The sequence below is a fragment of the Thermodesulfovibrio sp. TK500a genome, assembly GCF_055381765.1.
Genome location: NZ_AP041606.1, coordinates 688,282 through 745,952 on the forward strand (window position 1 = coordinate 688,282; position 57,671 = coordinate 745,952).

Below are 57,671 nucleotides of genomic sequence, written 5' to 3' on the forward strand. Positions count from 1 at the left end.
TTTGTGGCATCTGTATTGCATCAAAAAATGATAATGCGAAAGGTGTGGAAAAAAATGAAAGATTTGCTTGTATCAATAACTTTTTCAAAACCAAAGGAGTTTGACAGACTTCAGAGAAAGTCTGAGAAAAGCAAAAGGAAGGGAGGTGAGAAAAAGAAAGGCTCAAGATGTAATTCGTAATCTTTTAATCTAAAAAAGAAAATTAAGGAGGAGGCTGTGGGATGAGTAAATTTAGAAAACTTTACGAACTTATGATGGCCGGTGCCATATACCAGGCCAAGTGGGAAAAACAGATGTCCGATAACATCCTGAAAAACAAGAAAAGACTTCTTATTCTGATTGCTCTTCTATCCCCCATACTGCTTGTATCATTTCTTGGTGCAGCAGATTTTCTCGGCGGAAAATCTGCTTACGCACCATCTCATTACACTACAACAGTATTTATCGCATCAATAGCTGTAGGACTTGCAGCAGGACTAATCACGGGCTGTATCGGTGCAGGCGGTGGATTTATCATTGCTCCTGCATTGATGGCCGCAGGAGTTAAAGGAATTCTGGCAGTCGGAACAGACCAGTTTCATATCTTTGCAAAAGCCATAATGGGAACGGTTATACACAAAAAACTTGGTAACGTTTGCGTTGGACTTGCAATTGCTTTTGTTATTGGCTCTATATTAGGAGCAACAACGGGTGGATATATTCAAAGGTCCATATATAACTGGGACCCTGTAGCAAGTGAGGCATTCATAAGTATAGTATACGCTATAATACTTGGTTTTCTCGGTTTTTATGGTTTGAGAGACTATATTAAACTTAGCAAGGCCCGCAAAAAAGGTGCACAGGCTGGTGGAGATGCCCATGGAGATGCTCATGGCGGTCCAATGACAACAACTCAACTGGCCATTAATATTCAGAAGATTAATATCCCTCCAATGATTTCCTTTGACGAGGACTTTGGTGGAAGAAGAATATCTTGGCTTTTTGTCGCAGCCTGCGGATTTCTCGTAGGTCTTCTTGCAGCCGTGATGGGTGTAGGCGGTGGATTTGTAACATTCCCACTGTTTGTCTATGTTCTTGGTGTCTCTACGCCTACAACAGTTGGAACAGATATTCTTCAGATTATATTTACTGCCGGTTACTCCTCCATAACCCAGTATGCCATCTATGGTTATGTTTTCTATACACTTGCAATGGGACTTCTGCTTGGCTCACTCATTGGAATCCAGATTGGCGCACTTACAACAAAAGTTGTTCCCGGTATGGTTATAAGAGGATTCTGGGTTCTTACAATTCTGGCAGGTTTTGCAAACAGAGCAAGTGTTGTTCCTGACAAACTAAGAAGTCTTGAGATATGGAATGTCTCAAAAGAATTATGCGATATAATCATACTCGTTGGAAATGTTGTATTCTGGATAGCTGTTGGAGGCTTTGCCGTATGGGTTATGGGAAGCTTCTTTAAGAATTTAAAAGCCTTTAGAGAGGAGGGATAAGATGGCTGCTGACAAAAAACATCTAACCTGGGGAATAATTCTGCTTATAAGCTTTGTAGGAGTTCTTGTACTCATATTCCTGCCAATCTACGGTCAGGGGCAGAACGGACTTGAATACAGTGATGACCTCTTTAACAAACTTGCAAAAGGCTCAGCCTATCAAATTCCAAAACTGAAAAAAGATGTGGAGAAATATAAAGGAAAGCCCCTTGATGTTGTGGTTGATGCTAAAAAGGCAGGTGATAAGCCTGGCGATGCAGAGGCAAGGGCACAGAGAATTGCCAAAGTCTTCACAATAAATGGTGCAACTGCCGAAGTTGATGGTTCAAAGGTGCACATTAAAGGCGATTTCGGAGCTATCATGGCAGCTGCCCTTGAAGACTCAGACTATATGTATAATAATAAGGGTGATTTTATAAAGAAAAAATATGACGTCTCCGATGATGAAAAAATGAAACAGATGTTCAGACAGTGGCACAATGCTCTAAGCCTTGTAAATAAGAAACTTACCCTTGACAAAAAAGCTGAAGATGCTAATTTTGTAAAAAATGTTATCACAAAAGCAATTGAGCCTGCATACAACTTCTACGGCATTCCTGCCGTCAAGATAACTGAAAAGGCAGGTGTTGCAACAGGACTTCTTGTTTTCTATGTAATCTACACAATCTGGTATGGTTTTGGAGTGCTCTATTTGTTTGAGGGTTTAGGGCTTTCCACAAAGAAAGCAAAGGTAAAGAAGGAGGTCTAAAATGGCAATTGGCGCATGTCCTTTAACAAAACTGGATAAAATACTTCTGTCAACTGACGGCTCTGAAGCAGCTAAATTTGCCGCTCAGGCAGCAGTTGAACTTGCTAAACCTTGCGGAAGTGCTCTGTATGCTATTTGCGTAGCAGAAGTTCCGATTTTTGCCGCCGAATTTATAGAGACTCTTCCACAGGCTGTTGATGCCATTGAAAAGAGGGCGAAAAAAGCTCTTGACGAGGTAAAAGAAATTGCTGACAAGGCAGGAGTTAAATGTGAAACAATCAGTTACACAGGACCTGAACCCTATAAATACATCATTGATGAAGCTATTAAAAACAGTGTAGACCTTATAATTATCGGTAAAAAAGGCGTAATGCTTGGAGCAGTAGGTAAAAAGGTTATAGGAAATGCACCCTGCAAGGTGCTTGTTGTTCCCGTTGGAGCAACTCTTAGATTCGATAAAATCCTTCTTGCCACAGACGGCTCTGTATATAGCAGTATGGCAGCTTCTGAAGCTATTGGAACGGCTAAGAGATTTAATAGCGAACTAATTGCCCTATCCGTTGCAAAGAGCGACAATGAATTGGCCTTTGCTGAGGAAGCAGTCAAAGCTGTAAAAGGTTCAGCTGAAAGTGAAGGAGTAAAAATTCAAACAGTTGTGCTTAAAGGCGAACCCTTTGAACAGATTGCAGAAGTGGCAAATAAAAATGCCGTAGGACTCATAGTTATGGGCACGTATGGCAAAACTGGTATTGAAAAATTCTTCCTCGGAAGCGTTACAGAGAGAGTTATTGGAACAGTTGCCAGGCCTGTGCTTGTAGTAAAGAAGAAATAAAAGATTATAAAGCCCTGTCATTCCCAAAAATGACAGGGCTTTATTTAAAAAATTTACTTTACTCCTATGTATAAATGAACGCAACCAAAGCTTAACGAATATGCCTTAGTATCTCTAAATCCGCTCTCCTCAAGCAGCCTTACAAACTCTCTTGGCCGATAAAAATTCTTAATTGATTCTGCAAGATATTCATAGGCTGACCGATTAGAAAAAAGCGATGCTATAAAAGGCACCACTTTTTTCAAATAGAAAACATAAAGATGTTTTAATGAGTTTTCAGGAAGAGAGAATTCAAGAATAACAACTCTTCCATCTTTCTTTATTACCCTGTAAATCTCTTTCAAAGCCTCTTGAGTTTTATGCATATTCCTTATACCAAAAGCACAGGTAACCACATCAAAAACAAAATCTCCGAAAGGAAGCTGATAGCCAGAGGCAACTGTAGCAATATAATTTTTTTTGTCTTTAAGCTTTTCTTTGCCGAAATACAGCATCTCAAAGCTTATATCTGCACCGATTACTTTTACATTTTCCTTTAAAATAACTTTAGTTGAATCTGCTGTTCCAGCAGCAAGGTCTAAAACGAGCTTTGTATTTTCATCAATAGCACTCTTTGCCATCTTCTTTCTCCAGTAAATATCTTGGCCAAGAGATAGCAATCTGTTAAGAAAGTCGTATTTATGGACAATTCTGTCGAACATTAGCCTTATTTTTTCAGTCTCGTTCATATCCAAGAATTATATCACACAAAAAATACAAGAATAAATTAATGAAAAAAATTTCATACAAAAATGTTGACAAATTTCTTCAATATTGGTATCATATGCTATATGGCAACCGTTAGCCGTCAAATTAAAAATGGTAAATTAATTAGAAGATATTTCGTGAAGTTTGTTAAAGTATAATTACCTTTGCTTTTAAAAGTTTGAAAGAGGCTTGGCCTCATAAAAAATAAAAAAGGGAGGAGACTATGACTTACACAAAGCCAAGAGATGAAAAGGATGTAATGAAACTGGTCAAAGAGCTTAATGTGAAATTTGTTAGACTCTGGTTTACTGACATACTCGGCCAGTTAAAAAGTTTTGCCGTTCCTGTAGAGGAGCTCGAGGTTGCTTTTTCAGAGGGAATGGGTTTTGATGGTTCATCAATCCATGGATTTGCAAGGATTGATGAGTCAGACATGATTGCAAGACCAGACCCAACGACTTTTGCGGTTCTTCCATGGAGGCCTAAAGAAAGCCCTGTAGCAAGAATGTTCTGCGATATCTATGAACCTGATGGAACTCCTTACAAGGGCGACCCAAGATACATACTCAAAACAAATCTTGAAAAGGCTGCTAAAAAAGGTTTTACCTTCTACCTTGGCCCAGAGCTTGAGTTTTTCTATTTCAAGGCAGACAAGAACCCTGAAATATTAGACGAAGGCGGATACTTTGACTATCCCCTTGATGCTGCTGAGGATTTAAGAAGAGATACAATTTTAGCTCTCGAACAGATGGGAATTAAAGTAGAATACTCCCACCACGAAGTAGCACCTTCTCAGCATGAGATAGACCTGAGATATGCAGAAGCATTAAACATGGCAGACATTGTCATGACCTATCGAGTGGTTGTAAAAGAAATAGCTAAAAGACATGGTGTCTATGCCACCTTCATGCCCAAACCTCTCTTTGGTGAAAACGGCAGTGGTATGCACACTCATCAATCACTCTTCAAAGGAGATAAAAACGCTTTCTTCAATCCAAAAGACCCGTTTTATCTTTCTGACATTGCAAAAAGCTACATAGCGGGTGTTTTAACGCACATTAAAGAGATTACCCTTGTGCTTAATCAGTGGGTTAACTCTTACAAAAGACTTGTTCCTGGTTATGAAGCTCCAGTTTACATATGCTGGGCAAGAAGAAACAGGTCTGCCTTAATAAGAGTTCCCCTATACAAACCTGGCAAAGAAAAAGCCACAAGAATTGAGCTAAGAAGTCCAGACCCAGCTTGTAACCCCTATCTTGCCTTTGCTTGTATGCTTAATGCCGGACTGACTGGTGTAGAGAAGAAATACAAACTCCCCGAGCCAGTAGAAAGAGACGTCTACCATCTTGCCCCTGAGGAAAGAAAAGCTCTTGGAATAGACAGCCTGCCAGGCAGTTTAATTGAAGCCATCGAGTATGCTGAAAAAAGCGATATTTTGAAGGAAACTCTGGGAGAGCACATTTTCACAAACCTCATTGAAAGCAAGAAGAAGGAATGGGATGATTATCGCATAAGAATTTTCCCTTACGAACTGGAGAGATACCTACCAATTCTATAAGCAAAGAGGGGAGGCAACTCCCCTCTTACCATCTTCCCCAAGCGCAGTAATAGTCAAAATGGTCATCATACATCTTAAGTCTCTTTTTAATGACAAAAAGTCTGTGTAGTATCACTCCAAAGACAAAGCCTCCCACATGTGCCCACCAAGCTACTCCGCCCACGTCTTGTGGTGTTAGCAAAGACCCCAAACCAGAGAAAAGCTGAATAAAAAACCACATCAGTATGTAGAAAATCGCAGGAAGGGCAAAAAAGAATGGGAAAAACAGAATTGGAAACAAAGTGATAACCCTGGCATGAGGAAACATTATCATGTATGCTCCAAGGACACCTGAGATTGCTCCTGAGGCACCTACAGTAGGAATAGTTGATGAGGGATTGATAAGACAGTGAATCCATCCTGCTCCTAAGCCGCAAAGGAGATAGAAGATTAGGAATCTGAATGAACCCATTTTGTCTTCCACATTGTCGGCAAAAATCCACATAATCCACATATTACTTAAAAGATGAAACCAACCGCCATGCAGAAACATACTTGTCAGAAATGGCAGGTAATAGAGGGGCTCAAGGGGAAGACTTTCAACAAGCATATATCGGGCAGGCACAATACCAAAGATTTGAAAAAGATGGTCTAACTCTTCTTTTCTAAACATCAGTTCAAATAGAAAAACTATACAGTTAGTGGCTATTATAAGCCATGTCATATAGGGGGTATATCTTCTTGGCAAACAGTCTCTAAGTGGTATCACTGCTATTTACTCCTTTTAATCATTATCACATTAACAACCGTTGGTATAATTGAAAGCACAATGATAGCCAGTATAAAAAAAGAGAAGTTATTTTTAACGAATGGAAGATTTCCGAAAAAATACCCCACACCTATAAAAGACCCGCTCCATAACAAACTACTCGCTATATTGTAGAGTTGAAATTTATTGTATTTCATTTTTCCTATGCCTGCTACAAATGGAGCAAATGTTCTCAAAATTGGTAAAAACCTTGCAATTACTATTGTTTTAGCACCGTATTTTTCATAAAATCTGGCAGTGGTATGAAGATGTTTTTTATTGAAAAACAAAGAGTTTTCTTTATAAAAAATTTTTGGTCCTACATACTTGCCGATATGATAGTTAAGAGTATTACCTAATACAGCGGCAAGGCTCAATAAAAAAAAGGAGCTCCAGGGACATATAAACTGCCTTGAAGAAAGTGCTCCCACGGCAAATAAAAGAGAGTCTCCTGGCAAGAACGGCGTTACAACAAAACCCGTCTCTGAAAAAATGATTAAAAACAATACTAAATATATCCAAAGACCGACCTTAGAGAATAAAGTCTCAAGATATATGTCAACATGAAGAAGAAGGTCTATTAGCTCAGACATTGCCTTTTAGAAAAATGTCCATGAGCTTAAATCCGTCTTCTAAATGAATATCGGGAGAAAGAAGAATATCCTCTGAAAAATTCCTTTTTCTATCAACTCCTTTATCTTTGCCATCGTAAATAACAAAAGGTACAGGCTCGGAAGTATGAGTTCTTAATTTTACAGGAGTAGGATGGTCTGGAAGAAGTAGAATTTTAAATTCTTTGAATCTTTCTTTTGCCTCCTGTATTATCCTACCTACGACAATTCTATCAATATCCTCAATAGCCTTAATCTTGAGTTTGTAATCTCCCTGATGACCCGCTTCATCGGGAGCTTCTATGTGAATGTAGACAAAATCAACACGCTCAAGAGCATTGAGGCCGTAAGATGCTTTACCATCATAATTCGTATCTATCCAACCAGTTGCACCAGGCACGTTTATGATGTGAAATCCTGCAAGAATTCCAAGTCCTTTTGTTAAATCGACCGCTGAGATTAGAGCTCCTGTCATATTATATTTGTCTCTGTAATTAGGCAAGTCAGGAGTTCTTCCCTGTCCCCATAGCCAGATGCTGTTAGCTGGCTTTTTGCCTTCAGAGATTCTCTTTTTGTTTACCGGGTGTTCCTTGAGAATCTCTGAAGATTTAAATATAAGCTCCTTAAGAAAACTGGCATTTTTGCCAATTGGTAAATACCTTGAAATCTCCTTTCCAGTGATATCGTGAGGAGGGGTGCATTCCACATCCTCGCTACCGTCTTTCCAAACCATAATATGCCTGTAACTTACACCTGGATAAAATCTCAAAGTCTCACTGCCGAGTTTTATGTCAATTTCTTCTATTAAAATTTTTGCTTCTTCGCTACTTATGTGCCCTGCAGAATAATCATCCATGAGAATCTGTTTCTTATCTAAGAAATTCAAAGTAACGAGATTACATCTGTAGGCTATATCATTTTTTGACAGAGTAAGTCCCATGCTTACAGCTTCAAGAGGAGCCCTACCCGTATAATATACCCGTGGGTCATAACCAAGAATGCTCAGATTTGCCACATCACTTCCTGGCGGAAAACCTTTGGGAATATTTCTCACAGACCCTGCAATACCACAGGAAGCAAGAAAATCCATATTCGGCGTATTGGCAACCTGAAGAGGTGTTTTGCCACCCAGTTCCTCAATTGGATTATCAGCAGCACCATCTGGAACAATCACTATGTATTTCATAGGAGCTTCTCCACGAAGTCTCTAACACTGTTTAAATCTGGAGGTAAAACATAAGGTTCCGCAGCAACTTTGAAAACAATATCAGGGTCTTTAAGTCCATTACCTGTAAGAGTGCATACAACAGTGCTGTCCTTTTTAAAATATCCCTGACGGTAAAGCTTAATAACACCTGCCACTGAGGCTGCAGAAGCTGGTTCACAGAAAACTCCCTCAAGAGAAGCTATCATTTTTTGTGTTTGAAGTATCTCATCATCTGTAACTGTATCAATAGTTCCTCCCGATTCATCTCTGGCTTGCACAGCCGTTTTCCAGCTGGCAGGGTTACCAATTCTAATGGCAGTTGCTACGGTTTCTGGTTTTTCAACAGGGTGTCCTAAAACAATGGGAGCTGCACCAGCAGCCTGAAAACCTAACATTTTGGGGAGAGTTTTTATTTTTCCTCTTTCCATGTATTCTTTATAACCTTTCCAGTAGGCAGAAATGTTGCCTGCATTGCCAACGGGAAGGGCGTGATAGTCAGGAACTCTTCCCAGCTGGTCACATACTTCAAAGGCTGCTGACTTCTGCCCTTCTATTCTAAAAGGATTAATCGAGTTAACTAACGTTATGGGATACTCATTAACTATAGCCCTTACTATGTTTAATGCCTGGTCAAAATTCCCTTTTATCTGAATTACTAAAGCACCATGTATCATAGCCTGAACAAGCTTTCCAGTAGCAATTTTTCCCTCTGGAATAAGGACGATTGCTTTAATACCAGCCCTTGCTGCATAGGCAGATGCAGAAGCAGAGGTATTACCTGTGGAAGCACATATCACCGCTCTTGAACCCTCTTCCACAGCTTTTGATATGGCCAATGTCATGCCTCTGTCTTTAAAAGAACCTGTCGGATTTGCTCCATCAAATTTGAGGAAAATCTCCAAGTCTATATTGAGTTCTCTGCAAAGATTATTTACTCTTATGAGTGGTGTATTTCCCTCTAAAAGCGTTACTACGGGAGTTTTTTCGCTTACAGGAAAATGCTCAAAGTACTCCCTTATTATTCCTCTCCAAGGTGATTTTGCATTCATGGCTATTCAATAATATCTCCTTCTATTAATTCAACAACAACTCCCTGCTGTCTGAGGGAGTTAATTCCCTCTGTGAGATTTTTCTCTAAACCTTCAAGCTCAAGAATCATTTCGCCAAATGTATCGGTTACTCTTGCTCTGCGAATGTTAGGCATTACATCATATTTCTTTGCCATTCTGAAAAGCACAGGCTCTTTTATTAACTCCTGCGGGAAAGTAAGCCTGACTCTTAATTTTTTAACCTCTGACATTTTTTCCTCCTTTAGTCTCTCCCTCCTGCTATGGCAGGAACAATAGAGACTTCGTCTCCATCTTTAACGAGCGTTTCCTCTCCCTGTAGAAATCTCACATCTTCCTCATTAACATAGACATTAATGAACCTTCTTATCTTACCATCCTGACAAAGTCTCTCGGCAAGCCCTGGATAGTTTTTATCAAGAGCATTAATAATGTCTATAATTCTTCCTGGTTCAGCTTCTATGGAGTCTTTTCCTCCTGTCAATTTCTGAAGGGGTGTTGGTATTAGGACTTTTACTGCCATTATTTACCTCCCTTTCTTTTCATTTATTGTTTTAAGCGCTTCTTCAAAGGAAGAAAGATTTGGTTTTATATGGTATACTTCTGCTGTTTTGCCATCTAAAACCTCTGCTGTCTTAAGTCCGTTTCCTGTAATACATAAGACTGTGCAGTCTTTTTTATCAATTTTACCTTCCTTCAACAGCTTTATATAAGTTGCAAGGGTGACTCCACCAGCTGTTTCAGCAAATATACCTTCTTTTTTTGCAAGAATCTTTATGGCATCAATAATCTCTTCATCGGAGACATCTTCCATAGCTCCTCCACTTTCTTTTACAGCCTGAAGGGCATAATAACCGTCAGCCGGATTACCTATTGCTAAAGACTTGGCTATTGTATTTGGCTTGACAGGCCTTACAACATCAGTGCCCTGTTTGTAAGCCGCTGATATGGGAGAACATCCTGTTGCTTGTGCTCCATAAATCTTTGTATCCATTTCTTTTATTATCCCTATCTCCTTAAACTCCTTGAGAGCTTTCCACACCTTTGTAAGTAAAGAGCCACTTGCACAGGGCACTACTATGCTGTCTGGAGTCTCCCAACCTAACTGCTCAACAATCTCGAAGCCAATTGTTTTTGAGCCCTCTGCATAAAAGGGTCTGATATTTATATTTACAAATGCCCATCTATATTTGTTTGCAATTTCACTACAAAGCCTGTTTACGTCATCATAATTTCCATCTACAGCAACCAGATTCGGTTCATACACAATAGATGCGAGAATTTTGCTCTGTTCAAGAGTAGAAGGGATGAAGATAAATCTATTAAAACCTGCTTTTGCACCATGTGCCGATACAGCATGGGCTAAATTACCCGTAGAAGCACAGGCAGCTGTATCAAAACCAAATTCCTTAGCCTTTGTAAGAGCAACGGCAACAACTCTATCCTTAAAGGAAAGAGTTGGATGGTTTACAGTATCATCTTTTATATAAAGTTCTTTAACTCCAAGAAATTTGGCCAAATTATCTGCCTTAACAAGGGGCGTGAAACCTGAATCGAGACCTACCTGGGGCTCACCATCTATTGGCAGAAGTTCTTTGTATCGCCAGAGTGTTTTAGGTCGTTTTTCTATAACCTTCCTTGATAAAGCCCTCTTTATTTTAGGGTAATCATAGACAGCCTCAAGCGGCCCGAAACAGAATTCACAAACATATATTGGCTCAACAGGGTATTCTCTTGCACACTCCCTGCATTTTAGCCCCTTTACATATTTCATCTCCCACCTCCAATTCTAAAGATTAATTTTTTATTTTAAACCAAATAGAACAAAGATGGCTATAATTTGGAGAGAAAATATCAGGAAACACTAAAAAACAACTCTTTTATGAAATCCTTTAGAACCCCTATATCCGTGGAGATTAGCTCCTTTTTATTACCATCAAATATGATGTTGCCGTCTTTAATGAAAATAAACCTGTCACATAGTTGCCATGCCACATATACTACATGGGTTATTATCATAAACCCTATATTGTCTCTTTCCGCCAGATCTTTTATAAGAGCCATTATTCTTCCGGAGTTTATAGGGTCCAATCCTGCTGTTGGCTCATCATAGAGAAACATCTTTGTCTTTCCTATGGCAAGAGCCCTTGCAATGGCAACTCTTCTGTGCATTCCACCGCTTAGTTCCTCAGGCATTAGTTCCTCTGCATCAGTAACCCCTACTCTGTTGAGCAATTCTCTCACCTTTCTGTAAATGTCTTCATCGGAGAGCTTTAAAACCTCACGCATAAAAAAGGCAACATTCTCTTTTACAGGCAAAGAATCAAAGAGAGCTCCTTCTTGAAAGACTATACTGAATTTTCTTCTAACAGGTATTAGTTCTTCTTCAGAAAGTTCTGTTATATCAACTCCATCAATGATAATCCTCCCTCTATCCGGTGAAATCAGACCTAAAATTAGCTTTAATATGGTAGTCTTTCCTCCACCGCTTTCACCAAGCACAGCTATACGTTCATTAAAATTAGCAGAAAAGCTCACACCTTTGAGAACCTCTCTACTTCCATAGGAGAACCACACATCATCAAAGACTATCATATGGTAAATCCTAAGAGGTAAAGTAGCACTCTCGTGAGGACAAAATCCATTGCAATTACAATAACAATTGACGTAACAACCGCCTTTGTAGTTGATGTTCTAAGTCCCTTTGCGCCTCCTCTGGTTGTAAGACCGTAAAAGCAGCTTATACATGATATAAGATAGCCAAAAATAAAAGGCTTTATTGAGCCAGAAAAGACATTCTCAAAGGTAAGCTCACGGATTATACTTGACCAGAAAAAAGACCCACTCTGATTACTTACAAAAACGGCTATATAGTAACTTCCTAAAAGACACACCAAGTCACCTATTATTGTTAGACATGGAAGCATTACCACAGAGGCAAATACACGTGGTATTACAACCTTTTTAATTGGGTCAATCCCATAAACTCTAAGAGTGTCTATCTGGTGACCAAGAATCATCGAACCTATCTCTGCTGCCTGTCCAGCCCCTACTCTTCCTATGAAAACAAGAGCAGTAACAAGAGGGCCGATTTCTCTGATAACAGCTATCCCTACAATTTTGCCGGTATACATCTTTAGTCCAAGACCACTAAGCTCTGCGCTTAGTTGAAGACTGAGAGCCATTCCCACAAATAGACAGACAAGAGAGACAATGAAAACTGATGAAGAACCGGCATATTCCATTTGCTCTATAATATCATCAAGGTAGAGAGGTTTTTTAAAAATTTTCAAGATTGAATGTATGCAAAGGGAATAGAAATTTTGCAAGTCAGAGATGAGGCTTTTAATCTTAATTTCTGATATCATGACAACAAAAATATCTTATCATAAATGCTAAATTTCCTTACACAGTTGAAATGTTATAATAGATAAAAATAAAAAGGAGGCAACTGTTATGATTTATAAACTTTCTGCTGACGAGACCTACAAAAGATGCGACGATAAAGAATTTGATTTCGAGACCACATTAGAAATTCCTCCTTTAACAGGAACAATCGGACAAGAAAGAGCTATTGCAGCTCTTGACTTTGGTCTGAATTTATACGCTAAAGGATTTAACATATATGCCCTTGGTGCACAGGGCACTGGAAAGATGAGAGCCATAAGAAGCCTTCTTGCTGAAAAAGTAAAAAATGAGCCCGTTCCACCTGATTGGTGCTATTTATATAACTTCAAAAAACCAGACAATCCAATAGCTGTAAGTCTACCGGCAGGTAAGGCACGAGAATTCCAGAAAGAAATGGAAAACCTGATTAATACTCTTAGAACAGAAATTCCCAAGGCCTTTGAATCAAAAGAATACGATAAACAGCGTAACAAAATACTCGAGGACTTTCAGCAAAAACAAAAAGAGTGGTTTTCGGCCATAGAAGAAGAAGCCAGAAACAAAGGGTTTGCCATAAGAAAAGCCCTGGCAGGACTTATAATTGTTCCAGTAAAAAGAGATGGCGAACCTTTAACAGAAGAAGAGTTCATGGCATTAGAGCCTGAAACGAGAAAACGAATTGACGAGATGGGCAAAATGCTTCAGGAGAAGCTTGATGATGTTGTTAGAGCTGTCCGTGAGGCAGACAAAATGGTAAAAGAAATGCTTCTAAAGTTAGAAAGACAGATTGCTCTTGAAGTGATTGAATCACCAATAGAAGAAATAAAAAGTAAGTATTCATACAGCGAAAAAATTATTCAGTATCTCGATGCTGTAAAAGAAGACATTCTTAACAATCTTCAAGACTTTAAAATACAAGAGGAAGTCACACCTCCTATGCCACCTTTCATGCGAATTCCTCGAGAAGTTTCTTTTGTTAAGTATACTGTTAATATTCTCGTGGATAATTCAAACACACAGGGAGCACCAGTTGTATACGAGCCTAATCCAACCTATCTGAATCTGTTTGGAAGCATTGAGTATAAGATTCAATATGGCATGGCTATAACAGATTTTACAATGATAAAGCCAGGTTCTCTACACAAGGCAAATGGTGGTTATATTGTCATAGATGCAATGGCACTTCTTAAAAATTTATTCTCCTACGATTCTCTAAAAAGAGCTCTGCGAAACAAAGAAATAAAAATCGAAGATGTATGGGAACAATACAGACTCATAACAACTTCTACTTTAAGGCCGGAACCAATACCTCTTAATATTAAAGTAATCTTAACAGGAACACCCTATCTTTACTATCTTCTTTACAACTACGACGATGAATATAAAGAACTCTTTAAAGTAAAAGCTGATTTTGACATACGAATGCCCAGAAATGAAGAAAATATTAAAAAATATGCGCAGTTTGTAGCTCTCTGTCAGAAAGAAGAAGGACTTCTGCCTTTTCATCGCTCCGCTGTTGCAAAAATTGTTGAGTATGGCTCAAGACTTGCCGAACATCAGGAAAAGCTTTCTACACAGTTTAGTTCCATTGCAGACCTTGCAAGAGAAGCCCATTTCTGGGCCAAAAAAGACGGTAAAAAAATTGTTGAAGCATCGCATGTTAAAAAAGCACTTGAGCAAAGGGTTTACAGGTCTGCAAGCATAGAGGAAAAGCTCAGAGAACTTATACTTGAGGATGTCCTAATTGTCGAAACATCAGGCAGTAAAGTGGGGCAAATTAATGGACTGGCAGTGCTTGACCTCGGTGATTACAGCTTTGGTAAGCCTTCAAGAATAACGGCAAGAGTTTATCTTGGAAAATCAGGAATTGTAAACATTGAAAGAGAAACAAAGATGTCCGGAAAAATTCATGAAAAGGCAGTAATGATTCTTTCAAGCTATCTGTTGAGTAAGTATGCCATAAAGAAGCCTATAAGTCTAAGCGCATCCCTTACTTTCGAGCAGTTATACGAAATGATAGAGGGAGACAGTGCAACCTGTGCAGAACTTTATGCCCTTTTAAGCAGTATCGCGGAAATTCCCCTAAAGCAGACAATAGCTGTTACCGGTTCTATGGACCAGAGAGGTGAGGTGCAACCGGTAGGAGGAATAAATGAAAAAATAGAAGGATTTTTCGAATTATGTAGAATTCGCGGGCTCGATGGAAGTCATGGAGTGATAATTCCGAGAAGAAATGTAAAACATCTAATGCTCAAGGAAGAGATACAATGGGCAGTGGAAAAGGGAAAATTTCACATATATGCCATAGAGTATGCTGAAGAAGGGCTTGAAATTCTTACAGATTTAAAGGCAGGCGAGCTTCAGGCAGATGGTAGTTATCCTGAGGGAACAATTAACTATTTAGTTATGAAACGCCTTGATGAAATGGCTGAAATGTTGAAGAAAAAAGATACAGACAAAAAAGACGAAAACAAAGGAACGGCAAATTCTTTATAGAAATTCCTTTTATATGGGCCTGTAATGTGTAAACTAATTTTCGTTTAATTTTCATGCGCAAAATTACACCAAATCACATAAGACATTAGCTACTATACTTGAGGAAAAGTAAATTCATGTGGGAAGTTCGAATATTATGGAGTAACTTTGTTAAAACAAAAAAAGCCTGGCGGCGACCTACTTTCCCATGACCTCCCGGTCATAGTATCATCGGCCCTGGCGGGCTTAACTTCCGTGTTCGGAATGGGAACGGGTGTTTCCCCGCCGGTATAACCACCAGACAATTTTTATAATATCACACACTCCATAAAAAATGCAAGCCCCCTTTTAATCCATATCCTTTTGTCAGCTAACTCTATGCTTATCCCTAATTTTTCCAATAAAAACTCGGTTTTTATGCTTTTCTACTTCGTGGTATAATAAAATTTATGAGAATTAAGGTCATAATAATAACAGTCTTAATAATAATCGCCTTTATGGCTGGTGCTGGTTTTGCAATTTTTAGAGACATACCGTCTATAAAGGATTTCGAAAGAATTAAAACTCCCGAGGGAACAAAGGTTTACGCTGAAGACGGTACGCTAATAGGTGAATTTAAAATCCAGAAAGGCATTTATATTCCCATTAAACAGATTCCGAAGCATCTTATTAATGCCGTTGTTGCCGTAGAGGATTCAAGATTCTGGAAGCATAAGGGCATTGACTACATCGGCATAGGAAGAGCCCTTGTTACAGATATATTTCACATGAAACTCAAAGAAGGTGGCAGCACCATAACGCAGCAGCTTGCCAAGATAATGTTTCTAACACCAGAAAAAACGCTCTCAAGAAAAGTTAAAGAAGCTTATCTTGCAATGAAAATTGAACGAGAGCTATCTAAGGAGAAAATACTGGAGCTCTATTTAAACAACGTCTACTTTGGTCACGGCGCTTATGGCGTTGAAATGGCATCAAGAATATATTTTGGTAAGCCTGTAAATCAGATAACCCTTCCCGAAGCAGCACTACTTGCAGGACTAATTAGAGCGCCAAATGCTTATTCTCCATACAATGACCTCGTAAGAGCAAAGCAAAGGCAGGAGATTGTTCTTGAAAGAATGGAAAAAGAGGAATTCATAAGTCCTCAGGAAAGAAAAAGAGCATCTAATCAGTCAATCCATTTAAGTTCCTTGAGAATCTCAACAGAGAATTATAACTACTTTCTTGAATACGTAAGAAAGCAATTAGAAGAGAATTTTGACATTGAGAAAATTTACAAGGGTAACTTGAGAGTATACACAACCTTAGACCCTCATGCTCAGATATCTGCCCAAAGAGCATTGCAGGAGGGATTAAGAGAAGTAGACAAAAGAATGGGATGGCGTGGCAGTCTTGGAAAGGTCTCTCTAAAGGAAGATACAGCAGAAGAAAAAGTTGCCTTTACTCCATCTCAGGGCGACATAGCAAGAGGAACGGTAATCTCAGTTAATCCCAATCAGGCAGTAATAAAAGCAAGGGGGATTAAAGGTAAATTAAATCTTCAGGATGCTCAGTGGGCAAGCAAGATTCTTGACCCCTCGGGAAAAATTAAAATCCTCAAAAGCTTTAAGCTTACAGACATTCTGTCACCTGGCGATATTGTGATGGTAAGATTTAAATCTGTAGGCAAAGAAATATTGTTTTCTCTCGAACAAGAACCTGAGATAGAAGGAGCACTGGCAGCATTAGACCCTCAGACTGGCTATATAAAAGCAATGGTAGGAGGCTACAGCTTTCAAAGGGGAGAATTTAACAGGGCTGTATATGCAAAAAGACAGCCGGGCAGTTCTTTCAAACCCTTTGTTTACGCTGCTGCTATAGAGAAGGGATTTAGCCCTGAGGACACTATACTTGATGAACCAATTAGCTACAGAACAGGACTCAAAGAATGGTCTCCCTCCAACTATGACGGCGAATTCTGGGGAGAGATAACCTTGAGAAGAGCCCTTGCCTTTTCAAGAAATGTTCCTACTGTAAGACTTGCCGAAACAGTAGGCATCGATTCAATTATCAATCTTGCTAAAAAAGCAGGGATAACTTCGGAGATACCCGCAGATTTGAGCCTTGCACTCGGAAGTTTGAGCCTTTCTCCGCTTGAATTAACATCTGCTTTTGCGGTTTTTGCCAATGGCGGAAAAAAGATAAAGCCCATAGCTATAAAATATGTAACGGATAATACGGGAAAAATTATTCTTCAGAATGAACCTCAGCCTGAGGAAGTTCTTTCACCAGAAGTAGCTTACACTATTACAGAGATGCTCAAAGATGTAGTTGCCTACGGAACTGGAACAAGAGCCAACATTGGTAGACCCGTAGCAGGTAAAACAGGCACAAGTAATGAATTCCGAGATGCCTGGTTTGTAGGATATACTCCCCAGCTTGTTGCTGGTGTGTGGGTAGGATATGACGATATGAGAAAGAGTCTCGGACATGGCGAGGCAGGTGGAAGAGCCTCTGCACCAATATGGGCTCAGTTTATGAAAGAGGTGCTCTCCAGCAGAGAAATACAAGATTTTCAGCGACCTGAGCAAGAAAGTCCAAAGGAAAGCGCCCAAAAAGATACACCACCTATTATGCCAAAGCAGTGAGACTGGGATGAGAATTCTAATAGTCGGCCTCGGAGCACTGGGAACAGTTTTTGCAACCCTTCTTAAGGCAGGTGGAAATACTGTTTATGGACTAACAAAGGAAAAGTATATTGAACAATTAGCAAACAAACCTCTAAAAGTAAGTGGTTTGTTCGGTAACAAAGAAGCCTTTTTAGACGGCATCTTTTCAAGTCCTGAAGAATTGAAACAAAAAAATTTAGACCTCATAATAATTTCAGTAAAGGCTTACGATACGGAGTTCACTATTAAGCAAATAAAGCCCTTAGTTGAGCAGAATACCCTTGTTTTATTGGCTCAAAACGGCTATGGCAATTATGAGGTTGCTATTTCTATACTGGGCAAAGAAAAAGTAATACTTGGAAGGGTAATTTTTGGTGCAAAAATCATAGAAACAGGCTCGGCAGAAGTAACCGTATTCGCCGATGATATCGTTATCGGTCATCCCGATAATCTGATAAATTTGGGAAGATTAAACGCTATCGCAGATATTTTCAATAAAGCAGGCCTTTCTACAAGAGCATCTTCAGATGTTTATGCCATACTGTGGGATAAAATACTCTACAACTCGGCTTTAAACCCTCTTGGTGCTATTCTCGAATGCACCTACGGCAGCCTTGCTGAAAATGAGGAAACAAGAACAATAATGAACAAAATTATTGAGGAGATTTTCATCGTTACTAAAGCCTATAAAATAAAGCTTAACTGGAACAGTCCTGAAGATTATCTCGAACATTTTTATACGAAACTTGTTCCACCTACTGCAAAGCATTTTCCTTCAATGTATTATGATGTTCACTCTGGCAAGAGAACAGAAATAGATGCTTTAAACGGTGCAATAGTAAAACTTGCAAAACAGAAAGGCCTGTCAGTTCCTTTCAATGAAACAATCTGCAATCTAATAAAAACTAAGGAAAAACTAAAGAGAGAGAAATCAAACTGAAGGAGCAGATATGGAGATTATAAGAATTCCCCGCATAATGAGAGAGATAACAAGAGACTTAAGAACAAAATCAAAATCCATTGGCTTTGTTCCAACAATGGGAGCTCTTCACGAAGGACACCTATCTCTTATAAGAAGAGCAAAAGATGAAAACGATATTTCTATAGTAAGCATATTTGTAAATCCAAAACAGTTCTTAGCAGGTGAAGATTTTGAAAAATATCCAAGAGATGTGGAAAGTGACAAAGAAAAGCTTATTAGGTTGGGAATTGACTATCTCTTTTTGCCAGACACCGACTCTTTGTATCCGAATGGCTACAGTACCTATGTTAATGTGGAGGGTTTAAGCGAAAAATTGTGTGGCAAGTTCAGGCCAGGCCATTTTAGAGGTGTTGCCACCGTAGTATGTAAGCTTTTCAATTTAGTCCGGCCAACGAGAGCATATTTTGGACAAAAAGACTATCAGCAGAGTTTGATTATTAAGAGAATGATAGAAGATTTAAACTTTGATACGGAACTTATAATCTGCCCTACAATGAGGGAAGAAGACGGTCTTGCAATGAGTTCAAGAAACAGCTATCTGAATGAAAGAGAAAGAGAGGCTGCGACAGTAATTTTTAAAGCATTAAAAGCAGGAGAAGCTATGCTTAAAGAGTATAAAACTCCTCAAGAGGCAACACAAAAAATGTTAGAGATACTAAAATCGCAGCCTCTTGTAACCGAAATTCAGTATGTCGGAGTTTATGACCCGTTAAATCTTGAAGAGGTAAAAGAGAAGCAAGAAAAATATCTACTTGCCATAGCTGTAAAAATTGGCCAGACCAGACTGATTGATAACGTCTTGATTTATTAAAATTGCCTTTTTTCTCAAATATTTTTTGCTCTCCCTTTTCAACCAGGAGAATTTAAGTTCCAGTAAGGTATAATAAATAGTTCAAAGTTAAGTTAGGAGGATATTTTGGAAGACCTATTAAAGGCAATAATACTCGGTATTATTCAAGGATTAACCGAATTCCTTCCAGTAAGTAGCACTGCCCATTTAATTATAACACCATGGATTTTTGGTTGGAAGGGCAGCGTTGACTCTCTGAGCTTCGATATTGCTGTTCATACAGGAACTCTTATGTCACTTCTTTACTGCTTCTGGAAAGACTGGATAGATATATTTTTCAAGGAAAGAAAAATCTTGGTCTATCTGATAATAGGCACAATTCCTGCTGCCATAGCCGGTATCACTTTTCATGACTTTATAGAAAATCAACTAAGAAATCCTTTGATAATCGTTTTTACTCTCGTATCAGTAGGAATTATAATGCTCATAGCAGAAAGAACCGGAAAAAAGCAGAGAGATAACGTTAATTTTTCAGATGCTTTAATTATCGGTGTAGCTCAGGCAGTAGCTCTTATACCTGGAGTTTCCCGCTCAGGAATTACTATAACTGCGGGATTATTCAAAGGGCTTGACAGGGCATATGCTGCCAAGTTTTCCTTTCTTCTTTCAACACCTGCCATTGCAGGAGCAGCAACCTTAGACTTTTATAAATCTTTGAAAATTGGTTATTCCCACGACTACACTCTTTTTGCAGCGGGTATAGTTACGGCTTTTATTACTGGGGTTTTAGCAATCAAGTTTCTTCTAAGTTTTTTAAAAAAATACCCGCTTAATGTTTTTATTTACTACCGATGGGTTTTAGCAGGAGTAATCTTTTTGTTATATTTTTTTAGAAGCTGATGCAGAAAAAAACTTTTTACAGAAAACCGAATAGAAATCAAAAAATCTCAGAAATTAAGAATCTTACAACAAGAGTTGATGCCCCCAAAAAATCTACTTTTACTATTTTTATCTCTATAATTTTGATTGGTGCTGCTCTATACTTATTGGTAAGTCTCGTTAGCTATAATCTATTTGACCCTTCTTTTTTAACTTATACCAATTCAAAACCTTCTAATTACGGTGGGATTATAGGTGCTTATCTGGCAGATGCTTTTTTAAGTGTATTTGGAATATCTGCTTTTCTAATACCGCTGTTAGTAGGAGCTTGGGGAGTTGGAAAACTGTTAAATAAAAAGTGTTCTCCTTTTAGTATTCCCTGGTTATTAATAGTCCTCTTCTGTCTGGCTGTAATGCTTGAACCATTGAGAGCATTCTTAGAAAGTTACAAAAAATTACCCGAAGGGCTCTCGTGGATTGCCTTTCATTTATCAGAAAAATACCTCTCCCTTGCAGGAACATATATTCTCTGGACATCTATAACAATTGCTTCCTTAATTCTAATAAAACCTAAACTTCTGCAAAGAAGAGAAAAATTAACAGAAGAGCCAAATAAAACTGAAGACAACGAGATAAAGGTTGTTCAGTTGCCAGACTCAGAAACTTCCAATAAGACATGGGAGGACAAGAAAAAGCTTAAGTTGAACAATAATCAGAAAATTAAGGAAGAGCAACCAATTGAAGAGAGCATAGAGAAAGAAGAAAAAGAAGGATTTCTACTTCCTTCTTTAGAATTACTCAAAATTGAAAAATCAGAGAGTTCTATTTCAAAGGAAGAAATACTCTCTTCAGCGAAAAGCATTGAAGCAAGATTTGCAGAATTTGGCATAAAGGGAACGATTAAGGAAGTATATCCCGGTCCAGTTGTAACAATGTATGAGTTTGAGCCTGCAAGCGGAATAAAGTTGAGCAGAATAATAGCTCTAAGCGATGAGCTCGCCCTCTCATTGAAAGCCCAAAGCATAAGGATATACCCCATCCCTGGACGCTCTGCCATCGGCATTGAAGTGCCGAACAGAAAAAGACAGATTGTAAGGCTTGGAGAAATTATTGCATCAGAAAAATTCGTAAAAAGCGAATCACCAATCACTTTTGCCCTTGGAAAAGACATATATGGCAACCCTGTTGTAACTGACCTTGCAAAAATGCCCCATCTTTTAGTTGCCGGTGCTACTGGCTCGGGAAAAAGCGTATGCTTAAACACAATGATATTGAGCCTTCTTTATAAATCAACTCCTCAAGAGGTAAGACTTCTTCTCATTGACCCAAAACTTCTCGAACTTTCAGTATATGAGAATATACCTCACCTTTTTTCTCCTGTCATAACAGACCCTAAAGAAGCCTCTGATTCCCTCAAAAAAATAATTGTTGAGATGGAAAGAAGATATAAACTGTTTGCCTCAAAGGGCTTCAGAAATATTTCTGGATACAACAATTCCGTCTCAAAGGAGCAACAACTTCCTTACATTGTAGTTTTTATAGATGAATTTGCAGACCTTATGTTTACCGCTCCGGGTGAAGTTGAACAATCAATTACCCGAATCGCTCAGATGGCAAGAGCTTCAGGTATCCATCTTGTCGTTGCAACACAAAGACCCAGTGTTGATGTCATAACAGGAATTATAAAAGCAAACTTTCCCGCAAGAATTGCCTTTCAAGTCAGTTCCCGAATTGACTCCCGAACAATCCTTGATACACAGGGTGCAGAAAAACTACTCGGAATGGGTGACATGCTGTTTATGGTTTCGGGTGTAAAAATAATAAGAGTTCATGGCGCATACGTAAGTGAAGAAGAAGTGAAAGCAGTAACAGACTATTTACGCTCTCAGGGCACTCCAGATTTCTCCACATTCGAGTCCATTCAAGTTCCATCTGAAAAGAGAGAGAATGGCAAAGTAGATGAGACAGCAAAAGACGAACTTTATGAAGATGTGATTGAGTATGCCAGACAGACTGGTGAGATATCCATATCTCTTATTCAGCGCAGATTTAAAATTGGCTATAATAGAGCAGCAAGAATAATGGACATTCTGGAAGAAGACGGCCTTGTGGGACCTCCTCAGGGTGCTGGTAAACCAAGAAAGTTTCTCGGTAACTTTCAATAGATTGCAATTGAATTAATTGCTCAGTCTCTGGTTTAATTAAGTTATGAATCTTCTTTATTTTGAAAAACCAACTCGATATATAAACAGCGAAATAAACTCTGTTGTAAAGAAGGGCGGAGAGAGCTTTATAAAATTTGCCCTCTGTTTTCCTGATATCTACGAGATAGGAATGTCTCATGTGGGGATGAAAATTCTCTACAACATTCTCAATAAAATTTCCGATGTCCATGCAGAAAGAGTATTCTCCCCATGGATTGATATGCAAGAGTATATGAAGTCTAAGGAAATTCCCCTTCTCTCTTTAGAAACAAAAACCCCTCTTTACAAATTCGACATAGTAGGTTTCAGCCTTCAGTATGAACTCTCATATCCTACAGTGCTTAACATGTTAAGTTTAGGTAGAATTCCTTTAAAATGGCAGGATAGATTAGAACAAAAATATCCACTAATAATTGCAGGCGGTCCTTGTGCCTCAAATCCCCTTCCGATGTCTCCTTTTATAGATGCCTTTTTAATTGGAGAGGCCGAAGAAGCCATATTGAAACTCGTAAATGTTTACAGAGAGTGGAAGAAAGCTAATGAAAAAAAGGAAGAACTGCTTATGGCAGTTGGAAATATAGATGGATTTTTTGTGCCTTTTACTGGAAAAAAAACAGTGAAACGTCAGTATGTGGCAAGTCTAAATGAAGCCGAATTTCCAACGGCTCCTGTAGTTCCCTATATGAAGATTGTCCACGACAGAGTATCTATAGAAGTATCTCGAGGATGCCCTTCAGGATGCAGGTTCTGTCAGGCAGGAATGATTTACAGACCTATAAGGCTGAGAACTCCTGAAAAAGTCCTCGAAATAGCAAAAAAATCAATAGAAAATACAGGGTATGAAGAAATATCTCTTCTGTCCTTCAGCATCGGACATTATCCCTATTTACAGGAACTCTTGCATGCCTTAAACAGAGATTTCTCTGGCAAAGGAGTTGCCATTTCTCTGCCCTCAATCAGAGCAGATAAGGTCACACAGGAACTTCTCAAACAAATAAAATCTACCAGAAAAACAGGATTTACAATAGCTCCTGAAGCAGCTACAGATAGACTGAGGGCTGTTATAAATAAAAATCTCTCCACCGAGGATATAGAAAGAGCTTGTTGTCTTCTCTTTGAAGAAGGCTGGCTTAGTATAAAACTCTATTTTATGATAGGACTTCCTACAGAGACAGATGAGGATATCGAGGGTATTATAAGTCTTACAAAGCAAATAAGTAAGCTTTCCAAAAAATATACAAAAAAATTTGTTGACATAAATGTCACTGTATCACCTTTTATTCCAAAACCTCACACACCTTTTCAATGGCTTGGCCAGATTGATTACGATGAGATGAAGAAAAAACTTCATACCATAAAAGAGGCATTTTATAAAAGCAAGATTCACTACAAAGGACATGCTCCCAAGATGAGCGTTCTTGAAGCGGCAATCTCAAGGGGTGATGAGAAAGTTGGAGATGTCATATATCATGCGTGGAAACAAGGGGAGAAATTATCTGCTTGGACAGATTTATTTGATTTCAACCGATGGCTTTCTGCCATGGAAAAATCAGGTATTGATTTGTTCTATTACGCTAAAAAGCAATATTCACAATACGAAGCTCTTCCTTGGGAATTCGTAGATACGGGAGTTAAAAAAGAGTTTTTACTAAAAGAGTTCGATAGAGCCATAAAAACCGATAAAAGCAGTGATTGCTCTGTAAAATGTGAGGGTTGCGGATTGAGCTGTAAACTTAAAAATATCCAAATGGATACAACTACTGTTGAAAAAGAAAAACCCTCGGAGGCCGAATCTTTAAATAAAGAAGAAAACCAAACCATCACTGTAAGGTTCTGCCATACAAAGTCTGGCAACATGAAATATCTATCGCAACTTGAACTTATCAGTCTCATTACGAGGATTTTAAGAAAAGCGAGTATTCCATTTGCTCTTTCAAAGGGCTTTCATCCTAAACCAGAAATTTCCCTGTGTCCCTCTCTTCCTACGGGGATTGAAAGCGAGGCCGAATACTTTGACCTAAAAATTTATGGAGAAATGAAAGAAGATTATATTGACAAGTTAAATCAACTATTACCAGAAGGAATTAAAATAAAACATGCGAGAATTATTAGTCCTCAGACTCCTTCACTGGGAGCTTTTATTGACAGATACAAATACAAGATAATTTTTCCAGAACATTTCTCCCTCAATAAGCACATAGACTCAGAAAAGATAGAGATAAAGAGAAACGAGAAAACTTACTCGCTGAAAGAGTTCCTTGAAGATATTCAGATTTACGACAATGAAGTATGTATAATAGTTAAAGATACGGAGGTAAAGGCACGAATCAATGAAATAGCAGAGGCTTTAACAGGTATATCGGCGAAAGAACTAAAAATTAAAAGAATACAAATGTATGGTAACAAAGGAGGAATGGTAGAACCTTGAGCAATGAACTTTTAATAAATGTTACAAAACAGGAATGTCGCGTTGCTTTACTTGAAGGAGGCCAGGTAGTAGAATTCTACATCGAAAGAAAGGGAGATTCAAGTTTTGTTGGTAACATATACAAGGGCAAGGTTGTAAAAGTATTAAAGGGTATGCAGGCATGTTTTATTGATATTGGCCTGGACAAGGCAGCCTTTCTTTATGTAGACGACATAAGAGGAGGAATTAAAGAACTATATCCCTTTTTAGAGGCCATTGAAGAGACAGAGTTTATCTCAAAACTTGACTTTAAAGATGCCTCTATCGAAGAGCTTGTTCAGCAAGGACAGGAGATTTTAGTTCAAGTAGCAAAAGACCCCATAGGCACAAAAGGAGCAAGAGTTACTTCGAGAATAACTCTTCCAGGCAGATATGTGGTACTAATGCCAGGGATGGAACACATTGGCATATCAAGAAAAATAGAGGACGAAGAAAAGAGAAAAGAGCTTAAAGAGCTTGCAACGAAAATAAAACCCATCGGTTTTGGTCTAATAATGAGAACTGTCAGCGAAGACGCCACCGAGGAGGAAATACAGAAAGATATTGATTTTCTTCTTCTGCTATGGGACAACATTCAAAAGAAAAAAGACAGGGTTCATGCACCAGCACTTATTCACAGTGAATTTGACCTTGTTTTAAGAAGTCTTAGAGACTTCATGAATCAGAACGTAGACCGTTTAATAATCGACAGCCATGCTGAATGGATGAGACTAAGAGAGTTCGCCTCTGTTTATTTTCCCAGGATTGCAGAAAAAATTGAACTCTACGATGGGGATGAACCAATTTTTGATGCCTTTGGAATTGAAGTTGACCTTGACAGAGCACTTGAAAGAAAAGTATGGCTCAAATCAGGCGGCTACATAGTAATCGACCAGACAGAGGCAATGACTGTAATCGATGTTAATACAGGCAAATTTGTGGGAAAAGAAAATTTAGAAGATACCATACTGAGAACCAACCTCGAAGCAGTTAAAGAGATTGCCTATCAGATAAGGCTCAGAAATCTCGGTGGAATAATTCTCATCGACTTTATAGATATGGAAAAAGACGAAAACAAACAGAAAGTAATAAATGCAATGGTTGAGGCAATGAAAAAAGACCGAGCAAAAACAACGATATACAACATTACCGAACTGGGAATAGTTCAAATGACAAGAAAAAGAACAAGAGAAAGTCTTGAACATATCCTATGCGACAGTTGTCCCTACTGTGAAGGAAAGGGAAGAGTTTTGAGCATAAGGTCTGTTGCCTATGAAATACTGAGAAAGCTCAAATGCCTCACTCCTCAGGAAGGAGCAGAAATAATACTTGTAGCTCATCCACAAGTAGCAGACCTTCTTACAGATGAAGAGAGAGATTCCCTTGAAGAAATTGAAAACACCAGAAAGATAAGAATTACAATTAAAAAAGATGCTACTCTCCATCAAGAAAACTATCACATTCATAAGAGTAAACCTTTAGCTGAATAAAAATGGAAATTTCAGAATGCAACAAATGTGGAAAATGCAGAGAAATCTGTCCCAGTTACAGATATTTTCTGAATGAATCCTTTTCTCCGAGAGGAAGAACTCAGCTCTACAATTTTTTAAAAGAAGGAGAGCTTTCAGAATCAAAAGAGCTCAGAGAAAGAATCTTCAGCTGCCTTCTTTGCGGTGCATGCTTTTCAAACTGTCCTCTTCAGGTAGACATTCCTTTTTCAATTTATAATTTGAGAGAAAAGATGAGAAAAAATCCTAAGCTACTTTTATTCAAATATTTTTCACTTTTTCCAGGGCTGTTTTTTTCTCTATTCCGTATTTTGAAAATTAAACCCATTAAGAATATGGTGAAAAGGCAAAATTTAATACCTGCCAGTTTAATTGACAAGCTCGTTCCTTTCGAGAGAAAAAAGACTCAAAGAGAAAGTCTAAAAATATTCAATCAAATCAGACCGAAAGGAAGGATAGCTTTATTTTTAGGCTGTTCTACAAATTATCTAATGCCATCTATTTCCAATGCACTAATTAAACTACTGTCAAAGTCAAAATACGAAGTTGTTTTGCCAAGACAGAACTGCTGTGGAGCGCCTCTACTGGGAGCAGGCTATAGAGAGGAAGCAATGAGGCTTGCCCAAAAGAATATTACGCTCTATAATTCCTTTAACATTGATGGAGTAATGACACCATGCCCAACCTGTGCCCATTTTTTAAAAGATGTTTACGACAAACTCACAGGGAACAGTATCAAAATACTGAATCTTGATGATTTGATAGATATAAAAGAAATAACTGGAAATGAAAAATCGGAGAAAAAAATTTTTTTCCACCTCTCCTGCCATTCAAAGAACTACTTGAAAGAGGAAGCTTCAATTATAAAGCTTTTGAAAAAAACCGGAATTGAAATGGAAAAAAAAGAAGGTTGCTGCGGCTTTGCTGGGCTTTTTTCCTTTCTTTTTGAGAGGCAATCTATGGATATTCTGAAAAAAAAAGTTTTAGAATATGAGAAAGCAGATATGATAATAACTTCTTGTCCAAACTGTATAATCCAATTTAAATTCACTATGAACAATAAAGAAGTCTTGCATTATACCGAATTTATAGAAAAAATCTTACGGAAAGGAGAAGGAAATGTCTGAAGAAAACTCCCCTTTTGAGATAGTTCTACCAGACGGAACTATCTACAGACCAAATAAAACGGAAATGAAAAATGAACATACTGTAAAAGGATATGATGCTGAAGGAAAACCCAAAAAAATGAAATTTGCTGCAAAAAATGAGTGTAAACGATGCGGTGAATGCTGTAGAAGAGATACTCCATTGATTTTAAAAGACGACCTGTCTCTTTTAACAGAAGGAATAATTTCTGAAAAAGATATCTACACAATTAGAGAAGGAGAAAAAGTTCGTTCCTCAATAGACGGCGAAATTTATTACACACCCATGGAGTTAATAAAAATAAAGCCTATTTTTGGAAGTTTTACCTGCCTTTTTTATGACCCTGCGGAGGGATGCACAATATATGAGAAAAAACCTCTTGTATGCAGAAAATTTGAATGTTGGTCTTCTAATGTTGACATTACGGGGCTCGAAAAAAGAAGTCTCACAAGGGCTGACTTGTTCAAAGGAGTTGAGTTGATTGAAAAGGCCATAAGAAAACACGATGAGAAGTGTTCTCCCACTGTTTTCAATGACCTCATACAAGAGCTTAGAAGTGGTAAAGAGGAAAATGTTGAGAAAATAGCGGAGATGATACTATTCGATTTTCAAATTAGAGATTGGGTAAAAGAGAAATTATCAATCTCAGAGGAGGTTTTACCATTGCTGTTCGGTAAAACTCTCTTTGAAATGGCCTCTATTTATGGCTTGATAATAGAAAAAGATGGCGATAATTTCATAATTAAAGTTACACAGGAGGAGATAGAATGAAGTTTTTTATTGACACAGCAAATATTGAAGAAATTAAAAAAGCATGGGAAGTCGGAGTAATTGATGGAGTTACCACCAATCCCTCATTGCTTGCGAAAGAAGGCAGAGAGCCAATGGGTCTTCTTAAAGAAATCTGCCAAATAGTAGAAGGACCTGTAAGTGCCGAGGCAGTCTCACTAAAGCATGAAGAGATGTTCCGAGAAGCCATTGAATTAAGTAAAATAGCCGATAACATTGTAATAAAAATCCCAATGACCGAAGACGGGCTTAAGACAGTCAAAAAATTATCTCAAGAGGGAATTAAGACAAATGTAACCCTCGTATTTTCACCAACTCAGGCATTGCTTGCTGCAAAGGCAGGAGCTACCTATGTAAGTCCTTTTGTAGGAAGGCTTGATGACATAAGTCATTTTGGTATGGACTTGATAAGAGACATTCAGATAATCTTTGAAAACTACGCCTTTGAGACCGAAGTGATTGTGGCAAGCATTCGCAATCCTCTTCATGTGCTTGAGGCAGCAAGAATAGGAGCAGACATAGCAACTATTCCCTACTCTGTAATTAAACAACTAATAAAGCACCCCCTCACAGACATAGGAATAGAAAAATTCCTTAAAGACTGGGAGAAACTTCAAAAATAGGAGGTAGTCAAGATGAAAGGCAACAAGAAATTCATCATATCAGGTGCAATCCTAATACTAATAGGTATTACCATAGGATTAATCTTAGCATCTAAATTTGACATTCAGACAAAAGGTTTCTCTGAAGACTATCAGATTTCAAAGGAGTCACAAGAGACCCTTTCTAAAATAGGTAATGCTATGGCAGAGGTTGTTCAAGCAGTGAGACCGTCAGTGGTAAACATTTACACTACAAAAAAAATAAAAAGACAAAACATACCCTTTCCTTTTAACGACCCTTTTTTCAGAAGATTCTTTGATGAAGAATTCGGCGATTTCTTTGGAAAACAGAGAGAATTCACCCAGACTTCCCTTGGTTCAGGTGTAATAGTAGACGGTGTAAATGGATACATTCTTACCAATTATCACGTCATTAAAGGTGCCGATGAAATTAAAGTAAAGCTCTTTGACAAGAGAGTTTTTGACGGCACTATTATTGGTTATGACGCAAAAACAGACATTGCCGTTATAAAGATTAAGGCCGATGGACTTAGAGCAATAAAGTGGGGAGACTCGGATAAGCTTAAAGTTGGCGAGACAGTAATAGCCATAGGAAATCCCTATGGACTGAATCTTACAGTTACAAGTGGCATTGTGAGTGCAACAGGAAGGGCAAATGTGGGAATTTCAGACTATGAAGACTTTATCCAGACAGACGCAGCTATAAATCCTGGAAATTCTGGTGGACCTCTTGTCAACGTAAAGGGCGAACTCGTAGGAATAAACACGGCCATATTCAGCACAACCGGCGGATATCAGGGGATTGGTTTTGCTATCCCGAGCAATATGGCAAAGGTGGTAATGGACAATCTAATAAAACATAAAAAAGTGGTGAGAGGATGGCTTGGTGTTACAGTAATGGATGTAGACCCTCAGATGGCAAAGGCTAATAACATGAAAGAAGTAAAAGGTGCTGTTGTCACAGATGTTCAGGAAGGAAGTCCTGCTGACAAGGCAAAGATAACAATGAAAGATATAATAATTACTTTCGACGGAAAGGAAGTTGAGGATTCAGCCCATCTTAGAAATCTTGTAGTAAGCACACCGCCAGGAAAAACAGTGAAAATTGAGATAATAAGAAATGGAAAACATTACTCAGTAACAGCTACAGTAGGCGAACTTCCCGCTGAGAAAAAAGTTTCCCTCTCCGATTCTGTACTTGCAGGAATTTATGTAGAAGATTTAACGCCTAAGCTCAGAAATCAACTCGGACTACCAAGCAGAGTTAACGGAGTAGTAATAAGTTCCATTGAACAGGGAGCAAGGGCTGAGGGAGTTTTAATGAGAGGAGATGTGATAGTAGAGATTAATAACCAAAAAATCAATAACTCAAAGGATTTTGCCAAAGTAGCTGCACAGACAAAGGGAAGTGCTACAGTCTGGTTTTACAGAAACGGACGGGGATTATATACAATTTTGAATGCCGGAGAGTGATTGAAAAAATGAAGTCAGCATCTGCTGTCTTACATAAAGCATTTTGTTGAAAATATTGGAAAATTCTCTGAATACTCTCGCAGGTGCTGACTCCATCTCTTTTAAAAGGTCTTTACAGATATACCAATTACATCTGAGAGGTCGCAAGTATCGAGGTACCGTACAGCCTCTCTCAGAGAGAAGATAGCATGGTTCTTTTTCACTCAGATTTCTCTCTGGAAAAGGAAAAGTCTCTCTTAGAGCAACAACATAGATAAGGTCATCGTATTCGTATCTGCTATTTTTATTTAAACAGCAGATATTAGTGCATAAGGGACATACCTTTTTTGAATAAGTATCAATGAATGGGTCAATTTGCAAAATATAATTTTTTATCTCTTGAGCAAGCAACATGGAACTCTTAAATTTATCGGGGAAATCTCTGAAAAGAGAGTCTATCTTCCCTACCAATGCATGAAGTTCTTCAATATTATCCCACAGAAGTATCTCTCCTGAAGATGGAATATGAAACAATGTCATTGAAAATATTATACAAATTTTTAATACAAAAAAATTAACCAGCCCTTGTCGTTTAAAAATAATTACTGTATACTTGCAGTAAGATATTGGGGCATTTGAAATAGGGGTAATTGGCTTGCCGAAACTTTAGGTTTTAACGGCTTAATTTTTCAACATTATAGGGGGGGTATTAAATAAAAAATTAAAAGGAGGGTTTAAAGATGTTTAAGAACATGACATTAGGAAAAAAATTAGGAGGAGGTTTTGGGGTAATAATCTTTTTCACATTAATTATGGGTAGTTTCATATTTATCCAGCTTAGTTCTGTTAAGAGTAATGTAGATGACATCGAAGACAGAGTTGAGAAAATCAACTATGCCGCATCAATAAGAAGCTCTGTAAAGGATATTCTCATGGGCATTAGAGATATCCTTCTGAATGACGACAGGAAGATAAAAGAAGAGAAAAAGCTTTTTATCGAAAAAAGTAGAAATATATACAGAGAAAGCCTTGAAAAATTAGAAAAGAGAGTCTTTTCTGATACGGGTAAAAAGTTAATAAGCGAACTAAAAGAGTCTATAAGTGATGCCGCATCAGCAAACAATAAGGTCATTGAACTTTCTTTAGCTGGCAAAAATAAAGAGGCAATTGAACTTTTCAACAGGGAACTACCCAAAAAAGTTGAACGAATAAATAAAGCTGTAGATGCTATAGTAAATTATCAATATGAACTTTCAAACAAAAAAATCGAACAAGTTAAAAATTCGGTAAAAATTCAAATTATTACTGCCATAGCAATCTCTACATTAAGCACTGCCATAGCGGTATTCTTTGCCTTGTTGATTTCCCGCTCTGTAAAAAAACCAGTGGCAGAACTCAAGACAACCCTTGAGAAAGTAGCACAGGGAGACCTATCAGTAGAGGCAAAAGTAGAAAGCAGAGACGAACTTGGCATGATAAGCCAGTCAGTAAACGAAGCAATAAGAAGCATCAAACGCCTCATAGCAGAGTCAAAGACAATCTCAAGCTCCCTTGCCTCCTCCTCAGAACAACTCTCAGCAACAACAGAAGAGATATCGAGGAATCTCAAATCCCAGACAGAGAGAGCAAGCCAGATAGCCTCTGCAGCAGAAGAGATGAGCCAGACAGTAGTAGACATAGCAAAGAATGCATCAAACATAGCAGAAGTAAGCGTAACAACAGCCAGTGTAGCAAAAGAAGGAAAAGACATGACCACAAACACAGCGAAAGAGATAAAAGTAATAGAGGGAGCAATAGGGAAACTATCAGAAGTAATCAACGTGCTTGGTGAGCGTTCAAGGCAGATAGGTGAAATTGTCACAGTGATAAAAGACATAGCAGACCAGACAAATCTACTTGCATTGAATGCAGCCATAGAGGCAGCCCGAGCAGGAGAGCAGGGAAGAGGCTTTGCAGTAGTAGCCGATGAAGTAAGGAAACTTGCAGAGAGAACCACTAAGGCAACCGATGAGATAGCAGAGATGATAAGGGGAATACAGACAGAAGTAGATGTGGCAGAGGGTTCGATGGAAGATGCCACAAAGAAAGTAGCAAGCGGAGTAGAGCTAAGCAACAGGTCAGCGGAGATACTTGGGCAGATACTGAGCAAAGCGCAGGAGTTACAGGGGATGATACAGCAGATAGCCTCTGCGACCGAAGAGATGTCTTCAGTGACAGACCACATAACGCAGGACATAGGAAGCATAGCAGAGGGTTCAAAGGAGATATCCCTTGCAGTGGATCAGTCAGCCCAGACAGCCAGTGATATAGCAAGACTTGGCGGAGAACTCCAGACAGCTATAGGAAGGTTTAGGGTATAGGAGGGATTCAAAATAAGGCTGTTCAATTACTAATAGTCATTCCGAGGGGTCTTCAAAACAGAAGAGATTCCTCGTCGCTTACTCTCCTCGGAATGACAGGAATATAAAAGCCTCGAAAATAATTTCCTATTCTACTCCCTTAGACTAAGCCGAAAGGCCGCTTACTTTATCTTAGAAAGACCAATAAATCTCTGGATTGAATTGATATTGAACTGAAAATTAATTTTTCCTTAGCTTTAAAATCTGCTATAATTTAGAAAATGTTTAATCCTTTAAAGCAAGTTTTATCAAAACTCACTGAAGAAAGATATTTTAATCTCAAATTTAGATTAATTCTGCTTAACACGTTCTTTGCAATTATTCCCCTTGGGATAGTAATAACAATAACATATCTCTGGATATATCAGATAGTTCATGATGATTTCCGAAACAACTTAAAATGGCAGATGGAGGAAACGAGGCACTCCATTGAGTTCTTCATCTCCGAAAGAATTTCTGCTCTCCGGTTCGTATCAAGCTCTTATCCTGAGGAGTATTTTACTGATGAGAAAAAATTTCACCGTTTATTTTCAGACTTCAAAAGAGAGTTTGAGGGCATAGTTGATATTGGAGTTATAAACAGCAAAGGCATACAGACATTGTATATCGGACCTTATCAATTGACAGGGAGAGATTATTCCCAAGCCGAATGGTTCAAAGACATGGCAATGAGAACAGTCTACGTAACCGATGTATTTCTTGGATACAGAAAAATTCCTCACTTTTCAATAGTTATAAAAAAAGAACTCTCTTCAAAAGATTTCCGACTTCTAAGAGTATCGATAAATATGGATATTCTACAGAAACTACTGTCAAATCTCGAGATTGAATCGCAGGATGATATATTTCTTGTAAACAGAGATAAGATTTTACAGACAAACTCTAAACTTTTTGGCAATGCACTGGAGCCCCTAAAATTAAAGGTGACCATTGAAGATGATACGAACCATATTAAAATTTACGAATACGACATAGACAGAAAGCAAGCCTATCTGGCATATGGAACAATAAAAAATACTCCCTGGATTCTTGTAGCCCTCATACGCTCTGAACCTTATGAAAAAATTCCCTCTTTCTTTACAAGAGAAGTTACAATGATAAGCATTTTCAGCATTGCTCTTATATTTTTCGTTATAACCACATCAATTAACACCTTAGTAAACAGAGTTCAGAAAGCAGACTATGAAAGAGAAATTGCAATAGCTAATGCAGAACATGCCGACAAACTTGCCTCCATTGGAAGGCTTGCCGCCGGCGTAGCCCATGAGATTAATAATCCTCTTGCCATAATAAATGAGAAAGCAGGATTGATGAAAGACTTGATAGAGTATGGAGACATAACTCAGAACAAAGAAAAATTCCTTCAACTCATAGGGTCTATACAGGATAGTGTTGTACGGTGTAGAACAATTACTCACAGACTCTTGAGTTTCTCAAGGAAGATAGATAAAACCACTGAACAATTTCAGCTTAATGAGGCAATTCAAGAAGTAATAGGCTTTATAGTAAAGGAGATTGAAGCTAAAAGCATTAATGTTACCTATGATTTTCAAGACAATCTACCTAAAATTACTACAGATAAAGGCCAGCTACAACAGGTATTACTGAATATAATAAATAATGCCGTCGATGCCGTTGATATGGGAGGTAAGATTGAGATAAAAACAGAGTTGATAGATAATAATCGAATAAGAATCTTAATTAAAGATAACGGACCTGGAATTCCAAAAGAGAGACTAAAGCACATCTTTGAGCCCTTTTACACTACAAAGAAAAAGGGCACAGGTCTTGGTTTATACATTTCCTATGGCATAATTAAAAAGTTAGGTGGAGATATTAAAGTAAGTAGCGAGGTTGACAAAGGCACAACATTCTCTATAGAAATGCCAATTAATTTTGAAACGGAGAGAAGCAAATGAAGAAGGCAAAGGTTCTTATTATCGATGATGAACAGGAGCTGGTTACAGCTCTAACGGAAAGACTAAATCTTAGAGGATATGATGCAAGCGGTGTCGTAAGTTTGTCCGAAGCTATCAATTTCATTAAACAAATTCCGGACGTTATCATTCTTGATATAGGATTGCAAGACACAGATGGACTTGAAGTATTAAAAAGGATAAAAGAGATAAACCCTTCTATTCAAGTAATTATGCTTTCAGGATATGGTGACACAGAGAGAATAAACAAAAGCCTACAAAGTGGTGCTTTCGATTATTTAATAAAACCCGTTGATATTGAAGATTTAGTATCTAAAATTGACAGTGCAAAGCTAAAAAAGGAGGAAAGTATATGATTGACAAACCCTTAGTTTTTGTAGGCAAGATTATAGCAGATTTTACACACGAAATCAATAATCATCTTGCTTTGATAAAAGAATCAGCCGGTCTAATCAGTGATATATGTAAAGGCAAAAAATCCATTGATAAAAAGGAAATGCCCTATGTAGTTGAAAGTCTTGAAGCAATAGAAAATCAGATACAAAAAAGCGTAAATTTCATAGGCTATTTCAATAGATTTGCACACAGAATGGACAATCTTAAAAGTTCCTTCAAATTAAGTTCAACCGTTGAAGAGTTATTTGAACTGCTTAAGAGATACTCAAGCAGAAAAAAGGTTTCCCTAAAGTATGATATACCCGAAAGCCTGCCTGACCTTGAGAACTCTCCCTTCTTATTAGAATTTGCCATATTCTATGCGATAGATAGCTTTTTGAAGAAATCAAAGCCTGATACAAATATAACAGTGACGGCTAAAGGAGAAAACGGCTTTGTTAAATTAACAGTAAAATATGAAGGCGATTTTACAGAAAGCATCAATCAAGAAATATGGCAAATTTCAACTATTCAGGAAATACTATCACTTACCAACATAAAGATTACATCCAACGATAAGGTCGTTAATATCGAAATCCCTGTATAGACTATTTTTCGTCCTTATTTTCCATTATTTTTCTTGCTGTGTCAAAATCCCCTTCTTCGGCAAAGGCAATTGCAGACATGGTGAGCTCAAGTTTTCTCTGATAAGCTCCCTTGATTTTATCCATTAGAGTTTCAATATCAACAGGCTTTCTCAAAAACTCATACGCACCAAGCTTCTGAGCTTCTTCTTGGTCTTTTTCTGTGCCGTGAGCAGTAAGTATTATTACCTGTGTTGTAGGATAGGCTTGCCTAATCTGTCTTAACACTTCAATACCATCCATTCCGGGCATTCGGAGGTCAAGTACTATAACATCCGGCTCCTGTTCCTCTGCGTATTTTATTGCTTCTTCACCACTGTATACAGTGTCAGGTTTAAGTTGTCTCATCTCAAGCCTTTTAGCGAGAGTTTTGACAAACTCTACTTCATCGTCTACTAATAAAACTCTCATCTGCCTTCCCATGTTTACCTCCTTGACATTCTTTAGAGACTGTTCAAAAACTTGTAGTGTATTGAAAATCAATTAACCACAAGTCCTTAGATTTCTTAATTACCTATAACTGTCATTCCTCGCCTCCAAAGGAGGAGACCCTTCGCTTACGTTCAGGGTGACAGTAAAAGTGTCATTCCGAGGAGTGTTAGCAACGAGGAATCTCCTCAGTTAAAGGAAGAGATCCCTCGGGCAAAGCCCTCGGGATGACCCTTAGCAATTGAACAGCCTCGTTCTTTACATAATAATAAAAAAACTACAAAAAAATGTAAAGCAATTATAAATTATTCGGTTATAAAAAATTATAATAACCTTTTTTTAGGTTATTTATGTAATAATTTTATAATCTTACACAGAAAAAGTTAGGAGGTTAGAATGAAGATTAGATACCTCAGTTTATTCCTTATTTTAATTATTCCTCTCTTTGCTACTTCTGTTTTTGCAGATTCAATGACTCCAACAGATAGCTCAATGCCATGGTGGGCATGGCCTCTTATTTTATTCATAGTCACATTTATACTTGGAGTTTTAGCAGTTTTAGGTGGTGTTGGTGGTGGGGTGTTGTTTGTTCCAATTGTAGGTGGCTTTTTCCCTTTCAACATGGATTTTGTAAGAGGTGCGGGGCTTTTCGTAGCTTTGGCAGGTGCTCTTGCTGCAGGACCAGGACTTTTAAAAAGAGGATTTGCTGACCTAAGGCTTGCCATACCTCTTGCATTAATAGCCTCAGCCTCTGCCATAGTTGGTGCAATGATAGGACTTGCTCTTCCACCTCATGTAGTTAATATTGCTCTGGGAGGAACAATTCTGATGATTGTTGCAATAATGCTTCTTGCAAAGAAGTCTGAATATCCAGAGGTTAAAAAGGCTGATGCACTCTCGCAGGCTCTGAAAATCAGCGGCATATACAATGAAATATCAACAGGAAAAGAGATTGAATGGAAGGTTCACAGAACTCCTCAGGCAATGATACTTTTCATTGCAATTGGAATAATGGCTGGTATGTTCGGACTCGGTGCTGGATGGGCAAATGTGCCAGTTTTAAATCTTCTTATGGGAGCACCCCTTAAAGTTTCAGTGGCAACAAGCAAGTTTCTTCTATCCATTACAGACACTTCGGCAGCATGGATTTATCTAAACAACGGTGCAGTGCTTCCCATGATGGTTGCACCAAGTGTTGTAGGAATAATGCTTGGCTCAGTAGTTGGAGTAAGAATCCTCGCAGTAGCAAAGCCCAAAGTAGTTAGATACATTGTCATAGCCATGCTTCTCTTTGCAGGAGTAAGAGCACTCCTCAAAGGACTTGGAATTTGGAAATAATGGAGGCTAAAAATGACCAAACATCAGATTAAAGAAGAACAGATTGCCTATGCAAAATGGCTTGACTGGGGAATGAAAATCGGTCTTCTTCTGCTGATTCTTACTTTTATTATTTATCTTACAGGCATACTTTCGCCTCAGATACCGATTTCAGACTTGCCCAAATATTGGAAATTAAAAGCCCATGAGTATCTGTCTTCTGCAGGGATAAAGCCAGGATGGGCATGGGTAAGCATGGTAACAAAGGGCGATTTTTTAAATTTTGTTCCCGTAGCCTTCTTAGGAGCTGTAACAATACTTTGCTATGTAAGGATACTACCGATTTTCCTAAAAAAGAAGGATATTGCCTATTTCATATTTGCATTAGCAGAATGCTTGATTTTAATACTTGCTGCCTCAGGACTTCTCCATGTAGGTGGACATTGATTCATTAATAATTCTAAATTTATAAAGAGATTGAGGGCTGGGTCGCAGCAACCCAGCCTATCCTCTACCAAGGCTTACTCTGAAGAATTTCTTTTAGATGTTCCTCGTGTTTCTTCTCTATTATTAGAAATCTCTTGTTTTTTGCCTCTTCTATTTTTTTCATAAGCTTTTCAAAATCAACAGGTTTCTGCATAAAATCAATTGCTCCTTCTTTTATTGCCTCAACACCTGCCTCAATGCTTCCTTGACCTGTTAACATGATTATCTGCAAATCTGGATGTTTGGCTTTTATCTCTTTTAAAACCTCTATGCCACTTTTACCAGGCATTACAAGGTCAAGAATAATAGCATCAAAATCCCGCTGGTCTGCCTTTTTAATTGCTTCTTCACCGCTTGTTGCAGCCTCAACCTTTAGCCCCCTCATTCCAAGTCTTTGTGAGACAACTTTCAAAAACTGCTCTTCATCATCAACGAGTAATACATTTGCTTTGAGTTCTTCATTAGACATTTGAAAATACCCCCCTTTTTTGAATTTTCTCTCTAAGCTTCTCAATTTTTATTATAAGCTCTCTTATATCAATTGGTTTAATTATATACTCCAGTGCCCCCTCTTTTATAGCCTCCTCAACATATTTTAGATCGCCGTAAGCAGTTAGCATTAGCACTTCAGTGGCAGGATTGATTTTCTTTATCAACTTAAGAAATTCTAAACCGTTCATTTCGGGCATTCTTATATCAAGAATAATTAGATGTGGAGAGTAACTATAAATAAGAGGCATTGCTTCAACAGCAGAGGTAGCGACCTTTACATTGTATTTTCTCATGGAAAGTCTCTCTGACAGTGTTACCACAAACTCAATCTCATCGTCAACGAGAAGAATTCTAAACTCTTCCAATTTTCCCACCTACTGATTAATTATCGCAATTGTCTGTTCAAAACAGTTGTTTAAAATCGAGGAGCTTACACCACCTAAAACTATGTCTTTGATGGCAGAACGACCTTTTCTTCCAATCAATAGGAGGTCATAACCACCTTCTTGGGCTTCTTTAACTATTTCGTCTTTGGGAAATCCAGCAACACTCTTTGTCTCAATTAGTTCTGGTTTAATGCCTTCATTAACTAAAATTTTCTTTGCTAATGAAAGGGTTTCCTCTGCTTCAGCCTCTGGGTCAATTCCCTGCCTTACTCTTTCAAGATAGAGAGAGACATTGATTACTCTAAGAATTGTAATTTTTTGTATCGCCTTTACTATTTTTCCTATACAGGCTAAATGTTGAACTGCTCTCATTGAATACTCTGAACCATCTACGGGAAGAAGAATTCGAGCCAATGGGTTTTCTTTTATCTTCTGTCCCACAATATAGATATTTTGATTAAGCAAACCGTGAATTATCTTATTTGAAACACTTCCTAAAATATAGCCTTTCCACTCTGACATGCCTCTTCTTGCCATTACTAATGTAGGGATTTTTTTATCTTTTGCAAACTCTATAATTTTATTTCCTGCCTCTCCCTCTTCTATAACTTTCAAAATGTTTCCCTTAAAGCCAAGTTTTTTAATATCATTTTCATATTCTGTGAGAAAAGGTAAGATGTTTTCCTCTATGTGTTTTTCTCGAATTTTTTTAAATGTCTGCGTTTCTTTTATCAATTCTGCCCTGAAATCAATGTTTTTCATTCTATCGCTCAAATATCCTCCTGTCATAACATAAAGAAGTGTTACTTCTGAAGAGGTTGCCTCTGAAAGAAGTGCTCCGGCAAACTTTATTGCTCTCTGAGAGTTTTCGCTTCTATCAACTGGAAGTAAAACTTTTTCAAAGGAACATGTTGTCATCTTCAAACCTCCTTTTTAGTAAAAAAGCAATAGCCATACATTGCAGATGGCTACACTGATTATCATATATAAAAAGGCATATTTCATAAAACCAAAAAAGCTTATCTTATGCCCTGCAGACTCGGCAATTCCGATTGTCACAACATTAGCTGAAGCACCTATGAGCGTTCCATTTCCACCAAAACATGCACCAAGTGCCAGTGCCCACCAGAGCACATTACTTTCTGCTCCTGGAATTACCTTGCTAAGATAGGCAACTATGGGAAGCATCGTAGCTGTAAAGGGAATGTTGTCAACAAAGGCACTCATTATGGCAGATACCCAGAGTATCAAACATATGGCAACAGTGAGATTTCCTGCAGAGAGATTATGAACCCAGTCTGCAATTACTGCGAGAAGTCCTGCTTCCTCAACAGCACCGACAATTATAAAGAGAAAGATAAAAAATAGCAGTGTTGTCCACTCAATATCCTTCTCAATAAGTTCAAGCATTTTGACTTTCTTTGTCACAACTGCATAGGTAAAAAGAAGACCTGCACCAAAAAGGGCGGGGATAGAGACTTCCATATGCCAGTAGCCATGGGTTGCAAAGAAAGATACAACAAGAGCCATTATGAAAAGTCCATATCCAAGAAGGGTTTTGTCTGTGATTTTGTATTCTTCCCTTAAGTAACTGATAAATGCGTTTATGTCCTCAACTTTGCCCTTTTTGTATTCCTTTGAGTAGAAAAACTTGTTGTAAATAACAAGAGCTATCATACTTATAATAACTACTGGCGTTAAGGCATAGACGAACTGCATAAATGTAAGCCCTGTGTATGAACCAATCATTATGTTTGGTGGGTCACCTATAAGAGTTGCAGTTCCACCTACATTGGATGCCATTATTCCGGGAATTAAGAGAGATAAAGGATTAATCTTAAGGGCTATTGCAATCTCTATTAGAACAGGAGTGTAAAGTAACATTGTAGTGACATTGTCAAGAAAAGCAGAGGTGACTGCAATGAAAAAACAAGAAATTATTGCAAGAGTCATCACGTTACCCTTTGCAATTTTATAGGACATGTAAGCACACCACTGGAAAACTCCTGTATGTTTGAGGACACCAATTATAATCATCATTCCCATGAGAAGAAATATTACATTCATATCAATTGCCTGAATGGCTCTCTCAAAGGAGATTATATGAAACTCTGGATTAAAGGTGCCAAGTGTGTAGGTAAGTATGAGCATTGTTGCTGCACCTATCATGGCAGCTACTGTTCTATGGAGAAGCTCAAAAGATATCAGTGCATAGGCAAGTAAGAAAACACCAGTTGCTATCCAGAAGGCAGGACCAAGATGCCTCTCAATCATTATGTCTTTACTAATGTAAAATTCATTTCCTTTCTGGGCAAAGTCGTCCTTTTTAAACTCAACCTTTGTTTTTTTATAAGAACTCTTTACAATCTCAATCTCTATCTTTGCGCTGTCAATCTCACCTTTGGCAAGATAAAAATTCATTTGAAAAGTTCCATGCGAGGAAGTGAGAGTTTTATCCGTCTCTTTGTGGTCAGTGATTAATTTATGGGGCTTTCCATTGACAAGCAAACTTATCTCGGCATCTCTTACAGGCTCTTTGTGGGAATCAAGAATTGAACCTGAAATAAAGAATATATCAACATTTTCCTTTGGCTTTTCTGCTTCTAAGGCAAAGGCTGAAACATTAAAAACAAAAAGAAGCAGAAACAATATAAGCAGCTTTTTCATGACTCCTCCTTAAATTTCTAATTTTTTCTTTCTACCGTTTACAGACACATAAGAGTCATCCGGCACGATGTAATTTTCCTCTGGTCCATGAACTTGAATGCCTGAAAATACTGCATAGTCAGCTTTTTTGGAGTCAACTACTGTTTTTATGATTTGCTCTAAATCACTTAGGATAACATAGAGGTTGGTTTTTGTAAGGGATATAAGGTCTGGAACTTCTCCAAATTTAATCTCCCTAAGCATTCTTCTTCGAAGAAAACTCATCTCCATGTCATCTTCATCAAGCTTGAGGTTAAGTTTACCATTTAAAAGTTCGCCATGAAAATTACAGAGGGCACCACAGGCATGGGAGCTTTCAAGACCCTTTCTCTTACAAACACCAGCAATGCCGTTTTCATCAATGGCAACATGAGAGAAGGCGTAAAAAACATAGTGTTCCCTATCCGCTATGGCGGGTGCATGGCTGATAAAGGCTTTCATACCAGTCTTGCCAGCTGTGAAAAGACCGGCAAGACTGGCAAAGTTAAATGCCTCACCCCAAACCTTTCTTATCTGTTCAATAACAGGCTGACAAATTTCATCTCTACAAAGACAAACAGAGGCAATGGCATTTTCATAGGTAAAATCATATTTTTTTAATTTTTCAAAAGTCACTTTTATAAAATCATCCTCTTTGTAAAATTTACCAAAAAGCTTGTTTAAAGTTTTCTCAAACTTCATGTCCCACCCCTATTTTAAAAGTATAGGCATTCCCAAAATAGGCCATACTGTAACGAGAAATATAGCAAGAACTAAAATCAAGACAATGCTCATTGTAATACCGTGTTTGAAAAACTCTCCTGGAGTAAACTGTCCTGACTGATAGGAAATAGCATTGGGAGCTGCACCTATTAGAAGTAAAAAGGGCATTCCTGCTGTGACCAGAGATGCATAAAGTATTACATCAGGTGCTACACCGAGATACTGGGCAATTACAAGAGATACAGGAAGGGATATGGCTATTGCTGCCACATTCATTATGAAATTGGTCATTATGAGAACAAAGGTGGCTATACCAATAACAAATATAATCCACGGTGCCTGCTGAAACATTACAAGCCAGTTAACTGCCATCCACTGGGCTGCACCTGTTTTCCAAAGACAGAAACCAATACTCATGGCACCACTAAATAGAAGTATTATATTCCACGGAATATCCTCAAGCTCCTTTATTGTGAGAACACCTGTGAGGAAGAAAAGCAATGTGGAACAGAGCATTATAGCAGAACGGTCAAGGGGTTTAAGAGCTGGAACAAAGGACTGAAGGGACATTACTACTATTACAGCTGCAACGCAGATTATTACAAATTTTTCCTGTCCTGTCATAGGACCGAGTTCTTTCATCATGGTCTTTACTTTTTCTCTAAGGCCTGGGATGATATTTTTTTCAGGTTTGAGGAATATCATCAGATAAACCCATATAAGGAAAACCATTATCCAGCCAATGAGGAACATATATTTGGTAAGTTCAAAAAATCCAATGTCTCTTCCGGTAAACTCCTTAAACATACCTGCTGCTGCAGGACCACGGGCTGCACCAAGAAAGGTAATAATACTTCCTGCACCTGCAGCATAAGCCATTCCTATAAAAAGTGCCTTACCAAACTTTGTTGGCTTATCACCTTCACCATAAAGAGCATTTATAGCAAGAAGAATCGGAAAAACTGTGGCTGCCGCTGCTGTATGTGCCATTAAGTGAGCAAGCCCCGCAGTTACAATCAGAGCACCAAGAACAATCATGCTTGTTCTTTCACCAACAACATTGAGCATATTGTATGCTAAACGTTTTGTAAGTCCTGTTTTTGTGAAAGCAAGTCCAACAACAACTGAACCGAAGATAAACATAACAGAAGGGTCCATAAAGTCACGGAAAGCATCCTTTGCTGAACGGATTGCAAATATAGCCTGAAAAACACCTATGGCGATACTTGTAACGCCTATGGGAACTACTTCAAAAACCCACCATATACCTGCAAGTAAAAATAAAGCTATTGCACCTTTTGCTTCTTTTGTAAGAGGGAAATGCTTACCCATTGGGTCAACAGCATCGGGCCATGCGGGAGAGAAATAAATACCAAAGAAAAAGGCAAGCCCGAGAAATATAAAAAATATTCTTTTCCAGTTGATTTTTCTCTTTTCTCCTGCCACATAAATTTCTGACGGTGGTTCAGGTAAACCTTCCTGTTTCTTTTTCTCTGCCATTTCCTCCTCCTATTCCTTAATGATTTCTTCTGAGATTGTGTCGAATACTTCAACCATTCTAACAATGCCAACGAACTTCTTTTTGTCTTCAATAACTGGTAGAACAGGTAAGTCATAGTGAATCATTAGATAGGCCGCCTTTGTAACGGGGTCTGTAGAGTCAACAAAGTATTTTGCTGGAACCATTATTTCACTTACAGGTTTTTGAGCAAGCTTTTTTGACTCCTGACTGAAAAGACTATCCCAAACTATGCTCAGTCCTGTTTTCTCCTCATCTGGTACCTGGGCTTTTGTCGGTGGCTTTAGGAAAGAAGGCTCAAGCCCCTTAAGAATATCCTTTAGCGTTACCGTTCCCAGAAGATTATACTTCTCATCAAAAACGAGCACTGCAAGAGGATCCATATGCTTTTGAGTTTGAATAAAAGAAGCTTTCACAACCTTAATAGCCTGCTCAATACTGAACCAGTAGGGAATATGAGGATACTCAAATATTCCCATCATAACATCCTTTACTAATTTTCCGTTTGACATGCCCCACCTCCTAAGGTTTATAATGCTTTTCTCTGAAAAGCAATAAACAGTTTATTACCATCATTTTTTTTGTATAGCCTGTTTAAAAGAACGACCGTATTGCCAGAAAAAACTTTCTGAATCATCTCAATTGCAAAGGCGTTCTGAGAAATATTGAGTGACTGTATGACTTCTTTATTCAGTGTAACAATGTCAAAGTAGTTGAAAACTTTCGTTATTTTAATGCTGTATTTCTTCTCAAACAGGTCGATTATTGACTGATTTTCCACGTCTTCCTCGATTAAATGTGGACAGACATTGAAAGGAATAAAAGATTCCTGAAGAATAGACGGTTCGCTTTCTTTAAGCCATCTCACTTTTATGTAGATGATGTGCCTATTTTCAGGAATTTCAAGTTCCTTACTTAAATCACCAACGGGCATCATAACTGTCTTTGCTAACAACTCCTTGCTGAATACCGTATCATCCTCTACCCAAAGTTTTTTAAATACTGTTGTCATAATCATTCCTTCGGAGATGTAGTTACTGCTAACAAAAGTTCCCTTCCCCTGCTGCCTTACTAAATATCCCTGCCTTACAAGCTCTAAAACAGCATTTCTTACCGTTGCCCTGCTTACATTAAACATTTTGCAGAGTTGGTCTTCCGTAGGAATCTGCATTCCCGATGTCCATTCTTTATTCTCAATCTTTCTCTTTAATATTTCGAAAAGCTGAAGATACAACTTCTCATGCTCATCTCTGCTAATTAACTCAACCATTTTTACCTCTGATTATTTTGTTATTACATTATTATATCGTTATAATGTAACATTGTAATTTTATATATCATACTATCAATTGAAGACTTTGTCAAAAAAAAATATATTATAAAGCAATTAAAATCGTTTATAATTTAGAAATGTGGGATTTATTTGGCCTTTTTAAGAGTAAAGAGAAGAAAACAGAGGAGAAAGAGAAACTGAAAGAGCTTTTAAAAGAAAAATATTACCATTTTCAAAGGGTGCTGACCAGCAATAATCAAGTTTTAAGCCTTATGGCAGACTTAGAAGAAAAACTCACCGGTGATTATCTCTTTGATATGACTTATATAAAGAGAGGATTTCAAGCAATAAAAGATGGCGTCGAAGATATAATACGAAATTTAAATGCCTTGTCAGATGGCAAATACTCAATATTAGAACAGGTTCAAAAAGACATAGATAGCAAAATAGAACAGATACTTACCTCGAAAATAGAAATACCCATAGTAGATTATGCCATACCTCTCGAAGACATTCAAGCTTCCTCAAGAACTGTTTCAGGGGGTAAGATTGCTAATCTCGTAGAGTTAAGAAATACTTTGAAACTCCCAACTCCCGATGGCTTTGTCATTACATCCTATGCCTTTGTTAAATTTCTTGAAAAGGCTGGCCTAAGGGATAAAATCTCCAAGATAATAGAAGAGATTGATATAAACAGTATTAATGATATCGAAGAGGGAAGCAAGAAGATTCGGGAATTAATTATTAACTCTTCTTTACCAGAGGATATTGAAAACGCCATAAATTCAGCCTATTTTCAACTTGCTGCAAAAGAAGGAGAGAAATGTTACGTATCAGTTAGAAGTAGCGCCATTCATGAAGATTCAGACTTCAGCTTTGCTGGCCAGTATTCTTCTTATCTAAATATTCCAGAAAATCTAATCGGATACTACTACAAGCGGGTCATAGCAAGTCTTTTTAACAAAAGAGCAATTTTCTATTATAAAACAAAGGGTTTTTCAGAAAAGGAAATGGTAATGGCTGTGGGAGTGTTGAAAATGATAAATGCCCGAGCAGGTGGTGTTATTTATTCTAAAAATCCGAATAATCCTGAAAGCAATAACATAATAATAAATGCTGTAAAGGGTTTGGGCAAATTAATAGTTGATGGAGCTGTAAATGCAGAAACCTATGTGGTTTCAAGAGAAAAAGGGCTTAATTTAATTGAAAAAATTCCAGGCAAACAAAGCAAAATGCTCATCTGTAAAGAAGAAGGCCTTGTTGAAGAAATAGTTTTGCCTGATGTAGCCACCAAACCATCTCTTTCAGAAAAAGAAGCGATATCTCTGTCTGAATTAGCTCTAAAGATTGAAGATTACTACCGCTGTCCTCAGGACATTGAATGGGCAATTGACCAACAAGGGCAGATTTTTATACTCCAGGCAAGACCACTGAGGATAGTTGAAAGAAAAGCCGAACCTAAAGTTTTTCTTCCTACAAGAATTAAAGGCTATAAAATCTTGCTTGATGGTGGTATTACAGCCTGTAAAGGTATAGGCTACGGTAAAGCTTTTATACTGAAGACTGAAGATGAACTACAAAACTTCCCTGAAGGTGCTATATTGATAGCAAAGCACACCAACCCTCGTTATGTAATGATAATGAACAAAGCATCAGCTATTGTTACAGATGTTGGAAGTCCTACGGGACATATGGCTTCTCTTTCAAGAGAATATAACATTCCAACACTCATAAACACAGAAATAGCGACAAAAACTATAAAAGACGGTCAGGAAATAACAGTAGACGCCTCAAATTGTGTAATTTATGAAGGAAAAGTAGAGGAACTAATAAGGGCACATCAAAATATGAAAGAACCCTTCAGAGATACTCTTTTATTCAAAACACTTGAAAGAGTATTGAAATTAATTGTTCCTCTTAACCTTGTAGACCCTACGACTGACGATTTCAAACCTGAAAACTGTAAAACTTATCATGATATTACTCGATTCTGTCATGAAATGGTTATGTATGAGATGTTTACCATGTGGGATAAATATGACAGCGAACATCACGCTGTTCCACTTGTAGCAGGTATTCCTATAGGAGTTTTAGTCCTTGACATCGAAGGCGGCCTGAGGGAAGGTATAAAAAAAGCTACCCCTGAAGATATTTATTCTATGCCTTTTCAGGCAATACTTAAAGGAATGCGCTCAATGCAATTGCCAGGACCTCCACCAGTAGATGCAAAGGGTTTTTTTGAGATGGTAGCTCATACTGTATCAATACCAGAAGAACAACTAAAAGAAACAGCCAAAAAGAGCTTCTGTATTGTTACAAAAAACTATATGAATTTCAGTCTTCGATTGGGCTATCATTTTTCAATGATTGAAGCCTACACAGGAGAAAATATAAACGACAATTATATTAAATTCTTCTTTAAAGGCGGAGGAGCTGCCATTGACAGAAGGTTAAGAAGAGTTCAACTAATCAAGACTATTCTTACAGCCATGAATTTCAGGGTAAAAGTAAAGGAAGACGTGATTGATGCTATCTTAACCAAATACAGCATAGCCGAAATAGAAAAAAGGCTTGAAATTCTTGGCAAGCTTACTGCCTATACAAAACAACTTGACATGGTTCTCTTCAACGACGCTGTTGCTCAGATGTATACGGATGATTTTATCAAAAAGCACGTAAAAGATATTTAAAGTTTAAACTTCTTTGAGTTTTTCCTTTAACATTCTATTTTCCCGCTGAACTCTTAACCACTTTAAAGCTTTCTCTATGGTAAACAGAATCTGCTCTTTTTTGAATGGCTTAGTAATGAAATCAAAGCCTCCCTTTTCAATTGCTTCTGTGGCAGCATCAATCGTTCCGTATGCCGTTATTATTATTACAGGCACATCTTCATCACGTTTTTTTACCTCTTCAAGAAGTTGTAATCCATCAAGGCCTGGCATTTTTAGGTCTGTTATTACAAGGTCAAAATTACCCTCCTTAGCCAATTCAACTGCTTCAATGGGATTGTTAGTTGTCGTAATCTCATATGGGGTTTTCTCTCTTAGAATCATACTGAGAAGTTTAAGCATGTCCGGCTCATCGTCAACTATTAAAATCTTCTCCGCCATTGTTACCTCCTTTACTCCTTTTCTGCTGGTAATCTTATTATAAATTTAGTCCCTGTTTGCTCCGATTCTTCTTTGGTTTTGGTTTCAAATGTAATTATACCATTATGTTTTTTGATTATGTTATAAGATACCCAGAGGCCAAGACCTGTTCCTTTGCCAACTTCTTTTGTTGTAAAGAAGGGATCGAATATTTTTTGTCTATGCTCTTTGTGTATACCGCATCCTGTGTCAGAAATACAGATTTCAATCCAGTGTCCGTCGTATTTTGTAGAGACCGTTAAAACTCCACCACCCTTCATTACATATATGGCATTATTTATTATGTTAAAAAATACCTGCTGAAGCTCACCGGCATCTCCTCTTACATGAGGCAAATCTGGCTGCATCTGCTTTCGCAGTTCAATATTATTTATTGCTATTGTATTATTCATCACATCAAGGACACTATTTATGCACTCATTTATATTTACAAGCTGTTCTTTGTGTTCCTTATGCCTTACAAAACTTAAGAGATTTTCTACAATTCTTTTTGCATTTGTTGCCTGTTTTTCAATTGTTTTTAAAATGTCATACTCCTGCGAATCAGGAGGAGTTTTCTCAAGCAAAATATCAGTAAAACCTAATATGATAGCAAGAGGATTGTTAATCTCGTGTGCCACACCTGCAGCAAGAGTGCCGATGGAGGCGAGCTTTTCGGTATAATAACTCTGTTCTTCCATTTTCTTTCTGTCTGTAATGTCACGAGAAATAGCCATGACAGAATAGATATTTCCCCCTTCGTCTCTGAGAGCTCTCAAGTTCGTATTGAACCAGTAGTCTTTTCCACTGGTGCTTATTCTGTGGGTTATCTGCTTGCTTTCGCCAGTTTTGAAAATTTTCTTTGTATTTATACTTAAAATGACTCCCTCGGGGACAAAAATGTCCACTATATTTTGTCCTAAAAGCTCTTTTTCATCCTTTTTAAAGAAATCTAAACCAAATTTATTTATCGATAGAATTTTGCCCTCGCTGTCGATTGTTAGTATTATGTCTTCGGCATTTTCTATTATAGACTTATATTTCTCTTCTGACTTTTTTAGTTCAATAGTCTTCTTAGTGACTTCTCTCTCAAGAATATTTGACCATGTTACAAGTATGAAATTAATAAAAAGCCCACCAAAGAGAATAATTGCGATAATTATACCCTGCAGAACCATCTGCTGAGTTTGAATTGTGTGAATTGCCCCTTCTACCTCACTTATAGGAGCTACAACAGCTATAGACCAAACTACAGTCTGAGGTTTTTCTTTAAGCTTAATAGGTGCATAGGCTATGAGTTTTTTTATTTCACCCTCAACTCCCCTATGCCAGCCCGATACATACCAACTCGTGCCTTCCTCGCCTTTAAGCATTTTTTCTCTCTGAATTTCGTTTATCCTCGCAAAAGAAATTGTCGGTTTTTTACCTTTTCTTGCCTCAAAGGCATTCTGTCCTATGAAACTTTCTTCTTCGTGGTATAGAAAAATCCCGTTGTGGTCTATTACCCAGGAATATCCTGTTTTTCCAGACCTGATTTTCTTAGTTACTTTGCTTACAAGATATGTCACATCGGTAGTAAAAACAATAGCTCCTGAGAATTTATAAGTTGGCACAGGATGGGATTCATCTACGGATACCTGCCAGACAGGAATGACCATATTTATAATAAGGTCTCGTGAATTTTCATCGATGCATTTGGTTATTTCAGTAAAAAGTATTTCTCCTTTATTCTTCTCATCAGATGCCCATTGTAAGTAATATTTTTCATCTTTTTTTATCTCTTCGGTGAGACATTTCTTGTCTTCCATGATTTTATATACTTTATGATTTTTCGCCTCAATGAATTTTATCTCTCTTACCCCTTCGTATTTTACGCTTGAAAAGGTGATATTTAAACGATTAATTAAGGCGGGTTTCTCCGAGTACTGAATTGCTGGAGAAAGACTAAGAAGAGTAATCTCTCTTTTAAGCAAGTCTATAGAGTTTTCTATCTGGCTTGCTGCGTGTTTTGCAAGCATTAGCTGTTGCTGATTAAAGTCTTCTGTAACGATTTCTTTAATCTTATGCGTTGACATCCAGCCTAAGACAAGAACCATACTGAGAAGAATAAACATGATTACAGTAACTAAAAATTTAAAGTATCTCAGATTGAAAGGATGATATTTCTCTACAAAGGAGAGTAATTTATCTATGAATTTTTGAAATGGCACTTTTTAATTATAATCTATTTTTTCATCTATTCCCAGACCGTCTTTGCAATGTCGAAACAAAGTAAAAGATAAATATAAATTATGTTAAGCCGATGGCAAGGGTAAACAGTAAATCCCATATGCTATAATACTTTTCATGGGCAAAAAAAGAGGATACTTCGGAGACTATGGTGGTCGTTTTGTTCCAGAGACACTAATGCCTGCCCTTGAGGAACTTGAAAAGGTCTACTTTAAGCTTAAAAAAGATAAAGTGTTTCATAATGAATTTGAAGGTCTTCTCAGAGATTATGTGGGACGACCTACTCCTCTTTATTTTGCAAGAAGACTTACAGAGCATCTTGGCGGTGCAAAAATTTATCTAAAAAGAGAAGACCTCGCTCATACGGGAGCACACAAAATAAACAATGCCCTTGGCCAGGCTCTGCTTGCGAAAAGACTAATGAATAAGGAAAGAATAATTGCCGAGACTGGTGCGGGACAACACGGTGTGGCCACTGCAACAGGAGCAGCTCTTGTCGGAGTTTCCTGCGATATATACATGGGAACTGAAGATATCCGAAGGCAGTCCCTAAATGTCTTCAGAATGAAATTACTTGGTGCCAGGGTCGTTGCCGTTGATTCGGGCTCTAAAACACTTAAAGACGCTATAAATGAAGCATTACGAGACTGGACAACAAATGTAAGGACAACCCATTATGTAATGGGTACTGTATTCGGACCTCATCCATATCCATCACTGGTAAGATTTTTCCAGAGCGTCATCGGAAGAGAAACAAAAAAACAGATTTTGCAAAAAGAAGGAAGACTCCCGAACTTTCTCATAGCCTGTGTAGGTGGAGGAAGTAATGCCATTGGGCTTTTTAGCGGATTTCTCCCTCACCGAGATGTGCAGATGATAGGAGTTGAGGCAGGAGGAAAGGGCATAGAAACCGGATTGCACGCTGCAAGATTTGCTGGAGGAGCAAAGGGAATATTTCAAGGATGCCTGAGCTACGTCCTTGAAAATGAAGATGGAAACATTCTTCAAACTCAATCTGTTTCTGCAGGACTTGATTATGCATCTGTCGGGCCTGAGCATGCCTATCTGAAAGATACAGGAAGAGTGAGATACACCTATGCCACTGATGAGGAAGCCCTTCGGGCTTTCGAACTGTTGAGTAAATTTGAAGGCATTATACCAGCCCTTGAATCAGCCCATGCTGTAGCTGAGGCTATAAAGGTTGCACCAAAGCTCTCAAAGGATGCAATAATAATCGTAAACCTCTCTGGTAGAGGCGACAAAGATGTGCAAGAAGTGGCAAGAATAAAAGGGGGAGATTGAAAAAAACAGGGGCATGAAAGAGGGATTTAAAGTTAGAAGTAAACTTGAAAAGATAAAAGCTGAGGGTAAAAAAGCCTTTATTCCTTACATTATGGCAGGAGACCCAAATCTTGAGACTACAGCAGAAAGGCTAAAAATACTCGAGCAGTCTGGAGCAGACCTAATAGAACTTGGAGTTCCCTTTTCAGACCCCCTTGCTGACGGTCCCACAATACAGAAAGCAGCAGAAAGAGCCCTTTCTTCTGGCACAACGCTAAAAAAAATACTTCAATTTCTAAGTAGCCTTAAGGTAGAAATAAAGTCTCCCATTATCCTTATGACCTATCTAAACCCTGTTTATTGCTACGGTGTGGAGAGATTTTTTCAGGATGCCAGTAAAGCAGGTATAAGCGGAGTCATATTTCCCGATTTAACAGTGGAAGAGGCAAATCCATACATAAGTCTTGCAAAAAAATACAAAATTGATACTATATTTCTTGTTGCACCAACTTCTACTTTTGATAGAATAAAAAGAATTGTAAAAGCTTCGACAGGATTTGTATATTATGTTTCCATAACTGGCATTACAGGAGCATCTCTTAAGCTTGACAGCACCTTTCAAAAACATATTGACACTGTTAAGAAAGCAGGCAAACCCGTATGTTTAGGTTTTGGCGTAAGCAATGCCGAGGAGGCAAAATATGTATCTCAACATGCCGATGGAGTAATTGTTGGAAGCGCCATTGTAAAGGCATTCCATGAAAGTCCCGAATATGCGAGGGATTTCATAAAATCTTTGAGAGAGGCCATATAATGGGATGGTTTAAAAGGAAAGAACCCAAGATAGAAAAGAAGGTAAAAATTCCCGAAGGATTGTGGGTTAAGTGTGAAAACTGCAAGGAGATAATCTATCGCAAAGAGCTGGAGAACAACTTTAAGGTATGTCCGAAATGTAACTATCACTTCCGCATCTCAGCGAAGGAAAGGATAAGTCTTCTAACGGACAATGGAAGTTTTAAAGAGCTTGATGGAGAGCTTACAAGCCCAGACCCATTAGGATTTAAGGACACCATACCCTATAAAGACAGACTGATAGATAATGAGAAAAAATCTGGCATTAAAGAAGCTGCCATATATGGAGATGCAAAGATAAACGGCACAGATGTAGTCATAGCTGTCCTTGACTTCTCTTTTATGGGTGGAAGCATGGGCACTGTGGTGGGCGAAAAGGTAACAAGAGCTGCAGAAAGAGCTATTGATAAAAAGCTTCCTCTCGTAGTAGTCTCTTCTTCAGGCGGTGCAAGAATGCAAGAAGGAATGTTTTCTCTCATGCAGATGGCAAAAACTTCCCAAGCTATAGGCAAATTGAAAGCCTCTGGACTTCTCTATATATCTGTGCTTGCAGATCCGACCTTCGGAGGCGTAACAGCCTCTTTTGCAATGCTCGGCGATGTAATTATTGCTGAACCTAAAAGCCTTATCGGCTTTGCAGGCCCAAGAGTAATTCAGGAGACAATTAAACAGCAGCTTCCCGAGGGTTTTCAGCGGGCAGAATTTTTGCTTGACCACGGGATGGTAGATATTGTCGTTGAGAGACGGGAACTGAAAAATACTATTTCTAAAATTATTGATATACTCATGTCATCTACAACTCTTTCGGAAATCTCCCAAGAAGAGATTAAAAACGGAAGATGATGTATAGAAAACTAATAGATGAGCTTTACAGCCGAAGAACAAAAGGTATAAAGTTAGGCCTTGAACGGGTACTGTCAGTTTTAGAAAAATTGGGAAATCCTCAATATAGCTTTTACTCCATTCATGTTGCAGGAACAAATGGAAAAGGCTCTGTTTCAAAGATAATATACTCCTTGCTCAAATCACAGGGGTTTAAAGTAGGGCTTTTTACATCTCCACATCTTATAAGATTTTCCGAGAGGATTGTCGTTGACGATAGGGAGATTGAAGAAGAGGAAGTAGTAAGACTTATAGGGAAAATTAAGCCCTATGGAGAAGAACTTACTTTCTTTGAATACATAACTGTCATGGCCTTTCTCTACTTTAAAGAAAAAGACGTTGATTACGCAGTGCTTGAGACAGGAATGGGAGGCAGGCTTGATGCAACTAATGTAGTCAGACCTGCTATATCCGTGATAACAAGAATAGGATTGGACCATCAGCAATATCTTGGAAGTGACCTTTCCTGTATAGCAGCAGAAAAGGCTGGAATAATCAAAGACAGAGTTCCTGTAATATGCTCTTCTCAGGAAAAGGAAGCCCAAGAAGTAATAAACAAAAAGGCTGAAGAGAGAGGTTCAGAGTTATTCATATACGGCAGAGATTTCAAAGGAGAGTTAAACTCCATCAATTTTGACGGACTATCATTTGATTATATCGATTCAAATCTAAAGCTAAATTTATCCTTATCGCTCACAGGAGTTCATCAAGTAGAGAATGCATCTGTTGCCCTTAAAGCTTTTATGACCCTATTCCCCAATTATGATGAATTTAAAATAAGGGAAGCCTTAAGAAATGTAAAAATGCCAGGCAGACTGGAAGTTATATCCAGAGACCCATTGGTAATCCTTGATATTGCCCACAATCCTCAGGCCATAAAAGCAGTGGTAAACACCCTTAAAATACTTACAGAAAAAAAGCCTATTGTTGTTTTTGGAATTATGGAGGATAAGGATTTAAATGGCTTCTTAAGACAACTGGATGGCTATGCAGAGCAAATTATCTTCACAACCCCTCATTATGAAAGAGCACTTAAGTATGAAGAACTCAAAAAGAGAATTAATGGAATTTCATCTAAGATAAATTCCGAAGGAAATGTATTGGAGGCCTTTAGAAAGGCTATGACCCTTTGCAGAGAAAATACTAATAGATTTCTCCTTTGCACCGGTTCGGCCTATCTAATTGGAGAGCTAAAGGAAAAATTTGGAGAAAAATCTCTTCACAGAACCCTCGGAGAGCTTCTATGAGGAAGTTGATTACTCTTTTGATATTTTTAATCCTCCCTACCCTTTCCTATGCTGTAGAGATTGTATCAGAAAGCCTTGAGAGATTTGAAGAGGAACAAAAGAGCATTGCCGTGGGGAATGTTGAATTGAACGAAGATAACTTTAAAGTAAAAGCTCAAAAGGTAATTTATTATGAAAAAACAAATGATGTAGAGGCTTATGGCGATGTCTTTTATGAAGACGAAGAGATAACTGCTTGGGCAGAGGAGGGAGTTTTTAATGCAGACAAAAAAACAGGTAACTTCAAAAAAGCTCTAATTCACATAAAAAAGCAAGACATTTGGTTGAGGGCTGAAGAAGTTCAAAGACTTAGCGAAATAAAATACAAGGCAAGAAAGGCAACCTTTTCTACTTGCGAGCCCGAACCAGACAAAGCTCAACCCTGGTGCATTACCGGTGAATATGTAGACCTAGTGGTAGACGAATCTATGATTGCTAAATTTACAACTTTTCGGGTTAAAGACATTCCTGTTGCCTTCTCTCCAGTATTTTGGGGGCCTGGTGGAGGCACAAAAAAATCTGGTTTTTTACCGCTAAAATTTGGCAACTCAAACACAAGAGGTTTTAGATTTAGCCCTGCCTATTATCTTGTTATTGACAGTAACAAGGATGCTACCTTCTATCTGGATTATTTTTCTAAAACCGGCATTGGAAAGGGAATTGAATACAGATATTTAGACTTTGACGCTAAAGGAATGTGGTTTGCATACCAGATAAAAGATAGAGAACTTGAAAAAAACTACTATGAATTAAGGGGTATGCACTTACAAAAATTAAAACACTTTGACCTTCTTGCTGACCTTAACTATGTTAATAAAAATGACTTTTACAAGCAGTATGGAGATGTTCGTTCAACTTCAAACACCTATCTTTTCAAGGAATTCGGAAAAGACCTTACTGCCAGATATGACCGATTTCTTCAGTCTTCTCTTGAACTATCTGTTCCAGCTGTTGGTTCTCGATTTTACCTTTTAGGACAAGGTTGGAAAGACTTGAAAACTGATGGAACCAGCCCTCCCGGAAAAGCCGAGATAGGTTATATGGTTTATCCATATAGAATTGGCGATTTTGATTTAACCTTTAATGTAAATGCTTCTTACTTTTACAAAGAAGATGGCCTTAAAGGACAGAGATTTGAGCTTAATCCTCAACTCAGACATACATTGGGAGATGCTTTAAAGTTAAGTCAGAGTTTAAGTGTAAATCAGATTTTCTACAATCTCGAAAAAACCTCTCCCTATGATAATACTTCAAACAGAAGTATGGTAAGCTATAATCCAAAAATTTTCACAAGACTTTACAAAATTAATGAAAAATTCCAACACATAATTGAACCCTTCATAGAGGGTGTTTTTATCGGAGTAAGCGGCAAGCCTCCTATACTGAAAGAAATAGAATCTATTGATGATACAGCTCTCATAAGAGTTGGAGTTTACAATAAGCTTGATTTCAAAAGCTTAAGTCTCGAAGGAAGGATTAGCCAAGTTTATGACATGATAGCAAAGAATGAGTGGGACAAACTTTATCCAATTTTAGTAGAAGGAAGGCTCTCTCTATGGAAGCTATCCTTTAGTTTTGATACCTATCAGAATATAAGCAAAAAGCGTATGGAGAGATTTAACTCCTCCATTAGCTTCACACCCGAAGAAAACACCTCCCTATCCATAAGTCAGCGATACACAAGAGAAGGAGCACTCAGTCCTGCATACTTGTGGTCACCTACCTTAAGAGACCAATACAGTTTTCAGGATAAAGAAAGCGGAGTAAAATCCTATGCAATGACAGTTGTTAAAAAACTTACTGAAAGATGGTCTGCTACAGCCAATATAAACTATGACGGCAAGGGAGCAGGTCTAAGAAAAAGCTCTATGCACCTTAGATATGCCGAGAGTTGCTGGGCAGCGAACATTCACATAACAAGAAGACCGGTTGAAATAAAGGGGAGACAGACTTCTGAATTTAGCTTTTTAATAATGTTTGAGTTGAAAGGTTTAGGTCCTGTAAGGTTATATGAACGTTCTGCTACTTCTTAACAAATCAATAGGGATAACGAGTCAGCAGGCTGTTACAAAGGTTAAAAAACTTCTAAAGGTAAAAAAAGCTGGCCATGCTGGCACTCTTGACCCTATGGCTAAGGGACTTCTTCTTGTTTGCATAAATGAGGCAACCAAGATTTCCCCTTTTCTGACGGAGCTTGAGAAAGAGTATGTCTTCAAAGCAAAATTTGGAGTTTCCACAGATACCTACGATGCCGATGGGAAAGTAGTGAAGGTGTTAGAGAGTTTTGAGATTAAAATAGAAGGGCTTGAACGTGTTATCAGAGAATTTACAGGAGAGATAATGCAGATTCCGCCCATGTATTCGGCAGTAAAAGTTGAAGGCAAGCCTTTACATGAACTTGCAAGAAAAGGAATTGAAATAGAGAGAAAACCAAAGAAGGTGATTATCCACTCAATTAAAATAGAAAACTTTGAACCACCATTCGTGACATTCAGAGTAGTATGCAGTAAGGGAACATATGTGAGGTCTCTATGCCACGACATAGGAGAGAAACTCGAAATTGGAGCTCACGTAGTAGAGCTTACAAGAACAAGGATTGGAGAGTTTAGATTGGAGGATTCGATAGAGTTAGAAGAGTTGAAGAGTCTACTGTCAAATAATCTTGAGACTTCAGATTTGAGGTTTCAGCTTCAAAAAAGTATTTTATCAATAGACAGGGCATTGTATTTTCTGCCTTCTATCAAAATGCAGGATAGTCTAATTCCAAGATTTCTTAATGGCAATACCGTTAAAATACCTTCGGGAATAGTCCCGGCAGGATGGGTTAAAGTAAAGGATAATAGTGGTAAAATCATTGGAATAGGCTATGGTAATGGTGTAGTAATAAAGCCTGAAAGAATTATCTGGGAGGAGGGATAAAGATGATTCCGAGATATACGAGAAAAGAGATGGGAAGTATTTGGAGTGAGGAG

Annotated in this window: 53 protein-coding genes and 1 rRNA gene (1 of these 54 running past the window's edge); 31 read left to right on the forward strand and 23 right to left on the reverse strand. The window is 38.0% G+C overall.

The window, feature by feature from the left end; all coding sequences use genetic code 11:
- Nucleotides 1–54: 54 nt before the first annotated feature.
- The 4 genes from ACZ430_RS03595 to ACZ430_RS03610 are packed head-to-tail and all read left to right on the forward strand — an operon-like array spanning nt 55 to nt 3,070.
- Complete coding sequence (locus tag ACZ430_RS03595) at nt 55–180, forward strand: hypothetical protein (RefSeq protein ID WP_440871069.1); 126 nt, start codon at nt 55–57, stop codon at nt 178–180.
- Between the two features lie 41 nt (nt 181–221).
- A complete protein-coding gene (locus ACZ430_RS03600) occupies nt 222–1,490 on the forward strand; it encodes a sulfite exporter TauE/SafE family protein (protein WP_297211981.1) in 1,269 nt (422 codons plus the stop codon).
- A 1-nt stretch (nt 1,491) separates the two neighbouring features.
- Complete coding sequence (locus ACZ430_RS03605; protein WP_464910707.1) at nt 1,492–2,238, forward strand: hypothetical protein; 747 nt, start codon at nt 1,492–1,494, stop codon at nt 2,236–2,238.
- Nucleotide 2,239: 1 nt separating this feature from the next.
- A complete protein-coding gene (locus tag ACZ430_RS03610) occupies nt 2,240–3,070 on the forward strand; it encodes a universal stress protein (protein WP_297211975.1) in 831 nt (276 codons plus the stop codon).
- A gap of 53 nt (nt 3,071–3,123) precedes the next feature.
- Here ACZ430_RS03610 and ACZ430_RS03615 read toward each other — a convergent pair whose 3' ends face one another.
- Nucleotides 3,124–3,798, reverse strand: coding sequence for a ubiquinone/menaquinone biosynthesis methyltransferase (locus tag ACZ430_RS03615; RefSeq protein ID WP_297211972.1), 675 nt, complete (start codon nt 3,796–3,798; stop codon nt 3,124–3,126).
- 242 nt (nt 3,799–4,040) lie between these two features.
- On the opposite strand from ACZ430_RS03615, the gene ACZ430_RS03620 reads away from it, so the two are divergent.
- Nucleotides 4,041–5,375, forward strand: coding sequence for a glutamine synthetase family protein (locus ACZ430_RS03620; RefSeq protein ID WP_297211969.1), 1,335 nt, complete (start codon nt 4,041–4,043; stop codon nt 5,373–5,375).
- A gap of 25 nt (nt 5,376–5,400) precedes the next feature.
- Here ACZ430_RS03620 and ACZ430_RS03625 read toward each other — a convergent pair whose 3' ends face one another.
- The 9 genes from ACZ430_RS03625 to ACZ430_RS03665 form a co-directional block, all read right to left on the reverse strand.
- Nucleotides 5,401–6,123 (reverse strand): rhomboid family intramembrane serine protease, encoded by a 723-nt coding sequence (locus tag ACZ430_RS03625; protein WP_297211966.1) that lies wholly within the window; start codon nt 6,121–6,123, stop codon nt 5,401–5,403.
- 2 nt (nt 6,124–6,125) lie between these two features.
- Nucleotides 6,126–6,755, reverse strand: coding sequence for a VTT domain-containing protein (locus tag ACZ430_RS03630; protein ID WP_297211963.1), 630 nt, complete (start codon nt 6,753–6,755; stop codon nt 6,126–6,128).
- Nucleotides 6,748–7,959, reverse strand: a complete 1,212-nt coding sequence (locus ACZ430_RS03635) for a cofactor-independent phosphoglycerate mutase (RefSeq protein WP_297211960.1) — start codon at nt 7,957–7,959, stop codon at nt 6,748–6,750. Before ACZ430_RS03635 ends, ACZ430_RS03630 begins: the two co-directional genes overlap by 8 nt.
- Nucleotides 7,956–9,029: a threonine synthase gene (gene thrC / locus ACZ430_RS03640; RefSeq protein WP_297211958.1), complete on the reverse strand. Its 1,074-nt coding sequence runs from the start codon at nt 9,027–9,029 to the stop codon at nt 7,956–7,958. Before thrC (ACZ430_RS03640) ends, ACZ430_RS03635 begins: the two co-directional genes overlap by 4 nt.
- Nucleotides 9,030–9,031: 2 nt before the next feature.
- The gene (locus ACZ430_RS03645) at nt 9,032–9,280 is read right to left on the reverse strand and encodes an NIL domain-containing protein (RefSeq protein WP_297211955.1); all 249 of its coding nucleotides are present in this window, start codon (nt 9,278–9,280) and stop codon (nt 9,032–9,034) included.
- A gap of 11 nt (nt 9,281–9,291) precedes the next feature.
- Entirely contained in the window at nt 9,292–9,570 is a 279-nt protein-coding gene (locus tag ACZ430_RS03650) for a MoaD/ThiS family protein (RefSeq protein WP_297211952.1), read from the reverse strand.
- A 3-nt stretch (nt 9,571–9,573) separates the two neighbouring features.
- On the reverse strand, nt 9,574–10,821 hold the full coding sequence (gene thrC, locus ACZ430_RS03655; RefSeq protein ID WP_297211949.1) for a threonine synthase: 1,248 nt from the start codon (nt 10,819–10,821) through the stop codon (nt 9,574–9,576).
- 80 nt (nt 10,822–10,901) lie between these two features.
- Entirely contained in the window at nt 10,902–11,642 is a 741-nt protein-coding gene (locus tag ACZ430_RS03660; RefSeq protein WP_297211946.1) for an ABC transporter ATP-binding protein, read from the reverse strand.
- Complete coding sequence (locus ACZ430_RS03665) at nt 11,639–12,292, reverse strand: MlaE family ABC transporter permease (protein WP_297211942.1); 654 nt, start codon at nt 12,290–12,292, stop codon at nt 11,639–11,641. The genes ACZ430_RS03660 and ACZ430_RS03665 overlap by 4 nt, the downstream gene beginning before the upstream one ends.
- Nucleotides 12,293–12,503: 211 nt before the next feature.
- Between ACZ430_RS03665 and ACZ430_RS03670 the strand changes: the two genes are divergently transcribed.
- Nucleotides 12,504–14,930: a Lon protease family protein gene (locus ACZ430_RS03670; protein WP_297211938.1), complete on the forward strand. Its 2,427-nt coding sequence runs from the start codon at nt 12,504–12,506 to the stop codon at nt 14,928–14,930.
- Between the two features lie 164 nt (nt 14,931–15,094).
- Here ACZ430_RS03670 and rrf read toward each other — a convergent pair.
- A 5S ribosomal RNA gene (gene rrf, locus ACZ430_RS03675) occupies nt 15,095–15,211 on the reverse strand.
- A gap of 147 nt (nt 15,212–15,358) precedes the next feature.
- Here rrf and ACZ430_RS03680 point away from each other — a divergent pair.
- From ACZ430_RS03680 to ACZ430_RS03730, 11 genes are all read left to right on the forward strand, one after another.
- Nucleotides 15,359–17,536, forward strand: coding sequence for a penicillin-binding protein 1A (locus tag ACZ430_RS03680; protein WP_297211935.1), 2,178 nt, complete (start codon nt 15,359–15,361; stop codon nt 17,534–17,536).
- A gap of 7 nt (nt 17,537–17,543) precedes the next feature.
- Complete coding sequence (locus ACZ430_RS03685) at nt 17,544–18,497, forward strand: ketopantoate reductase family protein (RefSeq protein WP_297211932.1); 954 nt, start codon at nt 17,544–17,546, stop codon at nt 18,495–18,497.
- 10 nt (nt 18,498–18,507) lie between these two features.
- Nucleotides 18,508–19,350, forward strand: coding sequence for a pantoate--beta-alanine ligase (gene panC / locus ACZ430_RS03690; protein ID WP_297211929.1), 843 nt, complete (start codon nt 18,508–18,510; stop codon nt 19,348–19,350).
- 105 nt (nt 19,351–19,455) lie between these two features.
- Nucleotides 19,456–20,229, forward strand: coding sequence for an undecaprenyl-diphosphate phosphatase (locus ACZ430_RS03695; protein ID WP_297211926.1), 774 nt, complete (start codon nt 19,456–19,458; stop codon nt 20,227–20,229).
- Complete coding sequence (locus ACZ430_RS03700) at nt 20,229–22,373, forward strand: DNA translocase FtsK (protein ID WP_297211923.1); 2,145 nt, start codon at nt 20,229–20,231, stop codon at nt 22,371–22,373. The genes ACZ430_RS03695 and ACZ430_RS03700 overlap by 1 nt, the downstream gene beginning before the upstream one ends.
- A gap of 43 nt (nt 22,374–22,416) precedes the next feature.
- The gene (locus ACZ430_RS03705) at nt 22,417–24,840 is read left to right on the forward strand and encodes a TIGR03960 family B12-binding radical SAM protein (protein WP_297211920.1); all 2,424 of its coding nucleotides are present in this window, start codon (nt 22,417–22,419) and stop codon (nt 24,838–24,840) included.
- Entirely contained in the window at nt 24,837–26,348 is a 1,512-nt protein-coding gene (locus ACZ430_RS03710) for an Rne/Rng family ribonuclease (RefSeq protein WP_297211918.1), read from the forward strand. Before ACZ430_RS03705 ends, ACZ430_RS03710 begins: the two co-directional genes overlap by 4 nt.
- Nucleotides 26,349–26,350: 2 nt before the next feature.
- Nucleotides 26,351–27,493, forward strand: a complete 1,143-nt coding sequence (locus ACZ430_RS03715) for a (Fe-S)-binding protein (RefSeq protein WP_297211915.1) — start codon at nt 26,351–26,353, stop codon at nt 27,491–27,493.
- A complete protein-coding gene (locus ACZ430_RS03720; RefSeq protein ID WP_297211913.1) occupies nt 27,486–28,283 on the forward strand; it encodes a YkgJ family cysteine cluster protein in 798 nt (265 codons plus the stop codon). Before ACZ430_RS03715 ends, ACZ430_RS03720 begins: the two co-directional genes overlap by 8 nt.
- Complete coding sequence (fsa, locus tag ACZ430_RS03725; RefSeq protein WP_297211912.1) at nt 28,280–28,924, forward strand: fructose-6-phosphate aldolase; 645 nt, start codon at nt 28,280–28,282, stop codon at nt 28,922–28,924. The genes ACZ430_RS03720 and fsa overlap by 4 nt, the downstream gene beginning before the upstream one ends.
- A 12-nt stretch (nt 28,925–28,936) precedes the next feature.
- Nucleotides 28,937–30,397, forward strand: coding sequence for a DegQ family serine endoprotease (locus ACZ430_RS03730; RefSeq protein ID WP_297211909.1), 1,461 nt, complete (start codon nt 28,937–28,939; stop codon nt 30,395–30,397).
- Here ACZ430_RS03730 and ACZ430_RS03735 read toward each other — a convergent pair.
- Complete coding sequence (locus ACZ430_RS03735) at nt 30,368–30,916, reverse strand: hypothetical protein (RefSeq protein ID WP_297211905.1); 549 nt, start codon at nt 30,914–30,916, stop codon at nt 30,368–30,370. The two genes, ACZ430_RS03730 and ACZ430_RS03735, sit on opposite strands and share 30 nt — an antisense overlap.
- Nucleotides 30,917–31,116: 200 nt before the next feature.
- Between ACZ430_RS03735 and ACZ430_RS03740 the strand changes: the two genes are divergently transcribed.
- The 4 genes from ACZ430_RS03740 to ACZ430_RS03755 all read left to right on the forward strand — a co-directional run bounded on the left by ACZ430_RS03740 (nt 31,117) and on the right by ACZ430_RS03755 (nt 35,694).
- On the forward strand, nt 31,117–32,736 hold the full coding sequence (locus ACZ430_RS03740) for a methyl-accepting chemotaxis protein (RefSeq protein ID WP_464910708.1): 1,620 nt from the start codon (nt 31,117–31,119) through the stop codon (nt 32,734–32,736).
- 260 nt (nt 32,737–32,996) lie between these two features.
- On the forward strand, nt 32,997–34,694 hold the full coding sequence (locus ACZ430_RS03745) for a sensor histidine kinase (protein WP_297211074.1): 1,698 nt from the start codon (nt 32,997–32,999) through the stop codon (nt 34,692–34,694).
- The gene (locus ACZ430_RS03750; protein ID WP_297211077.1) at nt 34,691–35,068 is read left to right on the forward strand and encodes a response regulator; all 378 of its coding nucleotides are present in this window, start codon (nt 34,691–34,693) and stop codon (nt 35,066–35,068) included. The genes ACZ430_RS03745 and ACZ430_RS03750 overlap by 4 nt, the downstream gene beginning before the upstream one ends.
- Nucleotides 35,065–35,694: a sensor histidine kinase gene (locus ACZ430_RS03755; protein ID WP_297211080.1), complete on the forward strand. Its 630-nt coding sequence runs from the start codon at nt 35,065–35,067 to the stop codon at nt 35,692–35,694. Before ACZ430_RS03750 ends, ACZ430_RS03755 begins: the two co-directional genes overlap by 4 nt.
- A gap of 1 nt (nt 35,695) precedes the next feature.
- Here ACZ430_RS03755 and ACZ430_RS03760 read toward each other — a convergent pair whose 3' ends face one another.
- Entirely contained in the window at nt 35,696–36,154 is a 459-nt protein-coding gene (locus ACZ430_RS03760) for a response regulator (RefSeq protein ID WP_297211083.1), read from the reverse strand.
- A gap of 402 nt (nt 36,155–36,556) precedes the next feature.
- On the opposite strand from ACZ430_RS03760, the gene ACZ430_RS03765 reads away from it, so the two are divergent.
- Together ACZ430_RS03765 and ACZ430_RS03770 are read left to right on the forward strand one after the other, a co-directional pair.
- Nucleotides 36,557–37,498 carry a sulfite exporter TauE/SafE family protein gene (locus ACZ430_RS03765; RefSeq protein WP_297211086.1) on the forward strand — a complete coding sequence of 314 codons (942 nt, stop codon included), beginning with the start codon at nt 36,557–36,559 and terminating at the stop codon, nt 37,496–37,498.
- Between the two features lie 12 nt (nt 37,499–37,510).
- Nucleotides 37,511–37,924 (forward strand): hypothetical protein, encoded by a 414-nt coding sequence (locus tag ACZ430_RS03770; protein WP_297211089.1) that lies wholly within the window; start codon nt 37,511–37,513, stop codon nt 37,922–37,924.
- 64 nt (nt 37,925–37,988) lie between these two features.
- On the opposite strand, the gene ACZ430_RS03775 is transcribed toward ACZ430_RS03770, so the two are convergent.
- From ACZ430_RS03775 to ACZ430_RS03810, 8 genes are read right to left on the reverse strand one after another with little or no spacing between them, the layout of a single operon-like run.
- Nucleotides 37,989–38,432 carry a response regulator gene (locus tag ACZ430_RS03775; protein ID WP_464910709.1) on the reverse strand — a complete coding sequence of 148 codons (444 nt, stop codon included), beginning with the start codon at nt 38,430–38,432 and terminating at the stop codon, nt 37,989–37,991.
- Nucleotides 38,425–38,820: a response regulator gene (locus ACZ430_RS03780; RefSeq protein ID WP_297211094.1), complete on the reverse strand. Its 396-nt coding sequence runs from the start codon at nt 38,818–38,820 to the stop codon at nt 38,425–38,427. The genes ACZ430_RS03775 and ACZ430_RS03780 overlap by 8 nt, the downstream gene beginning before the upstream one ends.
- A gap of 9 nt (nt 38,821–38,829) precedes the next feature.
- Complete coding sequence (locus tag ACZ430_RS03785; protein ID WP_297211100.1) at nt 38,830–39,759, reverse strand: universal stress protein; 930 nt, start codon at nt 39,757–39,759, stop codon at nt 38,830–38,832.
- A gap of 15 nt (nt 39,760–39,774) precedes the next feature.
- Nucleotides 39,775–41,508 carry an ArsB/NhaD family transporter gene (locus ACZ430_RS03790; protein WP_297211102.1) on the reverse strand — a complete coding sequence of 578 codons (1,734 nt, stop codon included), beginning with the start codon at nt 41,506–41,508 and terminating at the stop codon, nt 39,775–39,777.
- Between the two features lie 9 nt (nt 41,509–41,517).
- Nucleotides 41,518–42,228: a hypothetical protein gene (locus tag ACZ430_RS03795; RefSeq protein ID WP_297211104.1), complete on the reverse strand. Its 711-nt coding sequence runs from the start codon at nt 42,226–42,228 to the stop codon at nt 41,518–41,520.
- 9 nt (nt 42,229–42,237) lie between these two features.
- The gene (locus ACZ430_RS03800; protein WP_297211107.1) at nt 42,238–43,749 is read right to left on the reverse strand and encodes an SLC13 family permease; all 1,512 of its coding nucleotides are present in this window, start codon (nt 43,747–43,749) and stop codon (nt 42,238–42,240) included.
- A gap of 9 nt (nt 43,750–43,758) precedes the next feature.
- Complete coding sequence (locus tag ACZ430_RS03805) at nt 43,759–44,280, reverse strand: CBS domain-containing protein (protein ID WP_297211110.1); 522 nt, start codon at nt 44,278–44,280, stop codon at nt 43,759–43,761.
- 17 nt (nt 44,281–44,297) lie between these two features.
- Nucleotides 44,298–45,038, reverse strand: a complete 741-nt coding sequence (locus tag ACZ430_RS03810) for a GntR family transcriptional regulator (protein ID WP_297211113.1) — start codon at nt 45,036–45,038, stop codon at nt 44,298–44,300.
- A 140-nt stretch (nt 45,039–45,178) separates the two neighbouring features.
- On the opposite strand from ACZ430_RS03810, the gene ACZ430_RS03815 reads away from it, so the two are divergent.
- A complete protein-coding gene (locus tag ACZ430_RS03815; RefSeq protein WP_464910710.1) occupies nt 45,179–47,731 on the forward strand; it encodes a PEP/pyruvate-binding domain-containing protein in 2,553 nt (850 codons plus the stop codon).
- Nucleotides 47,732–47,734: 3 nt separating this feature from the next.
- Here the strand turns inward: ACZ430_RS03815 and ACZ430_RS03820 are convergent, their stop codons facing one another.
- Both ACZ430_RS03820 and ACZ430_RS03825 read right to left on the reverse strand, forming a co-directional pair.
- The gene (locus ACZ430_RS03820; protein ID WP_297211118.1) at nt 47,735–48,151 is read right to left on the reverse strand and encodes a sigma-54-dependent transcriptional regulator; all 417 of its coding nucleotides are present in this window, start codon (nt 48,149–48,151) and stop codon (nt 47,735–47,737) included.
- An 11-nt stretch (nt 48,152–48,162) separates the two neighbouring features.
- Entirely contained in the window at nt 48,163–50,379 is a 2,217-nt protein-coding gene (locus ACZ430_RS03825) for an ATP-binding protein (protein WP_464910711.1), read from the reverse strand.
- Between the two features lie 136 nt (nt 50,380–50,515).
- Here ACZ430_RS03825 and trpB point away from each other — a divergent pair, with 136 nt between their 5' ends.
- The 7 genes in view from trpB to purB are tightly spaced (at most 13 nt apart) and all read left to right on the forward strand, a layout consistent with a single transcriptional unit that may run on beyond the window.
- Nucleotides 50,516–51,700: a tryptophan synthase subunit beta gene (trpB, locus tag ACZ430_RS03830; protein WP_297211123.1), complete on the forward strand. Its 1,185-nt coding sequence runs from the start codon at nt 50,516–50,518 to the stop codon at nt 51,698–51,700.
- A 13-nt stretch (nt 51,701–51,713) separates the two neighbouring features.
- Nucleotides 51,714–52,493, forward strand: coding sequence for a tryptophan synthase subunit alpha (gene trpA, locus ACZ430_RS03835; protein ID WP_297211126.1), 780 nt, complete (start codon nt 51,714–51,716; stop codon nt 52,491–52,493).
- Nucleotides 52,493–53,374 (forward strand): acetyl-CoA carboxylase, carboxyltransferase subunit beta, encoded by an 882-nt coding sequence (gene accD, locus ACZ430_RS03840; RefSeq protein WP_297211129.1) that lies wholly within the window; start codon nt 52,493–52,495, stop codon nt 53,372–53,374. The genes trpA and accD overlap by 1 nt, the downstream gene beginning before the upstream one ends.
- Nucleotides 53,374–54,660, forward strand: a complete 1,287-nt coding sequence (locus ACZ430_RS03845) for a bifunctional folylpolyglutamate synthase/dihydrofolate synthase (protein WP_297211132.1) — start codon at nt 53,374–53,376, stop codon at nt 54,658–54,660. The genes accD and ACZ430_RS03845 overlap by 1 nt, the downstream gene beginning before the upstream one ends.
- Nucleotides 54,657–56,732: an LPS-assembly protein LptD gene (locus ACZ430_RS03850; protein ID WP_297211135.1), complete on the forward strand. Its 2,076-nt coding sequence runs from the start codon at nt 54,657–54,659 to the stop codon at nt 56,730–56,732. The genes ACZ430_RS03845 and ACZ430_RS03850 overlap by 4 nt, the downstream gene beginning before the upstream one ends.
- Nucleotides 56,710–57,618, forward strand: a complete 909-nt coding sequence (gene truB / locus ACZ430_RS03855) for a tRNA pseudouridine(55) synthase TruB (protein WP_297211138.1) — start codon at nt 56,710–56,712, stop codon at nt 57,616–57,618. The genes ACZ430_RS03850 and truB overlap by 23 nt, the downstream gene beginning before the upstream one ends.
- A gap of 2 nt (nt 57,619–57,620) precedes the next feature.
- Nucleotides 57,621–57,671: the 5' portion of an adenylosuccinate lyase gene (purB, locus tag ACZ430_RS03860; protein WP_297211140.1), read on the forward strand. The gene runs 1,242 nt beyond the window's last position; 51 of the gene's 1,293 nt are visible here — the first part of the coding sequence; its start codon is at nt 57,621–57,623; its stop codon lies beyond the right edge, outside the window.

Coding starts and splice junctions, on each gene's coding strand:
- ACZ430_RS03760 (WP_297211083.1), bottom strand. CDS start 36,154: ATGGGAAGGCAGATGAGAGTTTTATTAGTAGACGATGAAGTAGAGTTT.
- thrC (WP_297211958.1), bottom strand. CDS start 9,029: ATGAATGCAAAATCACCTTGGAGAGGAATAATAAGGGAGTACTTTGAG.
- ACZ430_RS03715 (WP_297211915.1), top strand. CDS start 26,351: ATGGAAATTTCAGAATGCAACAAATGTGGAAAATGCAGAGAAATCTGT.
- ACZ430_RS03795 (WP_297211104.1), bottom strand. CDS start 42,228: ATGAAGTTTGAGAAAACTTTAAACAAGCTTTTTGGTAAATTTTACAAA.
- ACZ430_RS03740 (WP_464910708.1), top strand. CDS start 31,117: ATGTTTAAGAACATGACATTAGGAAAAAAATTAGGAGGAGGTTTTGGG.
- ACZ430_RS03785 (WP_297211100.1), bottom strand. CDS start 39,759: ATGACAACATGTTCCTTTGAAAAAGTTTTACTTCCAGTTGATAGAAGC.
- ACZ430_RS03700 (WP_297211923.1), top strand. CDS start 20,229: ATGCAGAAAAAAACTTTTTACAGAAAACCGAATAGAAATCAAAAAATC.
- ACZ430_RS03775 (WP_464910709.1), bottom strand. CDS start 38,432: ATGTCTAATGAAGAACTCAAAGCAAATGTATTACTCGTTGATGATGAA.
- trpB (WP_297211123.1), top strand. CDS start 50,516: ATGGGCAAAAAAAGAGGATACTTCGGAGACTATGGTGGTCGTTTTGTT.
- ACZ430_RS03850 (WP_297211135.1), top strand. CDS start 54,657: ATGAGGAAGTTGATTACTCTTTTGATATTTTTAATCCTCCCTACCCTT.
- ACZ430_RS03820 (WP_297211118.1), bottom strand. CDS start 48,151: ATGGCGGAGAAGATTTTAATAGTTGACGATGAGCCGGACATGCTTAAA.
- ACZ430_RS03645 (WP_297211955.1), bottom strand. CDS start 9,280: ATGTCAGAGGTTAAAAAATTAAGAGTCAGGCTTACTTTCCCGCAGGAG.
- ACZ430_RS03770 (WP_297211089.1), top strand. CDS start 37,511: ATGACCAAACATCAGATTAAAGAAGAACAGATTGCCTATGCAAAATGG.
- ACZ430_RS03650 (WP_297211952.1), bottom strand. CDS start 9,570: ATGGCAGTAAAAGTCCTAATACCAACACCCCTTCAGAAATTGACAGGA.
- ACZ430_RS03800 (WP_297211107.1), bottom strand. CDS start 43,749: ATGGCAGAGAAAAAGAAACAGGAAGGTTTACCTGAACCACCGTCAGAA.
- ACZ430_RS03670 (WP_297211938.1), top strand. CDS start 12,504: ATGATTTATAAACTTTCTGCTGACGAGACCTACAAAAGATGCGACGAT.
- ACZ430_RS03730 (WP_297211909.1), top strand. CDS start 28,937: ATGAAAGGCAACAAGAAATTCATCATATCAGGTGCAATCCTAATACTA.
- ACZ430_RS03790 (WP_297211102.1), bottom strand. CDS start 41,508: ATGAAAAAGCTGCTTATATTGTTTCTGCTTCTTTTTGTTTTTAATGTT.
- ACZ430_RS03620 (WP_297211969.1), top strand. CDS start 4,041: ATGACTTACACAAAGCCAAGAGATGAAAAGGATGTAATGAAACTGGTC.
- accD (WP_297211129.1), top strand. CDS start 52,493: ATGGGATGGTTTAAAAGGAAAGAACCCAAGATAGAAAAGAAGGTAAAA.
- thrC (WP_297211949.1), bottom strand. CDS start 10,821: ATGAAATATGTAAAGGGGCTAAAATGCAGGGAGTGTGCAAGAGAATAC.
- fsa (WP_297211912.1), top strand. CDS start 28,280: ATGAAGTTTTTTATTGACACAGCAAATATTGAAGAAATTAAAAAAGCA.
- ACZ430_RS03845 (WP_297211132.1), top strand. CDS start 53,374: ATGTATAGAAAACTAATAGATGAGCTTTACAGCCGAAGAACAAAAGGT.
- ACZ430_RS03635 (WP_297211960.1), bottom strand. CDS start 7,959: ATGAAATACATAGTGATTGTTCCAGATGGTGCTGCTGATAATCCAATT.
- ACZ430_RS03810 (WP_297211113.1), bottom strand. CDS start 45,038: ATGGTTGAGTTAATTAGCAGAGATGAGCATGAGAAGTTGTATCTTCAG.
- ACZ430_RS03610 (WP_297211975.1), top strand. CDS start 2,240: ATGGCAATTGGCGCATGTCCTTTAACAAAACTGGATAAAATACTTCTG.
- ACZ430_RS03600 (WP_297211981.1), top strand. CDS start 222: ATGAGTAAATTTAGAAAACTTTACGAACTTATGATGGCCGGTGCCATA.
- ACZ430_RS03805 (WP_297211110.1), bottom strand. CDS start 44,280: ATGTCAAACGGAAAATTAGTAAAGGATGTTATGATGGGAATATTTGAG.
- ACZ430_RS03735 (WP_297211905.1), bottom strand. CDS start 30,916: ATGACATTGTTTCATATTCCATCTTCAGGAGAGATACTTCTGTGGGAT.
- ACZ430_RS03755 (WP_297211080.1), top strand. CDS start 35,065: ATGATTGACAAACCCTTAGTTTTTGTAGGCAAGATTATAGCAGATTTT.
- ACZ430_RS03595 (WP_440871069.1), top strand. CDS start 55: ATGAAAGATTTGCTTGTATCAATAACTTTTTCAAAACCAAAGGAGTTT.
- ACZ430_RS03660 (WP_297211946.1), bottom strand. CDS start 11,642: ATGATAGTCTTTGATGATGTGTGGTTCTCCTATGGAAGTAGAGAGGTT.
- ACZ430_RS03705 (WP_297211920.1), top strand. CDS start 22,417: ATGAATCTTCTTTATTTTGAAAAACCAACTCGATATATAAACAGCGAA.
- ACZ430_RS03685 (WP_297211932.1), top strand. CDS start 17,544: ATGAGAATTCTAATAGTCGGCCTCGGAGCACTGGGAACAGTTTTTGCA.
- ACZ430_RS03745 (WP_297211074.1), top strand. CDS start 32,997: ATGTTTAATCCTTTAAAGCAAGTTTTATCAAAACTCACTGAAGAAAGA.
- ACZ430_RS03605 (WP_464910707.1), top strand. CDS start 1,492: ATGGCTGCTGACAAAAAACATCTAACCTGGGGAATAATTCTGCTTATA.
- ACZ430_RS03720 (WP_297211913.1), top strand. CDS start 27,486: ATGTCTGAAGAAAACTCCCCTTTTGAGATAGTTCTACCAGACGGAACT.
- ACZ430_RS03630 (WP_297211963.1), bottom strand. CDS start 6,755: ATGTCTGAGCTAATAGACCTTCTTCTTCATGTTGACATATATCTTGAG.
- trpA (WP_297211126.1), top strand. CDS start 51,714: ATGAAAGAGGGATTTAAAGTTAGAAGTAAACTTGAAAAGATAAAAGCT.
- ACZ430_RS03665 (WP_297211942.1), bottom strand. CDS start 12,292: ATGGAATATGCCGGTTCTTCATCAGTTTTCATTGTCTCTCTTGTCTGT.
- ACZ430_RS03615 (WP_297211972.1), bottom strand. CDS start 3,798: ATGAACGAGACTGAAAAAATAAGGCTAATGTTCGACAGAATTGTCCAT.
- ACZ430_RS03750 (WP_297211077.1), top strand. CDS start 34,691: ATGAAGAAGGCAAAGGTTCTTATTATCGATGATGAACAGGAGCTGGTT.
- ACZ430_RS03680 (WP_297211935.1), top strand. CDS start 15,359: ATGAGAATTAAGGTCATAATAATAACAGTCTTAATAATAATCGCCTTT.
- ACZ430_RS03815 (WP_464910710.1), top strand. CDS start 45,179: ATGTGGGATTTATTTGGCCTTTTTAAGAGTAAAGAGAAGAAAACAGAG.
- panC (WP_297211929.1), top strand. CDS start 18,508: ATGGAGATTATAAGAATTCCCCGCATAATGAGAGAGATAACAAGAGAC.
- ACZ430_RS03765 (WP_297211086.1), top strand. CDS start 36,557: ATGAAGATTAGATACCTCAGTTTATTCCTTATTTTAATTATTCCTCTC.
- truB (WP_297211138.1), top strand. CDS start 56,710: ATGAACGTTCTGCTACTTCTTAACAAATCAATAGGGATAACGAGTCAG.